At 63.4% G+C, this 51,884-nt stretch carries 48 protein-coding genes; 27 read left to right on the forward strand and 21 right to left on the reverse strand.

Annotated elements, in window-relative coordinates:
* Nucleotides 1-529, forward strand: a 529-nt coding sequence (gene holA, locus ACOZKU_RS20235) for a DNA polymerase III subunit delta (RefSeq protein ID WP_421580377.1), incomplete at its 5' end; no start/stop codon positions are given.
* A gap of 33 nt (nt 530-562) precedes the next feature.
* On the opposite strand, the gene ACOZKU_RS20240 is transcribed toward holA, so the two are convergent.
* The 8 genes from ACOZKU_RS20240 to hemE all read right to left on the reverse strand — a co-directional run bounded on the left by ACOZKU_RS20240 (nt 563) and on the right by hemE (nt 9,404).
* Nucleotides 563-1,456: a ParB/RepB/Spo0J family partition protein gene (locus ACOZKU_RS20240; protein WP_421580378.1), complete on the reverse strand. Its 894-nt coding sequence runs from the start codon at nt 1,454-1,456 to the stop codon at nt 563-565.
* Between the two features lie 24 nt (nt 1,457-1,480).
* Nucleotides 1,481-2,275 carry a ParA family protein gene (locus ACOZKU_RS20245; RefSeq protein WP_314094726.1) on the reverse strand — a complete coding sequence of 265 codons (795 nt, stop codon included), beginning with the start codon at nt 2,273-2,275 and terminating at the stop codon, nt 1,481-1,483.
* Between the two features lie 18 nt (nt 2,276-2,293).
* Complete coding sequence (rsmG, locus tag ACOZKU_RS20250) at nt 2,294-2,926, reverse strand: 16S rRNA (guanine(527)-N(7))-methyltransferase RsmG (protein ID WP_421580379.1); 633 nt, start codon at nt 2,924-2,926, stop codon at nt 2,294-2,296.
* Nucleotides 2,923-4,809, reverse strand: a complete 1,887-nt coding sequence (gene mnmG / locus ACOZKU_RS20255; protein ID WP_421580380.1) for a tRNA uridine-5-carboxymethylaminomethyl(34) synthesis enzyme MnmG — start codon at nt 4,807-4,809, stop codon at nt 2,923-2,925. The genes rsmG and mnmG overlap by 4 nt, the downstream gene beginning before the upstream one ends.
* Before the next feature lie 70 nt (nt 4,810-4,879).
* Entirely contained in the window at nt 4,880-6,202 is a 1,323-nt protein-coding gene (gene mnmE / locus ACOZKU_RS20260; RefSeq protein ID WP_421580381.1) for a tRNA uridine-5-carboxymethylaminomethyl(34) synthesis GTPase MnmE, read from the reverse strand.
* A gap of 130 nt (nt 6,203-6,332) precedes the next feature.
* Entirely contained in the window at nt 6,333-7,598 is a 1,266-nt protein-coding gene (gene rho / locus ACOZKU_RS20265; RefSeq protein WP_117371985.1) for a transcription termination factor Rho, read from the reverse strand.
* Between the two features lie 235 nt (nt 7,599-7,833).
* Nucleotides 7,834-8,373 carry a protoporphyrinogen oxidase HemJ gene (hemJ, locus tag ACOZKU_RS20270; RefSeq protein WP_421580382.1) on the reverse strand — a complete coding sequence of 180 codons (540 nt, stop codon included), beginning with the start codon at nt 8,371-8,373 and terminating at the stop codon, nt 7,834-7,836.
* The gene (gene hemE, locus ACOZKU_RS20275) at nt 8,370-9,404 is read right to left on the reverse strand and encodes a uroporphyrinogen decarboxylase (RefSeq protein WP_421580383.1); all 1,035 of its coding nucleotides are present in this window, start codon (nt 9,402-9,404) and stop codon (nt 8,370-8,372) included. Before hemE ends, hemJ begins: the two co-directional genes overlap by 4 nt.
* Nucleotides 9,405-9,807: 403 nt before the next feature.
* Here hemE and ACOZKU_RS20280 point away from each other — a divergent pair, with 403 nt between their 5' ends.
* The 5 genes from ACOZKU_RS20280 to dnaQ are packed head-to-tail and all read left to right on the forward strand — an operon-like array spanning nt 9,808 to nt 13,394.
* Nucleotides 9,808-10,629 carry a pyruvate, water dikinase regulatory protein gene (locus tag ACOZKU_RS20280; RefSeq protein WP_314094738.1) on the forward strand — a complete coding sequence of 274 codons (822 nt, stop codon included), beginning with the start codon at nt 9,808-9,810 and terminating at the stop codon, nt 10,627-10,629.
* Nucleotides 10,630-10,656: 27 nt separating this feature from the next.
* Nucleotides 10,657-11,250 carry a Maf-like protein gene (locus ACOZKU_RS20285; RefSeq protein WP_421580384.1) on the forward strand — a complete coding sequence of 198 codons (594 nt, stop codon included), beginning with the start codon at nt 10,657-10,659 and terminating at the stop codon, nt 11,248-11,250.
* A complete protein-coding gene (locus tag ACOZKU_RS20290; RefSeq protein WP_421580385.1) occupies nt 11,243-12,103 on the forward strand; it encodes a shikimate dehydrogenase in 861 nt (286 codons plus the stop codon). The genes ACOZKU_RS20285 and ACOZKU_RS20290 overlap by 8 nt, the downstream gene beginning before the upstream one ends.
* Nucleotides 12,100-12,690 carry a dephospho-CoA kinase gene (gene coaE / locus ACOZKU_RS20295; protein ID WP_421580386.1) on the forward strand — a complete coding sequence of 197 codons (591 nt, stop codon included), beginning with the start codon at nt 12,100-12,102 and terminating at the stop codon, nt 12,688-12,690. The genes ACOZKU_RS20290 and coaE overlap by 4 nt, the downstream gene beginning before the upstream one ends.
* A complete protein-coding gene (gene dnaQ / locus ACOZKU_RS20300) occupies nt 12,690-13,394 on the forward strand; it encodes a DNA polymerase III subunit epsilon (RefSeq protein WP_314094744.1) in 705 nt (234 codons plus the stop codon). Before coaE ends, dnaQ begins: the two co-directional genes overlap by 1 nt.
* A gap of 83 nt (nt 13,395-13,477) precedes the next feature.
* On the opposite strand, the gene secB is transcribed toward dnaQ, so the two are convergent.
* Nucleotides 13,478-13,954: a protein-export chaperone SecB gene (gene secB, locus ACOZKU_RS20305; protein WP_117371977.1), complete on the reverse strand. Its 477-nt coding sequence runs from the start codon at nt 13,952-13,954 to the stop codon at nt 13,478-13,480.
* Between the two features lie 71 nt (nt 13,955-14,025).
* On the reverse strand, nt 14,026-14,487 hold the full coding sequence (locus ACOZKU_RS20310; RefSeq protein WP_421580387.1) for an FxsA family protein: 462 nt from the start codon (nt 14,485-14,487) through the stop codon (nt 14,026-14,028).
* A 153-nt stretch (nt 14,488-14,640) separates the two neighbouring features.
* Between ACOZKU_RS20310 and ACOZKU_RS20315 the strand changes: the two genes are divergently transcribed.
* From ACOZKU_RS20315 to gyrB, 5 genes are all read left to right on the forward strand, one after another.
* On the forward strand, nt 14,641-15,342 hold the full coding sequence (locus tag ACOZKU_RS20315) for a Tim44/TimA family putative adaptor protein (protein ID WP_314094746.1): 702 nt from the start codon (nt 14,641-14,643) through the stop codon (nt 15,340-15,342).
* A gap of 13 nt (nt 15,343-15,355) precedes the next feature.
* Nucleotides 15,356-16,471 (forward strand): murein transglycosylase A, encoded by a 1,116-nt coding sequence (locus ACOZKU_RS20320; protein ID WP_421580388.1) that lies wholly within the window; start codon nt 15,356-15,358, stop codon nt 16,469-16,471.
* Nucleotides 16,458-17,024, forward strand: a complete 567-nt coding sequence (locus ACOZKU_RS20325; RefSeq protein ID WP_421580389.1) for a Smr/MutS family protein — start codon at nt 16,458-16,460, stop codon at nt 17,022-17,024. Before ACOZKU_RS20320 ends, ACOZKU_RS20325 begins: the two co-directional genes overlap by 14 nt.
* Nucleotides 17,021-17,398 carry a helix-turn-helix domain-containing protein gene (locus tag ACOZKU_RS20330; RefSeq protein WP_244763429.1) on the forward strand — a complete coding sequence of 126 codons (378 nt, stop codon included), beginning with the start codon at nt 17,021-17,023 and terminating at the stop codon, nt 17,396-17,398. Before ACOZKU_RS20325 ends, ACOZKU_RS20330 begins: the two co-directional genes overlap by 4 nt.
* 148 nt (nt 17,399-17,546) lie before the next feature.
* Nucleotides 17,547-19,979, forward strand: a complete 2,433-nt coding sequence (gene gyrB, locus ACOZKU_RS20335; protein ID WP_421580390.1) for a DNA topoisomerase (ATP-hydrolyzing) subunit B — start codon at nt 17,547-17,549, stop codon at nt 19,977-19,979.
* Between the two features lie 21 nt (nt 19,980-20,000).
* Here gyrB and ACOZKU_RS20340 read toward each other — a convergent pair whose 3' ends face one another.
* Nucleotides 20,001-20,225, reverse strand: coding sequence for an Ada metal-binding domain-containing protein (locus ACOZKU_RS20340; RefSeq protein WP_421580391.1), 225 nt, complete (start codon nt 20,223-20,225; stop codon nt 20,001-20,003).
* A gap of 22 nt (nt 20,226-20,247) precedes the next feature.
* On the reverse strand, nt 20,248-20,844 hold the full coding sequence (locus ACOZKU_RS20345; protein ID WP_421580392.1) for a nitroreductase family protein: 597 nt from the start codon (nt 20,842-20,844) through the stop codon (nt 20,248-20,250).
* A 152-nt stretch (nt 20,845-20,996) separates the two neighbouring features.
* On the opposite strand from ACOZKU_RS20345, the gene gabD reads away from it, so the two are divergent.
* Together gabD and ACOZKU_RS20355 are read left to right on the forward strand one after the other, a co-directional pair.
* The gene (gene gabD / locus ACOZKU_RS20350) at nt 20,997-22,448 is read left to right on the forward strand and encodes an NADP-dependent succinate-semialdehyde dehydrogenase (protein ID WP_421580393.1); all 1,452 of its coding nucleotides are present in this window, start codon (nt 20,997-20,999) and stop codon (nt 22,446-22,448) included.
* 68 nt (nt 22,449-22,516) lie between these two features.
* The gene (locus ACOZKU_RS20355; RefSeq protein ID WP_421580394.1) at nt 22,517-23,317 is read left to right on the forward strand and encodes an HpcH/HpaI aldolase family protein; all 801 of its coding nucleotides are present in this window, start codon (nt 22,517-22,519) and stop codon (nt 23,315-23,317) included.
* On the opposite strand, the gene ACOZKU_RS20360 is transcribed toward ACOZKU_RS20355, so the two are convergent.
* Together ACOZKU_RS20360 and ACOZKU_RS20365 are read right to left on the reverse strand one after the other, a co-directional pair.
* Nucleotides 23,311-24,402: a mannitol dehydrogenase family protein gene (locus tag ACOZKU_RS20360; protein ID WP_421580395.1), complete on the reverse strand. Its 1,092-nt coding sequence runs from the start codon at nt 24,400-24,402 to the stop codon at nt 23,311-23,313. The two genes, ACOZKU_RS20355 and ACOZKU_RS20360, sit on opposite strands and share 7 nt — an antisense overlap.
* A gap of 10 nt (nt 24,403-24,412) precedes the next feature.
* Nucleotides 24,413-25,291 (reverse strand): FCD domain-containing protein, encoded by an 879-nt coding sequence (locus ACOZKU_RS20365; RefSeq protein WP_421580396.1) that lies wholly within the window; start codon nt 25,289-25,291, stop codon nt 24,413-24,415.
* Between the two features lie 186 nt (nt 25,292-25,477).
* Here ACOZKU_RS20365 and ACOZKU_RS20370 point away from each other — a divergent pair, with 186 nt between their 5' ends.
* The 9 genes from ACOZKU_RS20370 to ACOZKU_RS20410 all read left to right on the forward strand — a co-directional run bounded on the left by ACOZKU_RS20370 (nt 25,478) and on the right by ACOZKU_RS20410 (nt 34,793).
* On the forward strand, nt 25,478-26,497 hold the full coding sequence (locus ACOZKU_RS20370; RefSeq protein WP_421580397.1) for an aldo/keto reductase: 1,020 nt from the start codon (nt 25,478-25,480) through the stop codon (nt 26,495-26,497).
* A 27-nt stretch (nt 26,498-26,524) separates the two neighbouring features.
* A complete protein-coding gene (locus tag ACOZKU_RS20375) occupies nt 26,525-26,974 on the forward strand; it encodes an RbsD/FucU family protein (RefSeq protein ID WP_421580398.1) in 450 nt (149 codons plus the stop codon).
* Between the two features lie 210 nt (nt 26,975-27,184).
* On the forward strand, nt 27,185-28,174 hold the full coding sequence (locus ACOZKU_RS20380) for an ABC transporter substrate-binding protein (protein ID WP_314094764.1): 990 nt from the start codon (nt 27,185-27,187) through the stop codon (nt 28,172-28,174).
* Between the two features lie 85 nt (nt 28,175-28,259).
* The gene (locus ACOZKU_RS20385; RefSeq protein ID WP_421580399.1) at nt 28,260-29,813 is read left to right on the forward strand and encodes a sugar ABC transporter ATP-binding protein; all 1,554 of its coding nucleotides are present in this window, start codon (nt 28,260-28,262) and stop codon (nt 29,811-29,813) included.
* Nucleotides 29,814-29,899: 86 nt separating this feature from the next.
* Nucleotides 29,900-30,874 carry an ABC transporter permease gene (locus tag ACOZKU_RS20390; RefSeq protein ID WP_298101546.1) on the forward strand — a complete coding sequence of 325 codons (975 nt, stop codon included), beginning with the start codon at nt 29,900-29,902 and terminating at the stop codon, nt 30,872-30,874.
* A gap of 1 nt (nt 30,875) precedes the next feature.
* Complete coding sequence (locus ACOZKU_RS20395; protein ID WP_421580400.1) at nt 30,876-31,889, forward strand: zinc-binding alcohol dehydrogenase family protein; 1,014 nt, start codon at nt 30,876-30,878, stop codon at nt 31,887-31,889.
* Between the two features lie 194 nt (nt 31,890-32,083).
* Nucleotides 32,084-33,373 (forward strand): polyhydroxyalkanoate depolymerase, encoded by a 1,290-nt coding sequence (phaZ, locus tag ACOZKU_RS20400; protein WP_421580401.1) that lies wholly within the window; start codon nt 32,084-32,086, stop codon nt 33,371-33,373.
* Between the two features lie 128 nt (nt 33,374-33,501).
* On the forward strand, nt 33,502-33,936 hold the full coding sequence (locus tag ACOZKU_RS20405) for a DUF2852 domain-containing protein (RefSeq protein ID WP_314094774.1): 435 nt from the start codon (nt 33,502-33,504) through the stop codon (nt 33,934-33,936).
* A 95-nt stretch (nt 33,937-34,031) separates the two neighbouring features.
* Nucleotides 34,032-34,793 carry a M48 family metallopeptidase gene (locus ACOZKU_RS20410; RefSeq protein WP_421580402.1) on the forward strand — a complete coding sequence of 254 codons (762 nt, stop codon included), beginning with the start codon at nt 34,032-34,034 and terminating at the stop codon, nt 34,791-34,793.
* A 17-nt stretch (nt 34,794-34,810) separates the two neighbouring features.
* On the opposite strand, the gene ACOZKU_RS20415 is transcribed toward ACOZKU_RS20410, so the two are convergent.
* Nucleotides 34,811-35,005: a YqaE/Pmp3 family membrane protein gene (locus ACOZKU_RS20415; protein ID WP_298101535.1), complete on the reverse strand. Its 195-nt coding sequence runs from the start codon at nt 35,003-35,005 to the stop codon at nt 34,811-34,813.
* Nucleotides 35,006-35,134: 129 nt separating this feature from the next.
* Here ACOZKU_RS20415 and ACOZKU_RS20420 point away from each other — a divergent pair, with 129 nt between their 5' ends.
* The 5 genes from ACOZKU_RS20420 to ACOZKU_RS20440 are packed head-to-tail and all read left to right on the forward strand — an operon-like array spanning nt 35,135 to nt 40,155.
* Nucleotides 35,135-35,809: a phosphoribosylanthranilate isomerase gene (locus ACOZKU_RS20420; RefSeq protein WP_421580403.1), complete on the forward strand. Its 675-nt coding sequence runs from the start codon at nt 35,135-35,137 to the stop codon at nt 35,807-35,809.
* Complete coding sequence (gene trpB / locus ACOZKU_RS20425; RefSeq protein ID WP_421580404.1) at nt 35,806-37,026, forward strand: tryptophan synthase subunit beta; 1,221 nt, start codon at nt 35,806-35,808, stop codon at nt 37,024-37,026. Before ACOZKU_RS20420 ends, trpB begins: the two co-directional genes overlap by 4 nt.
* A 2-nt stretch (nt 37,027-37,028) precedes the next feature.
* Nucleotides 37,029-37,868, forward strand: a complete 840-nt coding sequence (gene trpA, locus ACOZKU_RS20430; RefSeq protein ID WP_314094784.1) for a tryptophan synthase subunit alpha — start codon at nt 37,029-37,031, stop codon at nt 37,866-37,868.
* A gap of 39 nt (nt 37,869-37,907) precedes the next feature.
* Nucleotides 37,908-38,810 (forward strand): acetyl-CoA carboxylase, carboxyltransferase subunit beta, encoded by a 903-nt coding sequence (accD, locus tag ACOZKU_RS20435; RefSeq protein WP_421580405.1) that lies wholly within the window; start codon nt 37,908-37,910, stop codon nt 38,808-38,810.
* 1 nt (nt 38,811) lies between these two features.
* On the forward strand, nt 38,812-40,155 hold the full coding sequence (locus ACOZKU_RS20440; RefSeq protein WP_421580406.1) for a bifunctional folylpolyglutamate synthase/dihydrofolate synthase: 1,344 nt from the start codon (nt 38,812-38,814) through the stop codon (nt 40,153-40,155).
* A 60-nt stretch (nt 40,156-40,215) separates the two neighbouring features.
* Here ACOZKU_RS20440 and trxA read toward each other — a convergent pair whose 3' ends face one another.
* The 6 genes from trxA to ACOZKU_RS20470 all read right to left on the reverse strand — a co-directional run.
* Nucleotides 40,216-40,536: a thioredoxin gene (gene trxA / locus ACOZKU_RS20445; RefSeq protein WP_117372247.1), complete on the reverse strand. Its 321-nt coding sequence runs from the start codon at nt 40,534-40,536 to the stop codon at nt 40,216-40,218.
* A gap of 104 nt (nt 40,537-40,640) precedes the next feature.
* Nucleotides 40,641-44,210, reverse strand: coding sequence for a double-strand break repair helicase AddA (gene addA, locus ACOZKU_RS20450; protein ID WP_421580407.1), 3,570 nt, complete (start codon nt 44,208-44,210; stop codon nt 40,641-40,643).
* Entirely contained in the window at nt 44,203-47,379 is a 3,177-nt protein-coding gene (gene addB / locus ACOZKU_RS20455; RefSeq protein ID WP_421580408.1) for a double-strand break repair protein AddB, read from the reverse strand. Before addB ends, addA begins: the two co-directional genes overlap by 8 nt.
* Nucleotides 47,376-48,110, reverse strand: coding sequence for a nucleotidyltransferase family protein (locus tag ACOZKU_RS20460; protein WP_421580409.1), 735 nt, complete (start codon nt 48,108-48,110; stop codon nt 47,376-47,378). Before ACOZKU_RS20460 ends, addB begins: the two co-directional genes overlap by 4 nt.
* 13 nt (nt 48,111-48,123) lie before the next feature.
* Nucleotides 48,124-49,620: a tRNA (adenosine(37)-N6)-threonylcarbamoyltransferase complex ATPase subunit type 1 TsaE gene (gene tsaE / locus ACOZKU_RS20465; protein WP_421580410.1), complete on the reverse strand. Its 1,497-nt coding sequence runs from the start codon at nt 49,618-49,620 to the stop codon at nt 48,124-48,126.
* Between the two features lie 9 nt (nt 49,621-49,629).
* Nucleotides 49,630-51,884, reverse strand: a 2,255-nt coding sequence (locus ACOZKU_RS20470; RefSeq protein WP_421580411.1) for an ATP-binding protein, incomplete at its 5' end; no start/stop codon positions are given.

A 51,884-nucleotide genomic window follows, 5' to 3' on the forward strand; every position in this document is an offset into this window, starting at 1 on the left:
CGACCGCCTGATGGAGACGATCGGCGGCGACCGCCTGGCTTCCCGCAACGAAGTGCGCAAGCTGGCGCTCTATTGCCGTGGCCGGGACGTCATTGAGGAGCAGGACGTCGAGGAGATCGTCGGCGATGCGAGCGCCATCTCGACCGATGATGCCATCGACGCCATTCTCAAGGGCGATCGCGAGGGCTTTCTACACGCCATCCAGAAGATCGTTTCGTCGAAAACACCGGTCTTCCTCGTGCTGCAAGGATGCCTGCGACAGTTTCAGCTGCTGGAAATCATGCGTGCCGAGATGGATGAAAAGCGGGCGCCCGCCGGCCAGGTCATCGCGACGCTGGGCCGCCACCTGCATTTTCGCCGCAAGCCGCTCGTGGAAAGCGCCCTGAAAACCTGGACCGGGCCGGCCATCCGCCGGGAAACCCAGCGCCTGCAAAGCGCCATCCTGCAAAGCCGCCAGCGCGCCTCGCTGGAGGATACGATCGCCATGCAGACGATGCTGGCAACCGTGCTGCAATCCGCGAAGCGTTGAATCCGGCTAAATAGCCGGCTTTGTTATCATCGTTCAGCGGCGCTCAAGAAGCCGGCAGATTTCTTCCAGCTGCTCCAGGGTCTTGTAGGCGATCCTGAGCTGACCGCCGCCGGTGCCCTTGTGGTTCACGGTGACATCGAGACCTAGCACGTCGGACAGCGTGCGCTCCAGCGCCAGCGTATCCGCATCCTTCGCGTCCTTCGGCGCCGCCTGGCCGTGGTTCGGGTCGCTCTGTGCCTTGATGTCGTTCTGCGCCAGCCGCTCCGCATCGCGCACCGACATGCCCTTGGCAACGACGGCCTTGGCAAGCGCGATCGGATCCGATGTGGGAATAAGGGCGCGGGCATGTCCGGCCGAAAGCGTACCGGACGCCAGCATGTCCCGGACCGGCTCGGGCAGCTTCAACAGGCGAAGGCTGTTTGCCACATGGCTGCGGCTCTTGCCGATAATTTCACCGAGATCGTTCTGCGTATAGCCGTGATCGGCGATCAGCAGCTCATAGCCCATCGCCTCTTCGAGCGGATTGAGGTCCGAACGCTGGACGTTTTCGACGATCGCGATCTCGAGCGCCGTACGGTCATCCACATCCCGGATGATGACGGGAATTTCGATCAGGCCCGCGAGCTGCGCCGCACGCCAGCGCCGCTCACCCGCGATGATCTCGTAGCGGTTGTCGGCCGTGGTGCGCACGACGACCGGCTGAACGATACCGTGCTGGCGGATCGACGACGCCAGATCCTGCAATTCCGACTCATCGAAATAACGGCGCGGGTTGCGCGGGTTACGGCCGACGAACTCGATGGGCACGAGCCGATCCGGGTTGACCGACGGGCGCGCGCCGATATCGGCAGCCGGAAGCTGGTCCATTTCACCGATCAGGGCTGCGAGGCCGCGACCCAGACGCCGCTTGGAGTTGTCATCGTTCATCGGTTCTACTCACGGATACTGAAATCAGGCAGCCTTTCGCTGCCTTTCACGCTGAATCACTTCGGAAGCGAGCTGAAGATAGGCTTGGCTCCCGGCGCATTTGAGGTCGTAGAGAATGGCCGGCTTGCCATAGGACGGCGCTTCGGAGACGCGCACATTGCGCGGAATGAGCGTATGATACACCTTTTCGCCGAGATGCGTGCGCACATCATTGACGACCTGCTGCGCCAGATTGTTGCGCGAGTCGAACATGGTCAGCACGATGCCCTGGATATCAAGCCGCGGATTGACGGTCTGGCGCACCTGATCGACGGTCTCCAGCAGCTGGCTCAGCCCTTCAAGGGCAAAGAATTCGCATTGCAGCGGCACGAGCACGGAATGCGCCGCCGCCAGCGCATTCATCGTCAGAAGATTGAACGACGGCGGACAATCGACGAGCACGTAAGAGTAAGACAACGCCTCTTGCGAGGCCAGTGCCCGTTTCAGCCGGAAAACGCGGTCGTTCTGCTGGGCAATCTCCATCTCGACGCCGAGCAGGTCCATCGTCGAGGGAATGATCGAGAGGTTCGGGACTACAGTCGCCAACACTGTCTCGGCCACACCGTGACTGCCGACCATCAGGTCGTAGGAAGAGAGTGCGCGGCTGCGGCGATCGATTCCCAGACCGGTGCTGGCATTCCCCTGCGGGTCGAGATCGACGATCAGCACCCGTTCGCCGATTGCCGCAAGGGCCGTTGCGAGATTGATGGCCGTCGTCGTCTTGCCGACGCCGCCCTTCTGGTTCGCAATGGTGATGATCCGGTTTTTTTCACCTATCATGGACGCCGCCAATAATCCCTAGGAATTTCGAGAGAGCTTGGACAGTTCGAGCACGACGGAATCCGGCTCGACGACACTGGCATGTTTTACCAGATCGAATCTCCAGCGACCAAGCGCTTTATCGACCTCGCGTCGGTAATCCCGGCCTTTGTGGAGGAAAAAGCGCAAATCCGGGTTACGCTCTGCCCATGGGAGGCCGAATTCCATCAGAAGATCGAGGTCGGCTAGGGCACGGGCGGAAATCGCATCGCATTCCGCAATGACTGACGGAGCCTCTTCGATACGAATCGCATGTACAGAAGCTCGCGCTCCCGTCTCAAGAATCGCCGTGCGCAGGAAAGCGGCCTTCTTGTTGTTGCTTTCCACGAGATGGACCCAGCCGGCACCCGTATCGGAGAGCAAAATGCCTGTCACAATACCGGGAAATCCGCCGCCGCTGCCCAGGTCCACCCAGGTTTTCGGGCCGGGGTTGAGCGCATAAATCTGCGCGCTATCAGCAACGTGACGGCGCCAGACTTCCGCCAGGGTGGAAGGAGCCACCAGATTGATCGCCTTGGCCCACTTTTGGAACAGGGCAACGAATGTGTTCAACCGGTCGACCGTTTCACGTGAAACATTCAGACCGTTCAATTCGCGCGGCAGACTCGTCATGCGTGAGTAACCTGTGCCTGATCTTCGCCCGGCAAGCGCTTAAGATGCACCAACAGCAGTGTCAACGCCGCCGGAGTCATGCCATCGACCCGTGCCGCCTGAGCCAGATTGGCCGGTCGCGCGACCGAAAGCTTTTGACGCAGTTCGATCGACAATCCGGGAAGTGCGCCGAAGTCGAAATCGTTTGGAATCTTCCGCTCTTCTTCCCGGCGTGTTTCGACGATGTCGTTCTGCTGTCGGTTCAAATAGACCGCATAGGCCGCTTCAATTTCCACCGCTTCCCGCACCTTCGGAGCATAGCTGCCGAGCGCCTCCGGCCAGACCGAGACCAGCCGGGCATAATCGATATCCGGATAGGCGAGCAAGTCATATCCGCTTCGGCGAACGCCATCCTGATTGAGCTTCAATCCATGGGCGGCCGCCTCGTTGGGAGAAAGCCTGAGATTTTGCAGTGTTTCGCGCGCCGATGCCATGTCATCGGACCAGTCCGAAAACTTGTTGCGGCGATCCTTACCCACGAGGCCGAGTTCCATGCCGAGAGGCGTCAGGCGCGCGTCTGCATTGTCGGCGCGAAGGGATAGACGGTATTCGGCGCGGGAGGTGAACATGCGGTAGGGCTCGGTCACGCCGCGCGACGTGAGGTCGTCGAGCATCACACCGATATAGCTTTCCGTCCGGCTGAAAATATAACCATCACGCCCACCGGCACGCCGTGCGGCATTCATACCGGCAACGAGGCCCTGCGCCGCAGCTTCCTCGTAGCCCGTGGTCCCATTGATCTGTCCGGCAAGAAAAAGTCCCGGCAGGCTTTTCACTTCCAGAGTGGCGGAGAGCTCCCGGGGATCGATATGATCATATTCGATCGCGTAACCTGGCTGAAGGATCGTAACCTTCTCAAGCCCCGGAATGGTCCGGATGAATGCGTCCTGGACATCCGCTGGCAAGGAGGTCGAAATGCCGTTCGGATAGACGGTGGGATCATCAAGGCCTTCCGGCTCGAGAAAAATCTGATGACCATCGCGCTCGCCAAACTTGACGATCTTGTCTTCGATCGAGGGACAGTAGCGCGGGCCGACACCCTCGATCTGGCCGGAATACATCGCTGACTTGCCGATATTCTCTTCGATGATCCGATGCGTCTCCGGCGTCGTGCGGGTTACCCCGCATTCGATCTGCGGCGTTTTGATCCGATCCGTCATGAAGGAAAAAGGAACCGGTTCGTCGTCGGCGCCCTGACGCCCGACGGCGTTCCAATCGATCGTCCGCCCATCGAGACGGGCGGGCGTGCCGGTCTTGAGGCGACCAAGACGCAAGCCCAGGCGCTCGAATGTGGCGGAAAGTCCGACAGACGGTTCTTCACCAACACGGCCCGCGGGAATCTTTTCGTTTCCGATATGAATGAGGCCACGCAGGAACGTGCCCGTGGTGACAACAACTGCATCGCAAGCCAGATGGCGGCCATCCTTCAATTGGATTCCAGCGGTCTTTCCGTTCCGGATATCGAGGTCGAAGGCATCGCCTTCCACGACGTCAAGATTGGCGATGTCACCGATCTCCTGCTGCATCGCTTCTCGATAAAGCTTCCGGTCCGCCTGCGTCCGGGGACCACGGACGGCCGGACCCTTGCGTCGATTCAACAGGCGAAACTGGATACCCGCGCGGTCCGCGACCCGACCCATAAGGCCATCGAGGGCATCCACTTCACGAACCAGGTGACCCTTTCCAAGGCCACCAATCGCGGGATTGCAGGACATGACGCCGATCGTCGCGGCTTTGTGGGTTACAAGAGCGGTTTTCGCGCCCAGACGCGCAGAGGCTGCGGCTGCTTCAGCGCCAGCATGCCCGCCACCGATAACAACAACGTCATAATGTTCTCTGGTCATTCCTGTTCACCTACCTGTTTCACGTGAAACGCCCCGTAAGACTCGTGCACGTTGTGCTGTTCCACGTGAATCATTTGCCGACGCAAAATTCCGAAAAAATAACGTCGAGAAGATTTTCAACATCAACCCTGCCTGTCACCCGTCCCAGGGCCTGTCCGGCAAGACGAAGGTGCTCGGCTTGAATATCCAAGCCCGCTATTTCCGTAGCCAAAGCGCGCTCGATATGATCGCGCGCTTCTTGCAGATTGGAAAAATGCCGTTCACGGGTCGGCAAGGACAGCGCAGTGCCGGATTCCAAATCCGGTAAGAATGCGCGAACGGCATCCAACAGGTCCGGCATACCCTGTCCCGATTTCACCGAGATCATAACATCGACGCTAGCCTGCGGCCAAGGGGCCGCCTGAACATCTGCCTTTGTCAGAACACGAATGGTGGGCCCGGAATGGGATCCCGCAAGGGTCTGCCAATCGATATCTGCCTCGCTTGAAAGGAGCAGGACGAGATGGGCATTTTTGATCGACTGCTGTGTTCGCCGGATTCCTTCGCGCTCTACCACGTCATCGGTTTCGCGCAAACCCGCGGTATCGTGCAGGCGAACAGCGTAGCCGCCGAGGTCCAGATCGACATGCAGGATATCGCGGGTCGTTCCGGGGATATCGGTGACGATCGCAATATCTCTCTGCGCTAAATAGTTGAGAAGACTTGATTTTCCGGCGTTCGGCGGGCCGGCGATCACCACATTCAGACCATCGCGCACAATCTCGCCCGCTCGGCTGCCCGAAAGATGGTTAAGAATATCCTGCTGCAGCTGCCGCATGTCCTGCCAGATCGTCGATGCGATCGAACCAGGGACATCCTCCTCATCCGCGAAATCGAGCTCCGCTTCGATCATCGCGCGCGCATGCGTCAAACGTTTCGCCCACGAATCGTAGAGGCCCGAGAGATGCCCGGAAGCGTGTTCGGCAGCGAGCCGGCGCTGCATCTCCGTCTCGGCGGCGATCAGATCTGCCAGCCCCTCAACGGCCACGAGGTCCATTTTTCCATTCTGGAACGCGCGACGAGAGAATTCACCGGCTTCGGCGGCGCGAAGACCAGGCAAGTCCGACAGCGTGGCTAGAACCGCTTTGACGGTGGCACGACCACCATGGATCTGGAGTTCAGCGGTATCTTCGCCTGTAAAGGATGCGGGGCCGGGGAAGAACAGCACCAAGCCCTCATCCAGACGCAAACCGTTTCGATCACGAATCGGTAGGAGGGAAGCGTGCCTGGGGGACGAGACCCGGCCGCAGATGGCTTCAACGGCAGATCGGCAGTGCGGGCCGCTCAGCCGTATGATCGCCACGCCCGAAGGCAGGCTCCCGCTCGACAGGGCAAAGATCGTATCCTGGCTCACAGCATCATCCGGTCAAAATTACGGGCCCGAATCAATCGGATCATTTCGGGAAAGAATCGATATTTCCGTTTAAACGAAAATGGCCCCACCTTGCGGCGGGACCATGAAATTCCGGAAGGATCGAGACCAATCAGGTGTTCATCGAATCGAAGAAGTCACCATTCGTCTTGGTCTGCTTCAGCTTATCGATAAGGAATTCGATCGCATCGGTCGTGCCCATCGGCGCGAGGATACGGCGCAGGACGAAGATCTTCTGGAGATCCTGGCGCGGAACCAGCAGGTCTTCCTTGCGGGTACCGGACTTGAGGATGTCCATGGCCGGGAAGATGCGCTTGTCGGCGACCTTACGGTCGAGGACGATTTCGGAATTGCCGGTGCCCTTGAATTCTTCGAAGATGACTTCATCCATGCGGCTGCCGGTATCGATGAGCGCCGTCGCGATGATCGTCAGCGAGCCGCCTTCCTCGATGTTGCGGGCGGCACCGAAGAAGCGCTTCGGACGCTGCAAGGCATTGGCGTCGACACCACCGGTCAGGACCTTGCCGGAGGACGGCACGACCGTGTTGTAGGCGCGGCCGAGGCGCGTGATCGAATCGAGCAGGATGACGACGTCGCGACCATGCTCGACGAGACGCTTGGCCTTTTCGATGACCATTTCGGCAACCTGAACGTGGCGCGTCGCCGGCTCGTCGAAGGTCGAGGAAACGACTTCGCCCTTCACTGAGCGCTGCATGTCCGTCACTTCCTCAGGACGTTCGTCGATGAGGAGGACGATCAGATAACATTCCGGATGGTTTGCGGTGATCGAATGGGCGATGTTCTGCAGGAGAACGGTCTTACCCGTGCGCGGCGGAGCGACGATCAGGCCACGCTGGCCCTTGCCGAGCGGCGCGACGAGATCGATGACGCGCGGCGAGAGATCCTTCGAGGTCGGGATCTCCAGCTCCATCTTGAAGCGCTCGTTCGGATAGAGCGGCGTCAGGTTGTCGAAGTGGACCTTGTGGCGGATCTTTTCCGGGTCGTCGAAATTGATCGTGTTGACCTTGAGAAGGGCGAAATAGCGTTCGCCTTCCTTGGGACCGCGGATCGGGCCTTCGACCGTATCGCCGGTCTTCAGCGAGAAGCGGCGGATCTGGGAAGGCGAGATGTAGATATCGTCGGGACCGGGCAGGTAGTTCGCATTGGCCGAACGCAGGAAGCCGAAACCGTCCTGCAGCACTTCCACCACGCCCTCACCGATGATTTCGACATCCTGCGAGGCCAGCATCTTGAGGATGGCAAACATCAGTTCCTGTTTGCGCATCGTGCTCGCGTTTTCGACCTCAAGTGATTCGGCAAAAGCCAGGAGGTCGGTCGGAGTCTTGTTCTTGAGGTCTTGTAGCTTCATTTCGGCCATGAATGGTCCATGCTGCGGGATATCGGGATGGGAAAAGGCGTGCGGGTCAAGGACGAACTGCGGGGGAAACGGTGCAGTCCACTGAACGAATACACATGCCATGAAGATGAGATGCGCGGAAAATAGCGGTTCCGGTGCGCCGTCGCAAGGGGCCTCGTGCATTTCGTCCGTTTTGTCGCGGCGCGGTCCGCGCATTGCGGCCGAAGCAGGCTCGCTTCGGCCGCGAAGAATGGCGTCAGAACGGTTTGACGACGGCCATGATGACGATCAGCACCATCAGCAGCGCCGGCGCCTCATTCCAGATGCGCCATTGGCGGCCGGTTTTTTCATTTCGGTCTTCGGCAAAGGCTTTTACGGCGCGGCCGAAATAGTGGTGAACGCCCGTCAGCAGCACGACAAAAGCGAGCTTGGCATGCAGCCAGCCGCCCTGGAAACCATAGACGGTATAGGCGAGATAGAGCCCGAGCAGCCAGGCAAGCCCCATGGCGGGCTGCATGATGGTGCGGTAGAGCCGCCCCTCCATGATCTTGAAGGTTTCCGACTGGGCGGAGCCTTTGGGTGCGTCGGTATGATAGACGAAAAGACGCGGCAGGTAGAGCAGGCCGGCCATCCAAGAAATCACGGCCAGGATGTGCAGCGCCTTGATCCAGAGATAGAGGTTTTCGGGCGGATAGAGGATCAGCAGAAGCGTGAGCAGGGCAAAAACCGCGAGCGCGACGGCCGCGCGCAACCGCGCCCGGCGTCCGGCATTTTCGCCTGTCTGTTTCTCACTCATCGCTGGTCTCCCCGCACCCGCGCCACCAGGCGCGTGACATGCTCGGGGTCGGCCTGCGGCGTGATGCCGTGACCGAGATTGAAGATCAGCGGACCGTTTCCAAGCGCTTGCAGGATGGCGTCGATACCTTCATCCAGCGCAGCACCGCCGGCCACGACGCGCATCGGATCGAGATTGCCCTGCACGGGGCCGTCCTTCTGCAATTCCGCGGCAAAAGCCAGCGGCACCGACCAGTCGAGACCGATCGCATCGGCGCGTGTCGCCTGGCGATACGTCTTCAGGAACAGCCCGGCGCCCTTGGCAAAGGCGATGATCTTGGCCTGCGGCCGGCGAGCCTTCACGGAATCCACGATCTTCCGGACGGGCTTGATGGCGAATTCCGAAAATTCCTTCTCGCCGAGAACCCCCGCCCAGGAATCGAAGATCTGCACGGCATCGGCGCCGGCATCGATCTGCGCGACGAGATAATCGGCCGAGAGCTCAGCCAGCGTGTCGAGGAGATGCGCGAAGGCCTTCGGCTCCCTGTAGGCGAAGAGGCGGGCAGGCGCCTGGTCGGGCGTGCCGTGGCCGGCGATCATATAGGTCGCAACCGTCCAGGGCGCGCCACAGAAGCCGAGCAGGGTCGTTTCCTCGGGGAGGGCGCCGCGGATACGGAAGACGGCCTCCATGACCGGCTGGAGGTGTTTCAGGACGTCCTTGCCATCCAGCTTGAGGATACCCTCGGCATCGATCGGGTCGAGACGCGGTCCGTGACCCTCTTCAAAGCGCACATTCCGCTTCAGCGCATCGGGGATGACGAGAATGTCGGAAAACAGGATTGCCGCATCGAAGCCGTAACGGCGGATCGGCTGCAGCGTCACTTCCGTCGCCAGTTCCGGCGAATAACAGAGATCGAGGAAACTCCCGGCTTCCGCCCGCGTTGCCCTGTATTCCGGCAGGTAGCGTCCTGCCTGGCGCATCAGCCACAGGGGAGGGGGGGAGATCGTCTTCCCGTTCAGGACATCGACGATCTTCCGGCTTTTCGCGCTCACTGTGGGCTTCTCCCAATAAAGAAATAATCTCTTAAAGAAGGTTTCTATTTCTTAGAGTCGGTGACTATCAAGGATTAAATCCTGTCCACATGAGTCCTGCTTTGTTCCATGGGCTGGGGAAAACGGCGAATGCATTTGCCGCTTTCCTCCACAAATTGCGGAAAACCGGATTCACCGAAGGAAATCAGAATGATCTGGCAAGGTCGAAAATTCCCATCTTGTGGATAGCCTGTGGAGAAGCGCGACACTTTGCCGTGTCATGAGTCTTATCCACATGCCGCGTGAATCGCTTTCCCGCAAACCGCCAATTGTGGACAACTTGCCACTTATCCCCTTGCGTCCGGACCCCTCCGGCTTTTAGCTCTCCGCTGTCCCAGTCCATCAACAGGGCGCGGAGGATATTGTGGAAAGCACGAAAAATTACTTCCATCTGCACCTGATATCGGACTCGACCGGCGAGACGCTGATCGCCGCGGGCCGGGCTGCTGCCGCGCAATTCCAGTCTTCGCAGGCGCTGGAGCATGTCTATCCGCTGATCCGCAACCGCAAGCAGCTGATGCCGGTGCTCGATGCGATCGATGGCGCGCCGGGCATCGTGCTCTACACGATCGTCGACCGCGAGCTTTCCGACATCATCGACCAGCGCTGCCGGGAGATGGGCGTTCCCTGCGTCTCGGTGCTGGAACCGGTCATCGATCTCTTCCAGTCCTATCTCGGCGCCCCGTCGCGTCGTCGGGTCGGCGCCCAGCATGTGATGAATGCGGAATATTTCGCGCGCATCGAAGCGCTGAATTTCACGATGGATCATGACGATGGGCAGCTGCCGGCCGATCTCGACGAAGCCGATGTCATCCTGATCGGCATCAGCCGCACCTCGAAAACACCGACGAGCATCTATCTCGCCAACCGCGGCATCAAGACGGCCAATGTGCCGATCGTGCTTGGTGTACCCCTGCCGGAGCGGCTGTCGACGGCGACGAAGCCGCTGATCGTCGGGCTTATCGCCACGACGGATCGCATCGCCCAGGTGCGGCAGAACCGCATCCTCGGCCAGACCCAGGAATTTCGCGGTGACGACTATATCGACCGCGCGCAGATTTCCGAGGAGCTGAAATATGCCCGCGCGCTCTGCGCCCGCAACAATTGGCCGATCATCGACGTCACGCGCCGCTCCATCGAGGAAACCGCCGCCGCCATCGTTGCTCTTCGCCCGAAGAGCCGGTAACGCGGGAGGATGAATCGGGAGAAATCGATGACGCTGATCCTTGCCTCGCAAAGTCCCTTCCGGCGCATGCTGATGGAAAATGCCGGCCTCGCCTTCACGACGGAGGCGGCCCGCATCGATGAGCGCGCGGTGGAAACCGCCCTTGCCGCGCAAAATCCCTCGCCGCAAGACGTCGCCGAGACATTGGCGATCGAGAAGGCGCGCGACGTCGCGGGCCGCCATCCTGGCGCCCTGGTGATCGGCTCGGACCAGACCCTGTCGCTCGAGGGCCGCGTGTTTCACAAGCCGGCCGATATGGTCGAGGCGAAATCGCATCTTGCGTCCATGTCGGGCCGAACTCATTCCCTGAACTGCGGCATTGCGCTGGTGCGCGACGGCGAGACGCTTTGGAGCCATGTTTCCATCGCCCATCTGACGATGCGGCCGCTGTCGGATGCCTTCATCGATCGTCATCTGGCCCGTATCGGCGACCGGATCCTGGCGAGCGTCGGCGCGTATCAGCTGGAGGGCGAGGGCGTGCAGCTGTTCGAGCGGATCGACGGCGATTATTTTACCATTCTCGGCCTGCCGCTGCTTCCGCTGCTGGCTAAGCTTCGCGATCTCGGTGCCATCGATGCATGATTCACGTGAAACATTGTTAAGAAATGCCTTCGTCACCGGCTGGCCCGTCAAACATTCCCGCTCGCCGCTGATCCATGGCCATTGGCTGAAGGTGCTGGGTCTTCAGGGATGCTACACCCGGCAGGAGGTGGCACCGGAAGATTTCGCCGGCTTCCTATCGCGGCTGAAAAGCGGTGAATCCGGCTTTGTCGGCGGCAATGTCACCATCCCGCACAAGGAGACGGCGTTCAACCTCGCCGACCGGCCGGATGCGCTGAGCGAGGAACTCGGGGCTGCCAACACGCTCTGGCTGGAGGACAGTGCGCTACACGCCACCAACACGGATGGCTACGGTTTCCTCGCCAATCTCGATGCGACGGCGCCGGGTTGGGATAAGACCGATCGGGCCGTGATCCTCGGCGCGGGCGGGGCGAGCCGGGCGATTATCCAGGCGGTGCGGGACCGGGGCATCAGTGAAATCCATGTGGTCAACCGCACCGTGGCACGGGCGCAGGCGCTTGCCGACCGCTTCGGTATGAAAGTGCATGCCCATGCCATGGGCGCCTTGCCGGAGGTGATTAAGGGGGCGGGACTGTTCGTCAACACGACCTCGCTCGGCATGGACGGCGAGGACGCGCCTGAATTCGATTTCTCACCGCTGGCAAGCGGCGCCGTCGTGACCGACATCGTCTATGTGCCGCTGATCACGCCGATCCTGCGCCAGGCGATCGATCAGGGTTTCGCCGTGGTCGACGGTCTCGGCATGCTGCTGCATCAGGCGGCACCCGGCTTTGAAAAATGGTTCGGCGTGCGTCCCACCGTGGATGATACGCTGCGCCGGCTGGTCCTTGCGGATATGGAGAAACATGGATGATCGTGCTCGGTCTCACCGGATCGATTGGAACCGGCAAGTCGACGACCGCGGTAATGTTCCGCGATCTCGGCGTGCCGGTGCATGATGCCGATGCGACGGTGCACGATCTCTATCGCAACGAGGCCGTGGCCCCGGTCGTCGCCCTTTTTCCAGAGGCGCTCAAGGACGGCGTGATCGACCGGAAGGTTCTCTCGGCCACGCTCGCGCAGGCGCCGGAGCGGTTTCGGGCGCTGGAAGCGGTCATCCACCCGTTGGTACGGGCGCGCGAAACGGCTTTTTTGGAAATGGAACGGCAGAAGGGTTCGGCCCTCGTGGTGCTCGATATACCCCTGCTTTATGAAACGGGCGGCGAAAAGCGGGTCGACAAGGTCGTGGTCGTCACCTGCGATGCGCAAACGCAGCGCCGCCGCGTGCTCGCCCGGCCCGACATGACCGAGGAGAAATTCGCCCTCATCCTCTCCCGCCAGATGCCCGATGCTGAAAAGCGCAAGCGTGCCGATTTCATCGTCTATACGGACGCGGGACTTGAAGCGGCGCGCAAACAGGTGGAAGAGGTGATCGAAACCTTGAAGGAAGAGCGGGACTGATGCGCGAGATCATCTTCGATACGGAAACCACCGGCCTCGACAACAAGCTCGACCGCGTCATCGAAATCGGCGGCGTCGAGCTGGAGAACCATTTCCCGACCGGCCGCACCCTGCATCTCTATATCAATCCGGGTGACCGCAAGGTCCATCCCGATGCGCTTGCCGTGCACGGCATCACGGACGAATCGCTGAAGGACAAGCCGTCCTTTGCCGAGGTGGTCGAAAAGATCCTCGAGTTTTTCGGCGAGGGCCGCTGGGTGGCGCATAATGCCAACTTCGACATGGGCTTCATCAATGCCGAACTCGAGCGGCTCGGCCGGCCGCCGATCCTTCAGGAGAAGGTGACGGACACGCTGGCGCTCGCCCGCCGCAAACATCCGATGGGGCCGAACTCGCTCGATGCGCTTTGCCGGCGCTACGGCATCGACAATTCGCACCGCAAGTATCATGGCGCATTGCTCGACTCTGAGCTGCTCGCCGAAGTCTATATCGAGATGATCGGCGGCCGGCAGGCAGCCCTCGGTCTCGGTGCGGCGGAAAACGGCCGCAAGACGCTGGTCGATAACGAGGATGAGGTCATCCAGCCGCTCGGCATCCGCCCGCGCCCTCTGGCGCCGCGGGTCACGGAAGCCGAAGAGATCGCGCACAGGGCCATGGTGGACAAAATGGGCGGCAAGGCGATCTGGGCGAAATACGGCGCCTGAATCCGGCTCACTATCTCTGGTGCAAAGAAAACGCCCGGTCACCAAGTGGCCGAGCGTCTTTGTCTGGAAACGGAAGATTTGGCTTAGTTAGCCTGAACCTTGGCCTTGACCTGTTCTTCCGCCATGCGCTGGGAGAACATCTGGGCGAAATCGATCGGGTCGATCATCAGCGGCGGGAAGCCGCCGTTGCGGGTCGCGTCGGAAATGATCTGGCGGGCGAAGGGGAAGAGCAGACGCGGGCACTCGATGAAGAGAACCGGCAGCATGTGCTCCTGCGGGAAGCCCGTGACGCGGAAGACGCCGCCATAGGCGAGCTCGGCGTTGAACAGGACCTTGTCGCCATCCTTGGCCTCGGCGTTCAGCGAGAGAATGACGTCGAAGTCGGTCTCGGAGAGCGGATTGGCGTTGACATTGACGCTGATATTGATGGCCGGAGCCTTGTCGCGCGCCTGCAGCGACCGCGGAGCACCCGGGTTTTCGAAGGAGAAGTCCTTCACATACTGCGCCAGGATGTTGAGCGACGGGCTTGCGCCGTTGGTCTCGGTTGCTGCTTCGGTCATGGAAAGTATCCTTGGAGACTCTGGAAAGTCAGGCCATCTAGCATTTCAGCCCGGGCCTTACAACCCGGGGCTTAGGGCCGGTCGCCGCGATGAAAATCGTTTTCGTCGAGATCGATGGTGCGCTGGGGCTCGGTCTGCGGCTGTTCGCGGCCGGGACGCATGCCGCCGACATTGACGACAACGACGTTGCGCATCAGCCGGTTCCAGAGAAAGGTCCGGACCGGCGGCAGGAACAGCGCAAGGCCGACGATGTCGCTGATGAAGCCGGGGATCAGGAGCAGGATGCCGGCAATCAGGATCATGGCCGCGTCGAGCAGTTCCTTGCCCGGCGCATGACCGTCCTGGCCGGATCGCCTCAGCCGCGTCAGCACGCCGAAACCCTGGATGCGCATCAGCCCGATGCCGACGACGGCGGAGAGTATGACGAGCGAGAGTGTCGGCAGGAGGCCGATACGCCGTCCGACGAGAATGAAACAGGCAATCTCCGCCAAGGGCAGGAGAAGAAAGAAGAGGGGAAGAAGCGTTCTCAACATGCCGTTCCAATCTCGCACAGATTTGCGGCGTCCGATACTGCCGGCGCGCCATCCGCGCGTCTTCGCCGCATTCACGTCATCGCCATTTGAATGATCGGGTTTTGCGGACTATATGGAAAAGGAACAAAAAACAGAAACCGCAGCGGATCGATAATGGGCTCATTCGACTTTGTAACGATTTTCTTCCTCGTGGCTGCGGTGGTCATCTTCCTGCAATTGCGCAGCGTGCTTGGCCGCCGCACCGGCAGCGAGCGTCCGCCCTTCGATCCCTATTCGAAGCGCGAGACCGCCGCCGAAGCTGATTCGGCCGACCGCGGCAAGGTGGTGACGCTGCCCAAGCGTGACGGCGACGAGAATGAAAATCCCTACGCCGCCATCGATGCGTTCACACCGGCCGGCACGCCGCTCAACGAGCAGCTGCGCACCCTGGTCAAGACCGATCCCTCCTTCGATCCGAAGGAATTCGTCAACGGCGCGCGCATGGCTTATGAGATGATCGTCGTCGCCTTCGCTGATGGCGACCGCAAGACGCTGAAGAACCTTCTGTCGCGCGAAGTCTACGAAGGCTTTGACGCCGCGATCTCCGAGCGCGAGAGCAAGGGCGAAGTCGTCCGCTCCACCTTCGTCGGCATCGAAAAGGCCGATCTCATCGGCGCAGAGGTGAAGGACAGCGAGGCCAATGTGACGATACGCATCGTCAGCCAGCTGATCTCCGCCACCTATGACAAGGCCGGCGCACTGATCGATGGCGATGCCGAAACGGTGGCCGAGGTCAACGACGTCTGGACCTTCGCCCGCGATATCCGCTCGCGCGATCCGAACTGGAAGCTGATCGCCACCGAATCGGAAGGTTGAGCGAGGCGCGCCCATGGACTATCGTCTGGTTCCGGCCCGGTTTTCGGCGCTTCCCGGCTGGGACGAGGACGATCCGTCGCCGCTGATGGCGGGCATGTCCCGCTGTCGCGATCACATCCGCAACGTCAAAGCCTATAAGACGGGCTCGCTCGGCATCACCGCCGGCGAGCTTTTGACGTTGCTGGATTCGGCGGAGGCCGAGAAGCCCGAGGGGGCAGCTGCCGTGCGCGCCTTCTTCGAGGCGCAGTGCGTGCCGTTCCGGATCGAAAAGGCCGATGGTTCCGCCGGCTTCGTCACGGCTTTCTATGAGCCGGAAGTGGCGGTGAAGGCCGAGCCGGATGCCGATTACCGCTATCCCTTCTACCGCCGGCCCGACGATCTCGTCGATATCGATGACGCCAACCGGCCGGACGGCTATCCGCAGGGCTACGCCTTCGGCTTGCTGAAGGACGGCGACATCGTCGAGCACCCCGATCGCGGCGAGATCGAGCGCGGCTATCTCGACGGCCGCGGCCTCGAAATTGCCTATGCCCGCTCGAAGGTCGATGTGTTCTTCGCCCATGTGCAGGGCGCGGCGCGGCTCGTCTATCCCGATGGATCGGTGACGCGCATCACCTATGCCGCCAAGACCGGCCATCCCTTCTCGCCCATCGGCAAGCTCTTGATCGATCGCGGCGAGATCGACGCCGCCACCGTCTCCATGGCCTCGATCCGCGACTGGCTGGCGCGGCACGAGGATCAGGTGGATGCGGTGCTCTGGCACAATCGCTCCTTCATCTTCTTCAAGGAGGCGGCGGTCGAAGGCTTGGCGCTAGGGCCGATCGCGGCTGCCAAGGTGCCGCTGATCGCCGGCCGCTCGCTTGCCGTCGATCGCACGATCCACACCTTCGGCATGCCCTTCTTCATTTCGAGCGACAGCCTGACCCATATGGACGGCGGCAAGCCCTTCCGCCGGCTGATGCTGGCGCTCGATACGGGCACGGCCATCGTCGGTCCGGCGCGCGGCGATATCTTTACCGGATCGGGGGATGCGGCCGGCGCGCTGGCGGGCCATGTCCGCAATGCCGCGACCTTCCATATCCTCATCCCGAAGGCGGCAGCGGAGCGCTACCTCCATGCCCAAGGATAAGGCGCTCACCAGCGAGGACCGTATCCTCTGGGGCAAGGTGGCGCGCTCGACGCGTGCCATGCCGGGCAAGCTCGATGCCTTGACGGAGTTCGAAGCCGTTTTCTCCGAGAAGGTCCCGGAGGAAAAAGCGCCCGTGCCGAAGAAAATCAAGGTCGAGCAGCCAGCTGCCGAAGGCATCGCGCTCACCATCGGCCGCGGCAAGGACACCAAGCACCATCCGCTGGAACGTCCCGTCAAGCGCAAGATCGCCAAGGGCCACTTGGCGCTCGAAGCGCGCATCGACCTGCACGGCATGATCCAGAGCGAGGCGCATGGCTTCCTGCTCGGTTTCCTCATCAAGGCGCATGAGCGCGGCCTGCGCCATGTGCTCGTCATTACCGGCAAGGGCACATCGCTCGGCAGCGACGGCGCCTTGAAGCGCGCGGTGCCGCTGTGGTTCTCGCTGCCGGAATTCCGCCCGCTAATCTCCTCCTACGAGCCCGCCGCCCGTAACCATGGCGGTGAGGGCGCGCTCTATGTCCGCCTCGCCCGCCTGCCGGTGGAAAAGCGATGACGACGCCTTTCGGCAAGGCCGTGCGCCATCTTCGCGATCGCAAGGGTGTTTCGCAGAAGGAGATGGCGGCGGCGCTTGGCGTCAGCCCGGCCTATCTCTCGGCGCTGGAGCATGGCAAGCGCGGCATGCCGAGCTTCGATTTCCTGCAGCGCGTCGCCGGCTATTTCAACGTCATCTGGGACGAGGCGGAAGAACTGTTCCGCATCGCGCAGATTTCCGACCCGCGCGTGGTGGTCGACACGTCGGGCCTGCCGCCGGAATACACGGCCTTTGCCAACCGTGTTGCGGCCGAAATCGCCAACCTGCCGCCCGAGACCGTGCGCCGCCTTGCGGGCATTCTCGAAAAAGCGTGCAATAACCGGGTAAAACCCTGACGATCCCCTGATTTCTGCCGCCTTTATGGCGCTCGGATTTGGAACTTGGAGCCGGAATCCCTATATTCCAAGACATGGAAAGCGGTGATTCGCCGCGTCCCGCTGTCTGCGAAACTTCTGGCCGCGAAACTTCTGGAAAGACGTTTATATGACTGACACACCCGAGACCGAAAACGGCCCGGCCGAGTATGGCGCAGATTCGATCAAAGTCCTCAAGGGCCTCGATGCCGTGCGCAAGCGCCCAGGCATGTATATCGGCGATACCGATGACGGCTCGGGTCTGCATCACATGGTCTACGAGGTCGTCGACAACGCGATCGACGAGGCGCTGGCCGGCCATGCCGATATCGTGACGGTCACGCTCAATGCGGACGGTTCGGTTACCGTGACGGACAACGGCCGCGGCATCCCGACCGACATCCACAAGGAAGAGGGTGTTTCCGCCGCCGAGGTCATCATGACCCAGCTGCATGCCGGCGGTAAGTTCGACCAGAATTCCTACAAGGTCTCCGGCGGCCTGCACGGCGTGGGCGTCTCGGTGGTCAACGCGCTCTCGGTCAAGCTGAAGCTGAAGATCCGCCGCGCCGGCAAGATCCACGAGATGAGCTTCACGCACGGCGTTGCCGATGGTCCGCTGGTGGTGACAGGCGAGTGCGGCAGCGAGACCGGCACGGAAGTCACCTTCCTGCCCTCGACCGACACCTTCTCCAACATCGAATTCGTCTATTCGACGCTGGAACACCGCCTGCGCGAACTCGCCTTCCTGAATTCCGGCGTGCGCATCCTGCTGACGGACCGCCGTCATTCGGATATCAAGCAGGATGAGTTGATGTATGAGGGCGGTCTTGAAGCCTTCGTCATCTATCTCGACCGCGCCAAGAAGTCGCTGGTCTCGAAGCCCATCGCCATCCGCGGCGAAAAAGACGGCATCACCGTCGAAGTCGCGATGTGGTGGAACGACAGCTACCACGAGAACGTGCTCTGCTTCACCAACAACATCCCACAGCGCGACGGCGGCACGCATATGGCGGGCTTCCGCGGCGCGCTGACCCGCCAGGTCGTCTCCTATGCCGATACATCCGGCATCATGAAGCGCGAAAAGGTGACGCTGCAGGGCGAGGATTGCCGTGAAGGTCTTACGGCGGTGCTGTCGGTAAAGGTCCCCGATCCGAAATTCTCCTCGCAGACCAAGGACAAGCTCGTCTCCTCGGAAGTGCGCCCGGTCGTCGAAAACCTCGTCAACGAGGCGCTCTCCACCTGGTTCGAAGAGCATCCGGCCGACGCGAAAATCCTCGTCGGCAAGGTCGTCGAGGCCGCTGCTGCCCGCGAAGCCGCGCGCAAGGCCCGCGAATTGACGCGCCGCAAGGGCGCGCTCGACATCTCGTCGCTGCCCGGCAAGCTTGCCGACTGCTCGGAACGCGATCCGGCCAAGTCCGAGGTCTTCCTCGTCGAGGGCGATTCGGCAGGCGGTTCGGCCAAGCAGGGCCGTTCGCGCGAAAACCAGGCCATTCTTCCCCTGCGCGGAAAGATCCTCAACGTTGAGCGTGCCCGCTTCGACAAGATGCTGTCCAGCCAGGAAATCGGCACGCTGATCACCGCGCTCGGCACGTCGATCGGCAAGGACGAGTTCAACGCGGACAAGCTGCGCTACCACAAGATCATCATCATGACGGACGCCGACGTCGACGGCGCTCATATCCGCACCCTGCTGCTCACCTTCTTCTTCCGCCAGATGCCGGAACTGATCGAACGCGGCCATCTCTACATCGCCCAGCCGCCGCTCTATAAGGTGGCGCGCGGCAAATCGAGCCAGTACCTGAAGGATGAAAAGGCGCTGGAAGAGTACCTGATCAATGCGGGTCTCGACGATGCGACGCTGGAGCTGGGCTCCGGCGAGGTGCGTGCCGGCCAGGATATCCGCGAGCTGATCCAGGACGCGCTGCGCCTGCGCACGCTGATCGACGGCCTGCATTCGCGCTATAGCCGCTCGATCGTCGAGCAGGCGGCGATCACCGGTGCGCTGAACCTCGAGCTCAGCCACGACCGGGACGCCTTTGCCGCCAAGGCGGAGGAGGTTGCCCGCCGTCTCGACCTCATCGCCGAGGAGACGGAGCGCGGCTGGACCGGGTCCGTCGCGAGCGATGGCGGCCTGCGCTTCGAGCGCATGGTGCGCGGCGTCAAGGAATTCGCCCATATCGACATGGCGCTGATCGGCTCGGCCGATGCGCGTCATATCGATCAGCTGTCGCCGCGCTTCCAGGACGCTTACCGGGTTCCGCCGACACTGCGCCGCAAGGATGGCACAGTAGAGCTAACCGGCCCACGTGCTTTGCTGGACGCGGTGTTTGCAGCCGGCCGCAAGGGCCTGTCGATGCAGCGCTACAAGGGTCTCGGCGAGATGAATGCCGAGCAGCTCTGGGAAACGACGCTCGATCCGAACGTCCGCTCGCTGCTGCAGGTCAGAGTCAACGACGCGACCGACGCCGACGGCCTCTTCGCGCGCCTGATGGGCGACGAGGTGGAGCCGCGCCGCGACTTCATCCAGGAAAACGCGCTGAGCGTCGCCAACCTCGATATCTGATCGATAATAGAAAGCCCGCCGTCATGCGGCGGGCTGGCCCGGCTTGCAGCGTTTGCAGGCCCGGTAGCCGGCTTCCGATGCCCTGGCGGATGTCGCATAGAACCGGACATTCTTCCGAAGCGGTGGCCGGGATGGACAGCCGAAGCGGCAATAGATGCCGCTCGATGCGACGACATAGATCCCAGCCTGCCTTGCATCGCGCGCCGTCAGCGCTGCCCAAAGGCGATCGTCATCAACTCTATCCATGGTATTGCTCCGACTGGCCGGATCAGGGGGCGTTGAAGCGTCCTTCGGAGATGAACTCCGCGACGGTCTTGCGCCCGCTCGGCACCTCGCGCTTCAGCAGGTCCTCCGGCAGGGTTTCCTTTGGCGCGATCTTGCCGATGGCGACGGCCGCTTCCACCCGAAAACCTTCGGGAATGCCCAGAACCTCTTTTGCCTTGTCCCGGTCGATGCCGCCCATGCCATGGGCATGATAGCCGGCATGGACCGCCTGCAGCGCGAGATAGCCCCAGGCGGTGCCGGTGTCGAAGGCATGCGTATAGGCCGGACGCATCTCGCCGGCGGCGTTCTTGCGGTGCGTCTGGGAGACGATAACGATGAGCACGGACGCCTTGTCGGCCCAGCGCTGGTTGCCTTCGTCGAGCGTGTCGTAGATCGTCTGGAACGCCTCGGTGCCGCGATGGCCGTAGACGAAATACCAGGGCTGGCCATTGGCGGCGGAGGGGGCCCAGCGTGCGGCCTCGAACAGCGACAGCAGTACGTCCTGCGGCATGGCCTCGCCGGTGAAGGCGCGGGGCGACCAGCGGTCGAGGAAGATAGGGGCGATGGCGTGGTCGGCGATGCGGCCGGTGGGATGGGTCATGGAAAGCCTCGTGTCAAATCAGCGGGCCGACCTTAGACGCCGCGCCCGGTCTCGCGAAGCGTCAAAATCGCATGCCTGCCGCATTGTCGAAGGGGTGGCGAAGGCAATATAACGCTGCGAGAAGAGACGCATCGCGAAATGGGAGAACTCCGATGACCTTGAAAGACGCGAGCCTGCTGCGGCAGGCGGCCCTGGTTGGCACCCGCTGGATCGAAGCGGATGGTAGTGGCATCGCGGTGAAGAACCCGGCGACGGGCGAGCTTGTCGGCTACGTCCCGAAGCTCGGTGCGGCCGAGACGAAGGAAGCCATCGATGCGGCCGCCGCAGCCCAGAAGGGCTGGGCGGCGCGCACCGCCAAGGAACGCTCTGGCATCCTGCGCAAGTGGTTCGAGCTGATGATCGACAACAAGGACGATCTCGGCCGCATCCTGACGATGGAACAGGGCAAGCCCTTGGCCGAGGCCACCGGCGAGATCGTCTATGGTGCAAGCTTCGTCGAATGGTTCGCCGAGGAGGCCCGCCGCCTCTATGGCGATATCGTGCCCGGTCATCAGAAGGACAAGCGCATCCTGGTGATGAAGCAGCCGATCGGTGTAGTCGCGGCGATCACGCCGTGGAACTTCCCGAACGCCATGATCACCCGCAAGGCGGGCCCCGCCTTCGCCGCCGGCTGCGCCATGGTGCTGAAGCCCGCCTCGCAGACGCCGTTCTCGGCCATCGCCATTGCCGTGCTGGCCGAACGCGCCGGCCTTCCCGCCGGCCTGTTTTCGGTCATCACGGGGTCTGCCCGCGAGATCGGTGCGGAGATGACAGCGAACCCGACCGTGCGCAAGCTGACCTTCACCGGTTCGACGGAGATCGGTGCCGAGCTCTACAAGCAGTGCGCGCCGACCATCAAGAAGCTCGGCCTCGAGCTTGGCGGCAATGCACCCTTCATCGTGTTCGACGATGCCGATCTCGACGCGGCAGTCGAAGGGGCGCTGATCGCCAAGTTCCGCAACAACGGCCAGACCTGTGTGTGCGCCAACCGTCTTTATGTGCAGGAGGGTGTCTATGACGCCTTTTCCGAGAAGCTTGCAGCCGCCGTTGGCAGGCTGAAGACCGGCAACGGCTTCGACGAGGGCGTCATCCTCGGCCCGCTGATCGACACGGCCGCCCTCGAAAAGGTCGAGGAGCATGTCGCGGATGCGGTAAAGAAGGGTGGCCGCGTGGTGCAGGGCGGCAAGCGCCATGCGCTGGGCGGCACCTTCTACGAAGCGACCGTCATTGCCGACGTGACGCCGGATATGGCTGTCGCCCGCGAAGAGACGTTTGGCCCCGTCGCCCCGCTGTTCCGCTTCAAGGACGAGGACGATGTGATCGCGCAGGCCAACGACACGGAGTTCGGCCTTGCCTCCTATTTCTATGCGAAGGAACTGTCGCGGGTGTTCCGTGTGGCCGAGGCGCTGGAATACGGCATGGTCGGGGTCAACACCGGCCTGATCTCCACGGCGGAAGCACCGTTCGGCGGCGTGAAACTCTCCGGCCTTGGCCGCGAGGGCTCGCGCTACGGCATCGAGGAGTTCACCGAGATCAAATATGTCTGCCTCGGCGGTATTGCCTGAGCAACATGCAATCTGATGACCCGGCCGGCAAAAAATGCCGGCCGGTTTTGTTTGGAGAGGGAAAAATCGTGGCAGCACCCAAAAACGCCTTCAAGGCAGCCCTTCGCGAAGGCCGGTTTCAGCTTGGTCTCTGGGCAGCGCTCGGCAGCGCCTATGCGGCGGAAATCCTCTCGACCAGCGGTTATGACTGGCTGCTGATCGACGGCGAGCACGGCCCCAACGACATGCCGCTGATCAGCGCGCAGATCGGCGCGCTACGCCACACGCCGACCCATGCCATGGTGCGCCCGCCGATGGGCGAGGCTTGGATCCTCAAACAATTGCTCGACCAGGGCGCCCAGACCTTCCTGATCCCGATGGTCGAATCGGCTGCGGAGGCCGAGGCTCTGGTGCGCGCCCTGCGCTATCCGCCGCACGGCATTCGCGGTGTCGGTGCCGGCCTCGGCCGGGCCAGCGATTTCAACCGCACACCTGACTATATCACGACCGCCAATGACCAGATCTGCCTGATCGTGCAGGTGGAAAACCGCGCGGGTCTTGCGGCGGTCGATGAGATTGCGGCGGTGGAGGGCGTCGACGGCATCTTCATCGGCCCGTCGGACCTCGCCGCCGATATGGGCCATCTCGGCAATCCCGGCGCGCCGGAGGTGCTTGAAGCGGTCAAACACATCTTTGCGCGCACCAAGGCGCATGGCAAGGCGCGGGGCATCATGACCGTCTCGCTGCCGCAGGCAGACGTATATCGCGATCTCGGTGCGGATTTCCTGGCGATCGGCACCGACGTCAACTGCCTTGTCTCGGCCGTCGAGAACCTGCGCCGCAGCTTCCTCGGCGAAAAGGAAGCGGAAAAGCGCGGCGGCGGTTACTGACCGCCGGCAATCGCCAGGAGTTCGGGCTTGGGCACATCGGGTGTCCAGGCATGGAAATCGACGATGCGGCGCACAAGCTTCTCCGCATGGTGATTGGCGATGTCGCGCAGCCGGTGATCGAGAAAGGGATTGTCGAAGCGCTCCAGCGTCGCGGCGACATAGGTTTCCGCCTCTTTTCCAAGTCCCTTCGCGGCAAAGCCCGGCACGACCTCCTGCCTGTAGAGCAAGAGCAGGCGCTGCCGAACGCTGATGTCCGCCAGGATCGCCTTCACGGTTTCGTCCGCAGCCCTGCCATCCCGAAGCCAGATATCCGCCAGCACCGTATGGCCGAGATTGAGAATGTGCAGCTTCAGCTTCTCGTAGGGCGTGAGGTCGTCGACGACGAGAATGTTCGGATGCGTGCACGGCACCGTCAGGCCCGGCTGTTTCTCGATCGCCCAGAGCGCATAGGGTTCCGCCACGGCGCCGGCCGGCTCGATCGGCTCGGAGACGATACGGTCGACCAGCGTATTGCCCCAGATCACATCGCTGGACAGCCAGTTTCGGAAACCGGACTCCGGGTAACGATCGGCTTGCAGGGCGAGGATCAGGCGCTTGAGCACGTCACCGTTGCGCGCGACGAGTTCGCAGGGCAGCACCGTCAGGCCGGGCTGGCCGGCGTGGAAGCGATCGTGCAGCAGCGCCAGCAGCTTGCCTGGAAACGAGGCGGGCACGGCACCGGCAAGATCCTCGGGACCGACCTTGTAGCCGGTATCGCCCGTATTGGACATAACGACCTCGGCCTCATCGCGAAAGACCGTTTTCACCGCATCCCAGTCCGTTGCGGTCGAAAGAGTACGGGCGACGCTGGTGACGCGTTGCCGGCTATCGATATCCCGGCCGTCCTTTCGGCCCCGCACGATGACGGGATACCCGTCCGGCGCGGCAAGGGCCGCGAGCCGTCCAGCACGCTCCGGTGAACCGGTCGTCTGCACGACGGTGATGCGGCCAAGCGCCTCGCCCCGCTCCAGGGCTTCGCTGACGAAGAGGTCAGCATGGGCCTGCAAAAAGCGGCTCGTTCCGAATTGCAGGATGGGCGTTTTCATAGCCGTCTCGTCAGTTGATCGATTGCAGGAGGGTTTCGCGCGCCGATTTCAGGTGCTGGCGGCAGGCATGTTCGATCCGGGCCGGATCGCGCGAGCGCAGTGCCGATATATAGGCGAGGTGCTCTTCCAGCGCGCGGGCATTGCGCTCGCGCGCATTCGTCTTGTTCCACTGGTAGTGGTAGTGGAAGACGATGGCGATCACATCGTAGAAATCGACGACGAAGCGGTTCTTCGAGGCGCGGTGCACGAGCAGATGGAAGCGTTCGTCGAGCTCGGAAAAATCGAGATAGCGGTTCTCGATATCGGCGAGGATGGCGTGATGCACCGCCTCGATGGCGTCGAGCTCCTGCCAGGCCGGATGTTCGCCAGGCAGATGCGCGAAGGCGGCGGCCGAGCGCAGCTCGAACATTTCGCGTACTTCCGTCAGTTCCAGCGCGAAATCGCGGGTAAAACCCTTCAGCACCCAATGGCTGTTCGGCCGCTTCTCGATCAGGCCGAAGCGGCTGAAGCGGATCAGGAATTCGCGCACGCTCGTCGTGCCGATGCCGATTTCGCGGGCAAGCTCCAGTTCGTTGATCTGCATGCCGGGCTCCGCGCCGCCGGCCAGAATCCGGCGCATGAAGCTGCGCTCGATGATTTCCGACAGCGAATCCGTTTCCTCCGTCGGGAAATAATCCGCCGCCGCGGGTTTGCGCAGCACGATCTTCCGGCGCTTCTCCCAGGCGAGCAGCCCCACCTCTTCAAGCCGGGTCAGGATCGCGCGCACGGTGGTGCGGCTGATGCCGAGAGCCGCACCGAGCTCCGGCTCGGACGGCAGGCTTGCCGTCTGCTCCAGGAGCTTGAGGCAGCGATTGAAGGCGTCCTTGAAGACGGTGTTCTGTTTGGCCATGGGTGCCGCCGTTGTTGGATTCGCGTCCCTTAGTCATTGCGCGGGCAAATGGCCAGACGTGCGGCTGCCACACCGCCCTCCGCATTCCTCCCGGCTCCTCTGTCATCATATTACCCATTGACGACGATCTGTCTATTGTCGATAAAAGACAAATAGCGCGGGCAGAGACGCCGGCGGGGAGGAAACATGAGGACACGGACCATCGGGAGGACAGGCCTTGCCGTGACCGAATTCAGTTTCGGTACCGCAGCCCTTGGCGGTCTCTACCGCGCCTGCCCGCGGGACGTGGCGATGGCCACGCTGCAGGCCGCCTGGGACGAGGGCCTGCGCTATTTCGACACCGCGCCCTGGTATGGTTTCGGCCTTGCCGAGCGGGTGACAGGCGATTTCCTGCGCGACAAGCCGAAGAGCGACTATGTGCTGTCCAGCAAGGTCGGCCGCATCATGTTTCCGGTGCCGGACGACAAGGTGCCGAGCTATGGCTATGTCGATCCGCTGCCCTTCGATGTGCGCTACGACTACAGCTATGACGGCATCATGCGTTCGGTCGAACTCAGCCATGCGCGGCTCGGCCTCAACCGCATCGACATGCTCTATGTGCACGATATCGGTGTCTATACGCACGGTGCCGAGCGCAACGCCTTTCACGTGCGCCAGTTTTTCGACTCCGGCCTGAAAGCCTTGCAGGAGCTGAAATCGTCAGGCGCCGTCAAGGCGTTCGGTCTCGGGGTCAACGAGATACCCGTCTGCCTCGACGTGCTGCGCGAGACCGATCTCGACTGCATCCTGCTTGCCGGCCGCTATACGCTTCTGGACCGCTCGGCCGTGGCGGAGCTGCTGCCGCTTTGCGCGGCGAAAGGCACGTCGCTGGTGGTTGGCGGCGTGTTCAATTCCGGTATTCTTGCGACCGGTCCGGTCGAGGGCGCGCATTTCGACTATATGCCGGCCACAGCCGATATTGCGGGCAAGGTCGGTGCGATGATGGAGATTGCGAAAAGCCACGGCGTGCCGCTGGCCGCACCGGCGCTGCAGTTTCCGCTGGAGCATCCCGCCGTCGCTTCGGTGCTGATCGGTACGGCAAAGCCGGAGAGCCTGCATCGCAACATGGCGCTCGCGCGCCTGGATTTGAGCAAGGATATTTACCCGGCTTTCGAGCCGCATACACTGGTGGCGCCCGAATTGGGCCAAGACGCTATCAGGCAATAGATTTCGATCGGAAAGGATCGCAAGACCATGTTGAAAGGCATTCATCCGCTGCTCGGGCCCGAACTTCTGCACGCGATCAGAACCATGGGTCATGGCGACGATATCGTCATTGCCGATGCCAATTTCCCGTCGAGTTTTTTGGGCCCAAAGGTCATCCGCGCGGATGGTGTCGATGCCGTGGCGATCACCGAGGCCATCCTGGCCCATATGCCGCTCGATACGTTCGTGCCAGAGGCGGCCTGGCGCATGGAGGTCGTCGGCGATCCCGCGGCGGTGCCGGAGGTCTGTGCGACGTTTCAGGATCTGGTAAACCGGCTGGCGGGGGATTTCACCGTTCATTCGGTCGAGCGCTTCGCCTTCTACGAGATGGCGAAGAAGGCGGCCTATATCGTCGCCACGACGGAATTCCGCCTCTATGGCAATATCATTCTGAAGAAGGGTGTTCTGCACCCGCATGAGGTCTACCGGGTTTCGTAAACCCGGCGGCCACCGTTTGGGAGGACGGCGGCGATGGACTGGAAAGCTAGGAATTGCAGAGTTTTTCGTGAATTTCACCCGCTTGCCAGAAAACCGGCTCGGGTGTAGCGTGCCGCAATAAATGTTTTTTATCGATAAAAGATCGAGTTGTTCGCTTCCTGCAACACGATCCCTCAAGGAGGACAGGAAGCATCTGAGAGGAGAAACCTGATGAGCATTGTAAGATCGCTTCTGTCCCGCCGCGCCTTTACGGCATTGGCGGGTGCCGCAGTCCTCGCCACCATGACGCCGGTCGCGTCCTTCGCGCAGGATGTCACCATTCCGATCATCGTCAAGGACACGACGTCCTTCTACTGGCAGATCGTGCTCGCTGGCGCCCGCCAGGCCGGCAAGGATCTCGGCGTTACCGTGCCGGAACTCGGCGCGCAGTCGGAATCCGACATCAACGGCCAGATCAGCATTCTGGAAAACGCCGTGGCTGGCGGTCCTGCCGCCGTCGTCATCTCGCCGACGGAATTCAAGGCGCTGGGCAAGCCGGTGGATGAAGCCGCGAAGTCCGTTCCGATCATCGGCATCGATTCCTCGGCGGATTCCAAGGCCTTCACGTCGTTCCTGACGACGGACAACGTGCAGGGCGGCCGCATCGCCGCTGACGGCCTTGCCGCCGCCATCAAGGCTGCGACCGGCAAGGAAGAGGGTGAGATCGCCATCATCACCAGCCTGCCGGGCGTCGGTTCGCTCGATCAGCGCCGCGAAGGCTTCCTCGACCAGGTCAAGACCAAGTATCCAGGCCTGAAGGTCGTGGCCGACAAATATGCCGACGGGCAGGCCACCACCGGCCTGAACATGATGACCGATCTCATCACCGCCAACCCCAACCTCGTCGGCGTCTTCGCCTCCAACCTCATCATGGCGCAGGGCGTCGGCCAGGCGATCGCGGAAAACAAGCTCGGCGACAAGATCAAGGTCATCGGCTTCGACTCGGATGAGAAGACCGTCGGCTTCCTCAAGGAAGGCGTGCTGGCCGGCCTCGTCGTGCAGGATCCCTATCGCATGGGCTATGACGGCGTGAAGACGGCGCTTGCCGTCTCCAAGGGCGAGAAGGTCGAGGCCTTCGTCGACACCGGCGCCAATCTCGTGACCAAGGACAATATGGCCGATCCGAAGATCGACGCCCTGTTGAACCCGAAGGTCAACTGACGGGAAACCATAACGGTTTGACCCCGTCCCGCCCGGGCGGCATCATCCGGGCGGGACGCTTTCCGCAGTCAGGGAGGAGAACGCGATGAGCAGCCTCGAAGAGCTCAGCCATCGGCATGACGACCAGGCGAAATTGGCTGAGTCCGACACCGTGGCGCGCGGCGCGCCTATCCTCGAACTGCGCGGCCTGCAGAAGAAATACGGCCTCGTCGAAGCGCTGAAGCCGGCGACGGTGACGTTCCTGGCCGGCGAAATCCATGCCATCGTCGGCGAAAACGGTGCCGGCAAATCCACGCTCATCAAGCTTCTGACCGGCGTCATCAGGCGCACGGCGGGCGAGGTCTTCTGGTGCGGCAAGCCCGTCCAGCTCGCGACCCCCAACGAGGCGATTTCGCGCGGCATCAACGCCGTACATCAGGAGGTCGTGCTGTGCGCGCATCTCTCCGTCGCCGCCAACATGTTCCTCGGCGACGAGATGAACCGCTATGGCCTGATGCGCAAAGGCGCGATGGAAAAGGCAGCGCAGGCCGTGCTGGACGATCTCGGTTTCCAGCTTCCGGCGGCAGCGCCTCTCGGCAGTCTCACCATCGGCCAGCAGCAGCTGGTCGCGACGGCCAAGGCCGCCATGCGCGGCATCCGCTTCCTCATCTTCGACGAGCCGACCGCCTATCTCACGCGCCAGGAATCCGCCCAGCTCTTCCGGCTCATTCGTCGGCTCCGTGATCAGGGCGTCACCATCGTCTATATCAGCCACCGCATGGAAGAGGTCTTCGAACTGGCAGATCGTGTCTCGGTTCTGCGCGACGGAACGCATGTCGGCACGCGGCTGATCGGCGAGACCAACGAGGCGGAGCTGATCGCGCTGATGATCAACCGCTCGATCGAGCAGATCTATCACAAGGAGAAGGTCGCCATCGGCAAACCGATCGTCGAGACGAAGGGCCTGTCCGGCCCCGGTTTCGAGGATGTGTCGCTGACCGTGCGATCCGGTGAGATCGTCGGCCTCTATGGCCTGATCGGCGCGGGACGCAGCGAATTCGCCCTCGGCCTCTATGGTCGCCAGCCCGTTAAATCGGGCGAAATCCTGTGGGAAGGCCGGAAGGTCGAGATTGCCAACGAGCGCAAGGCCATGGACCTCGGTATCGCGCTCGCCCCGGAAAGCCGGCGCGACCAGGGTCTTTGCCTCAATCTGTCGATCGGTCTCAACATCAACCTGCCGGTCTTCAAGCGGCTGAGTTCGGGCCTCGTCATCCGCAAGGGCGACGAGGCTGATAATGCCGAGCGGCAGATCCGGGATCTGCGCATCAAGACGCCGTCGCGGAGCGTGCTGGCCTCGGCCATGTCCGGCGGCAACCAGCAGAAGATCGTCATCGGCAAGTGGCTGAGCCATGGGGCGAAGCTCTTCATCTTCGACGAGCCGACCGTGGGCGTCGATGTCGGCACCAAGGCGGAAATCTACCGGCTGTTCGGCGAACTCCTGAAACGGGGCGCCGGCATCATCCTGATCTCGTCCTACCTGCCGGAAGTCTACGAGCTTTCGGACCGGTTGCACGTCTTCCGCGGCGGCCGGCTGGTCGCGAGCCACGACCATCGGGCGGCCACCCACGAGGACGTCCTGACCCAGGCCATCGGCATCTGAGCAAGACCAGCGAGAGTGTGCAGCGGTTCTGCATCCGGAATTGCGGCAAAACAGACTGAGCGCTACGCGAAAAGGGGAGAAGAAACATGAGCGTGGACACGACGACGGAAAGCGCACCGGCACCGAAGAGGGGCAGGAACATCCTGCTCGGCCTCACCCTGTTCGGGCTGCTCGCAGCTTTGTGGCTGGCGCTCGGCCTCTCCACCCACGCCTTCTGGACTCCGGGTAACATTTCCAACCTGCTGCGCCAGGGGGCGATGACGGCGATCCTCGCGGTCGGCCAGACCTTCGTCATCATCACCGCCGGCATCGATCTGTCGGTCGGGGCGATCGTCGGCTTCACCAGCGTCATCGTCGCCTGGCTGCTGCAGGCCGGCGTGCCGCTCTGGGCCGCAATCATCCTGACGCTGCTGATGGGCGTGGCGATCGGCGCCTTCCATGGTTTCGGCATCGTGCGCATGGGCCTGCCGCCCTTCATCATCACGCTCGCGACGCTCACCTCGCTGCGCGGCATCGGCCTGCTCATCACCAATGGCTCGACGATCTCGATCAACCATGAGGGTTTCACCAACTTCTCCCGCATGGATTTCCTCGGCGTGCCGAGCCTGTTCTGGATGGTCATCCTCGTGGCGATCCCGGCCTTCGTCTTCCTGCATCTCTCGCGCTTCGGCCGCTATCTCTTTGCGGTGGGATCGAACAGCGAGGCGGCGCGCCTGTCGGGTGTCAATGTCAACCGCACGATCTACCTCGCCTATATCCTGTCGGCCACCTGCGCCGCATTCGTCGGCCTGCTGCTCGCCTCGCGCATCGGTATCGGCAATGCCACGCAGGCGGAGGGCTGGGAGTTGCAGGCAATCGCCTCCTCGGTCATCGGCGGCACCAGCCTGTTCGGCGCGGTCGGTTCGGTGCATGGCCCGCTGCTCGGCGCCTTCATCCTCGCCACCATCAACAACGGCGCGAACCTCTTGAACGTCAACTCGTTCTGGCAGCGCATCATCACCGGCCTGTTGATCATCGTCATCGTCTATTTCGACCAGTTGCGTCGCCGCGGAAGCCGTTGAGATGAAAGCTGCCGTCTGCGTAGAACCCGGCCGCCTCGAGGCGGTCGAACGGGAACGGCCTGGGGCGCCGGAAGGTTGGGCGCGCGTCGCGGTCAGCCATGTCGGCATCTGCGGCACGGATTATCATATCTTCGAGGGCAAACATCCGTTCCTCGAATACCCCCGCGTCATGGGCCACGAGGTCTCCGCGACGGTCATCGAGCCCGGCGCAAGCGGCCTTGCCGCCGGCACACCCGTCGTGGTGAACCCCTATATCGCCTGCGGCACCTGCGTCGCCTGCCGGAAGGGCAAGCCGAACTGCTGCACCGCCATTCGCGTCCTCGGCGTGCACACCGATGGTGCCCTCTGCGAGGAAATCACCGTCCCGCCGGAAAATCTTTACCCGGCTGAGGGCCTGTTGCTGGAGGCCGCCGCGACCGTCGAGTTCCTGGCCATCGGTGCCCATGCCGTGCGTCGTTCGCTGGCGCCGGCCGGCTCCCGTGCCCTCGTCATTGGCGCCGGCCCGATCGGTCTCGGCACTGCGCTCTTCTCGCGCATCGCCGGCCACGCCGTCACCTTGATGGACACGTCCCAGGAGCGCCTCGCCATGGCGGCGGAGCGTTTCGGCTTCGCATCCGGCTTGGTTGCCGGGGCGACCGCCGCTGAAGAGGTCAGCCGGGTAACGGATGGCGACGGCTTCGACGTCGTCTTCGATGCGACGGGCTACGGCAAATCCATGGAAGCGGCCTTCGGCTATGTCGCCCATGGCGGGGCGCTGGTGCTGGTCAGCGTGGTGAAGGACGAGATCCGCTTCTCCGATCCGGAATTCCACAAGCGTGAGATGATGCTGATCGGCAGCCGCAATGCGACGCGGGTCGATTTCGAGCATGTCATGGCGAGTATCCGCGCGGGCCATGTGCCTGTCGCGGCGCTCGTCACCCACCGCACGACGCTTGGTAATGTACCCGCCGACCTTGCACGCTGGGCGACCGAGAAGGCCGGTCTGATCAAGGCTGTCGTTTGCATTGCGGAATAAAGGTCGCCCACGCGCGCACCCATCCGAAGCGGTTGGACTCCGTTCATGTCCGCGAAAGGTTCGCGGGCGTAGGATGCCGCTGTGGTATGTTGCCACGCAGCGAAAACCTGTTAGTGTTTTCGCAAGTGCGGAAACCGGGTGAGACGGTGTGGCGGGCATGAGCCCCGCACCGGGAAAATGGGATAACGCGTCCGATGTATTATCAGCTCTATGAACTCAACCATGCGATGATGGCGCCCTGGCGCGCCGCGGCGGACCAGATGCGGATCGCCTTCCGCAACCCGCTCAACCCGCTTTCCCATACCTATTTCGGCCGCACCATGGCCGCGGGCTTCGAAGTCCTCGAGCGCACCACCCGGCGCTACGGCAAACCCGCCTTCGACCTGCCCACCACGCCGATCGATGGCAAGGACGTCTCGGTTCACGAGAAGATCGTCTGGAAACGGCCCTTCTGCAATCTCATCCATTTCGAGCGCTGTCTGCCCGCTGGCCACCGCAAGGACCCGAAGGTCCTGATCGTCGCGCCGATGTCCGGCCACTATGCGACGCTCTTGCGCGGCACTGTCGAGGCGCTGCTGCCGCATGCCGAAGTCCACATCACCGACTGGATCGACGCCCGCATGGTGCCGATCTCCGAGGGGTCCTTCGATCTCGACGATTACATCGACTACGTCATCCAGATGCTGCATGCGCTGGGGCCGGATACGCATGTCATCGCCGTCTGCCAGCCGGCGGTGCCGGTTCTGGCCGCCGTTGCCGTCATGGAAGCCGACAACGATCCGCTGTCGCCCTCCACGATGACGCTGATGGGCGGGCCGATCGATACGCGGATCAACCCGACGGCGGTCAACAACCTGGCCAAGGAAAAGCCGCTCGACTGGTTCCGCGACAATGTCATCATGCCGGTTCCGTGGCCGCAGCCGGGCTTCATGCGCCAGGTCTATCCGGGCTTCCTGCAGCTTTCGGGCTTCATGTCGATGAATCTCGACCGCCATGTCGTCGCGCACAAGGAGTTCTTCGCCCATCTCGTGAAGAACGACGGTGATGCGGCAGAAAAGCACCGCGATTTCTATGACGAATATCTCGCCGTCATGGATCTGACCGCCGAGTTCTATCTCCAGACGGTCGAAACCGTGTTCATGAAACACGCGCTGCCGAAGGGCGAGATGATGCACCGCTCGCGTCCCGTCGATACGACGGCGATCCGCAAGGTGGCGCTGCTCACCGTCGAGGGCGAGAACGACGACATCTCGGGCGTCGGCCAGACCAAGGCGGCGCAGACGATCTGCACGAACATTCCCGACGCCATGCGCATGCACTACATGCAGCCGGATGTCGGCCATTACGGCGTGTTCAACGGCTCGCGCTTCCGCAAGGAGATCGCGCCGCGCATCCTGTCCTTCATCGAGGCGCACGGCAAAGCCAACAAGGCAAAGCCCGTGCCGCGCGTCATCAAGGGCGGCAAGGCTGAAGCAGCCTCCTGATTTTTCGGGCTGGTTTCAGGCACTTGCCGGAATTCATGCGCCATCGTCTTGAACGCGATGGGCGGTCTAACCACATCGGTTGAACCGGAAACCGAGGTGGTTTCCGCCGATCGTGAGGAAGATTGCACATGAACCAGTCAGCGCTCATTCGTCCGGACTGGACGCCTGCGACCATCGCCCTGATGGTGCTGGGCTTCGTGGTATTCTGGCCGCTCGGCCTTGCCATGCTTGCCTACATCATCTTCGGCGATCGCCTGAGAAACTTCAAGAAAGACGCCAACGACAATCTCGATGGCCTGTTCGCCTCCTGCCGCAGCAAGTTCCGCGGCGGTCGTGGTCCTGCGTTCCGCAGCGCCACCGGCAATGTCGCCTTCGACGACTGGCGTGACGCCGAACTCGCCCGCCTCGACGAGGAGCGCCGCAAGCTCGACGAGATGCGCGAACAGTTCGATGCCTATAGCCGCGAGCTGCGCCGCGCCAAGGATCAGGAGGAGTTCGACCGCTTCATGCGCGAACGCCGCGCCGAAGGGAAGGGCGACGTGCCCGGCTTCCCGGCCACCTGATACCGTCAGAATCCTTGAAGACAGAGCCGGCGCCGTGAGCGCCGGTTTTTCGTTGAGGCATTTCAGCCGGCCTCGAATCGGCTATGAAAGGCAGCATGTTTTCCTCATTGCGCAAGCCCCGAAAGGCCCTGAAGACGCCGCCGCCGCCCGAGCGGCGCGAGCTTGACGTCAATGGCCGGCGCCTGCCGCTCACCATCAAGTGGGATTCTCGCGCGACACGCCTGACGCTGCGCATCGAGCCGGGCGGCCGGGCTTTGCGCATGACGGTGCCGTCAGGCATCGCCGAGCGCGAGATCCGCGATTTCCTCGATCGTCATCAGGGCTGGCTGATGACCAAGCTTGCCAAATTCCGCACGACGAACGAACTGGCCGATAGCGGTTATGTCATGATCCGCGGCGTCGCCCACCGCATCGAGGCGACCGGCCGGCTGCGCGGGCTGACTGAGGCTATGATTATCGATGACGAGGCGGTGCTGCGCGTCGGCGGCATGGAGGAGAGCATTCCCCGCCGCATATCGGATTTTCTGAAGAAGGAGGCGCGGCTGGAACTGGACCGTCTGGTCACCGTGCATGCCGGACGTATCGGCCGGAAGGTCAAGTCGCTGACCTTGCGCGATACCCGCAGCCGCTGGGGCTCCTGCTCGGCGGATGGCGCGCTCAGCTTCTCCTGGCGCATCGCCATGGCCCCGCCGCATGTCATCGACTATCTCGCCGCCCACGAGGTGGCGCATCTTGAGGAAATGAACCACAGTTCGGCCTTCTGGGCTTTGTGTGAAAAGCTCTGCCCGGCGACGGAGGAGGCCAAGCGCTGGTTGAAGCGCAATGGCAGCCTCTTGCACGCGCTGGATTTCGGCTAAGCCGTTTGCGTTGAAAACTAGCGGCGGTTGCCGAGCGCTTCGCTGATCTTCTTGTCGGTATTGTACTGGCTGAGCGCATAGACCGCCCAGATGGCGGCCGGCAGCCAGCCGATCAGCGTCACCTGCAGGATAAGGCAGATAATGCCGGCAATCGGTCGCCCGATGGTGAAAAACACCAGAAAGGGCAGGAGGATGGCGATGATGAGCCGCATGGATGTCTCCGGTCTGTCGTTTCCTTCCATATGGGCCGGATCGCGGGCCGTGCAAGGGTGGCGTTTCCAGTCCTATTGCCGCCGTCTTTCGGCTCGACTCTTCCAGTGATTCGTGCGAACCCCTTCCCCATGAAACGCGACATTAAAATCTGCGGGCTGAAGACCGAAGAGGCCGTCGACAAGGCGGTTGCGCTCGGCGCCACCCATATCGGCTTCATCTTCTTTCCGAAAAGCCCGCGCAATATCGAGCCCTCCGATGCCGGCCGTCTGGCCGACCGCGTGCGCGGCCGCGTGAAGATCGTCGCGGTGACCGTCGATGCCGACAGCGACACGCTGGACGAGATCGTCGACCAGCTCTCGCCGGACATTCTCCAACTGCACGGCAAGGAAAGCCCCGAGCGGGTGCTGACCGTCAAGGCGGTCTACGGCCTGCCCGTGATGAAGGCCTTTTCGGTGCGCGAGGCGGATGATCTGAAGAAGATTGACCCCTATATCGGCATTGCCGACCGGTTCCTGTTCGATGCCAAGCCGCCGGCGGGCTCTGAACTTCCGGGCGGCAACGGGGTCTCCTTCGACTGGAACCTCATGCATTTGCTTGACGGAAGCGTCGATTACATGCTTTCGGGTGGGCTGAACAAGGATAACCTCGCCGAGGCCATTCAACTGACCGGCGCGCCGGGCATCGACACCAGTTCGGGTGTCGAAAGCGCGCCAGGGGTCAAGGATCTCGGCCTGATGGAAGCGTTTTTTGAGGCGGCGAACAAGGCGGACGACAAGACCGCCGTCGCAGGGAGAGGCAAGTGAACCAGTCACCCAACCTGAATTCGTATCGCGAAGGTCCCGACGAGGACGGTCGCTTCGGCATTTTCGGCGGTCGTTTCGTCGCCGAAACCCTGATGCCGCTGATCCTCGAACTTCAGGCGGAATGGGTCAAGGCCAAGACCGACCCGGCCTTCCAGGCGGAGCTGAAGCATCTCGGCGCGCACTATATCGGCCGCCCGAGCCCGCTCTATTATGCCGAACGCCTGACGCAGCATCTCGGCGGTGCAAAGATCTATTTCAAGCGCGAAGAGCTGAACCACACCGGCTCGCACAAGATCAACAACTGCATCGGCCAGATCCTGCTTGCCAAGCGCATGGGCAAGACGCGCATCATCGCCGAAACCGGTGCCGGCCAGCACGGCGTGGCCTCGGCCACCGTCGCCGCGCGCTTCGGTTTCCCCTGCGTCGTTTATATGGGCGCGACCGATGTCGAGCGTCAGGCGCCGAACGTCTTCCGCATGAAGCTGCTCGGTGCCGAGGTGAAGCCCGTCACGTCAGGCAGCGGCACGCTGAAGGACGCCATGAACGAGGCGCTGCGCGACTGGGTCACCAATGTCGACGACACCTATTACCTGATCGGCACCGCCGCCGGCCCGCATCCCTATCCGGAACTGGTGCGCGATTTCCAGGCCGTCATCGGCACGGAAGCCCGCGAGCAGCTTCTCGAAGCGGAAGGCCGATTGCCGGATATGGTCATCGCCGCCGTTGGCGGCGGGTCCAATGCCATCGGCATCTTCCACCCGTTCCTCGATGACAAGAATGTCCAGATCGTCGGCGTCGAAGCCGGCGGCAAGGGTCTTGACGGCGACCTGCACTGTGCCTCGCTGACGGCCGGTTCGCCGGGCGTTCTGCACGGCAACCGCACCTATCTGCTGCAGGATGCCGACGGCCAGATCAAGGAAGGCCACTCCATCTCCGCCGGCCTTGACTATCCCGGCATCGGCCCGGAGCACGCCTGGCTGCACCAGATCGGCCGCGCCGAATACGTCCCGATCATGGACGACGAGGCGCTGGAAGCCTTCCAGCTCTTGACCAAACTCGAAGGCATCATCCCGGCGCTGGAGCCGAGCCACGCCATCGCAGAGGTGATCAAGCGTGCGCCCAAGATGGGCAAGGACCAGATCATCCTGATGAACCTCTCCGGCCGCGGCGACAAGGATATCTTCACCGTCGGCAAGATCCTCGGCATGGAGCTCTGAGAATGACCGCACGCATGGACAAACGCTTCGCGGATGTTGCCGCGGAAGGCCGCCCGGCCCTCGTCACCTATTTCATGGGCGGCGATCCGGATTATGCGAGCTCGCTGGAGATCATGAAGGCGCTGCCCAAGGCTGGCTCCGACGTCATCGAACTCGGCATGCCCTTCTCCGACCCGATGGCCGATGGCCCGGCGATCCAGCTTGCCGGTCAGCGGGCGCTCGCCGGCGGCCAGACGCTGGCCAAGACGATCCAGATGGCGCGCGACTTTCGCAAGGAAGACGATGCGACCCCGATTGTTCTGATGGGCTACTACAACCCGATCTATATCTACGGCGTCGATCGTTTCCTCGACGACGCGCTGGAAGCCGGCATCGACGGCCTGATCGTCGTCGACCTGCCGCCGGAAATGGACGACGAGCTCTGCATTCCGGCGCTCGCCAAGGGCGTCAACTTCATCCGTCTCGCCACGCCGACGACCGACGAGAAGCGCCTGCCGGCCGTCCTGAAGAACACGTCGGGCTTCGTCTATTACGTCTCGATGAACGGCATCACCGGTTCGGCCCTGCCGGATCCGTCACTGATCGGCAGCGCCGTCGGCCGCATCAAGGCGCATACGAAGTTGCCGGTCTGCGTCGGCTTCGGCGTCAAGACGGCCGAGCATGCGCGCGCTATCGGCGCTTCGGCGGATGGTGTCGTCGTCGGCACGGCCATCGTCAACCAGATCGCCTCCAGCCTGACGGCGGACGGCAAGGCGAGCGGCGCCACCGTTGCCGGTGTCGAAACGCTGGTCATGAGCCTCGCATCGGGCGTGCGCGCGTCGCGCCTTGCGGCGGCGGAATAAAAGTCCCACATGGGCATGATTACAACGGGAGTCTAGACCGTGAACTGGATCACGAATTACGTTCGGCCGAAGATCAACTCGATGCTTGGCCGCCCTGACCGGGATGTACCGGAAAATCTCTGGATCAAGTGCCCGGAAACCGGCGAGATGGTGTTCCACCGCGATCTCGAGGAAAACAAATGGGTCATCCCGGCCTCGGGCTACCACATGAAGATGCCGGCCAAGGCCCGCCTCAAGGATCTCTTCGACGATGGCGTCTATGAGGCCCTGCAGCAGCCAAAGGTGGCGCAGGACCCGCTGAAGTTCCGCGATTCCAAGAAATATGCGGATCGCCTGAAGGACAGCCGCATCAAGACCGACCTGGAAGACACGATCGTTGCCGGTGTGGGCAAGGTGCGTGGCGTCAAGCTCGTCGGCGTCGTGCATGAATTCAACTTCATGGGCGGCTCGCTCGGCATTGCCGCCGGCGAGGCGATCATCAAGGCCTTCGAACGGGCGATCGCCGAAAAGTGCCCGCTCGTCATGTTCCCCGCCTCCGGCGGTGCACGCATGCAGGAAGGCATTCTCTCGCTGATGCAGCTGCCGCGCACCACCGTTGCGGTGGAAATGTTGAAGGAAGCGGGCCTGCCCTATATCGTCGTGCTCACCAACCCGACGACCGGCGGTGTGACGGCCTCCTATGCCATGCTGGGTGATATCCATCTTGCAGAGCCGGGCGCCGAAATCTGCTTTGCCGGCAAGCGCGTCATCGAGCAGACCATCCGCGAAAAGCTGCCGGAGGGCTTCCAGACGTCGGAATACCTCCTGGATCACGGCATGGTCGACATGGTGGTGAAGCGCCATGACATTCCCGAAACGCTCGCCCGTCTTCTGAAGATCCTCATGAAGAAGCCGGCGACCGCTGCGGTCACCAACGGCGCCGTCGCCATCGCGGCCCAGTGACATGACCGGCGTGATGGTCAGCGAAGCGGCAGCGGAGATCGAGAAGCTTCTCGGTCTCCATCCCAAGGGCTTCGACCTTTCGCTCGACCGCATCACGCGTCTGCTCGCAGCCCTTGGTGATCCGCATCTGAAACTGCCGCCGGTCATTCATGTGGCCGGCACCAACGGCAAGGGCTCCGTCACGGCCTTCTGCCGCGCCATCCTCGAGGCTCAGGGCCTCAGCGTGCATGTCCACACCTCGCCGCATCTCGTCAACTGGCACGAGCGTTACCGTCTCGGCGTCAAAGGCGGCCGCGGGCAGTTCGTGGAAGACGCGGTTCTGGCGGATGCGGTGCGCCGTGTCGCCGACGCCAATGGCGGGGAGAAGATCACCGTCTTCGAAATCCTGACCGCCGTCACCTTCGTGCTCTTCGCCGAGCATCCGGCCGATGTCGCGATCATCGAGGTCGGTCTCGGCGGCCGTTTCGATGCCACGAACGTCATCCCGCGCCCGGCCGTTTCCATCATCATGCCGATTTCGCTCGACCATCAGGCCTATCTCGGCGATCGCGTCGAGCTGATCGCCGCCGAAAAGGCAGGCATCATGAAGCGCGGCGTGCCCGTGGTGATCGGCTTCCAGACGGAAGACGCCGCCCGCGACGTGCTGATCGAGACCGCCGAGCGGCTCGGCTGCCCGCATGCCGTCTATGGCCAGGATTTCATGGCGCATCAGGAATATGGCCGCCTCGTCTATCAGGACGAATTCGGCCTTGCCGATCTGCCGCTGCCGCGCCTGCCCGGCCGCCACCAATATGCCAATGCCGCCGCCGCGATCCGTGCGGTGAAGGCCACCGGCTTCACCGTGTCTGAACATGCGATGGAAATGGGCCTCAGCCATGTCGAATGGCCGGGCCGTTTGCAGCGGCTGACGGACGGTGCGCTTGCCCGTATCGCGCCGCGCGCCAGCGAGATCTGGGTCGATGGCGGCCACAATCCCGGTGCCGGACAGGTGATCGCCGAGACCATGGCGAATTTCGAGGAGCGCGAGGCCCGCCCGCTCTTCCTCGTGACGGGCATGATCAACACCAAGGATCCGGTCGGCTATTTCGAGCCCTTCGGCGGTCTGGCCGAGCGAGTTTTCACCGTGCCGATCCGCGGCTCCGATGCCGGCCTTGATCCGGTGGCGCTGGCCGAGGATGCCGCCCGTGCCGGCCTCGAGGCGGAAGCCTATTCGACGGTTGCCGAAGCGCTTGCCGAAATCGGCCGCATTACGGCGGAAGACGCTGTACCGCCGCGCATCCTGATCGGCGGCTCGCTCTATCTCGTCGGCGACGTGCTTGCCGACAACGGCACCCCACCCACCTGACAAACGAAAAAGCCCGGCAGAAGCCGGGCTTTTTCTTGTTCTTGGGACCAGCCGGACCGATCAGGCGGCGCTGGAAATCCAGGAGGCAAGGGCCGTCTTGGGGGCGGCGCCAACCTTGATGTCGGCCACTTCGCCGCCCTTGAACATGGCAAGCGTCGGGATCGAGCGCACGCCGAACTGCGCGGCCAGTTCCGGGTTCTCGTCGATGTTCAGCTTGGCGACCTTCACCTTGCCGGCAAGTTCCGTCGAGATTTCCTCGAGCGCCGGGGCGATCATCTTGCACGGACCGCACCATTCGGCCCAGAAATCGACGACGACAGGCTCTGCGGAATTCAGGACTTCAGCCTGGAAGTTGGACTGGTCGACTTTTACGGTAGCCATGAGGCTCTCCTTGAACGGTGATTGTTGCATGAAATGTGATGCGCCGGGCCTTCGGTTTCAAGCCCTGAATTGCCCGGCTGGCGCGATCCGTCCCGTCCGGTATCTCACTTTGCCGTGAGTTCGGCAAGGCTCGCATCGAGCAGCGCCGGCTCCAGCCAGAAGGTTTTCGCCGCTTCCGTATAAATCAGCCCGCAGCGGATTTCCTTGTCCGGATAGAGCGGCGTGAGGATCGCGCGATAGATCACAAGCTGCGCCCGGTGCTCGAACGGAACGTCGGAAACGGCGGCCGGCGGCACGCGGTTCGTCTTGAAATCGACGATCTCGACGGCATCGCCGCTGACCGCCATGCGGTCGATGCGGCCGGAGACCGCAAAATCCCGCCGGCCGAGCGATAGCGTGCCCATGATCGAGACTTCCGCCCGCGCCGAAGGCGAGAAGATCGTTGCAAGGCTCTCGTCGCCAATCACCGCCAGCGCGGCCTCCACCAGCGAGGCGCGGGCATGGTTAGGCCAATGCGCCACCGCGCGCTCCAGATAGCGCCGTGCCGCCGCCGGACGTTCTTCCGCGGGAAAGGATGGCAGGATTTGCAGGAAGCGGTGCAGGATGCGCCCGCGCTCCAACGCCAGCCCGCTGCTGGGCACCCCGCCGCCCTTCCGGCCGAACAGCGCGGAGGGCACCAGAAGATCGGCCGTATCGGTCTCGATGACGGCCGCGGCACCCGAGGGGCTCAAGGGGCGCGGCAGGGCCTTCTGCGGCGGCAGCGGTTTGCCGAGCGCTTCCGGCAACACCACCTTCGCCCGGTCTTCGACCGTCGCAACCGATACGGCGCCGATATCCGCCGCGCCCGCCTCGCGCCAGGAGAAGCCCTGCCAGCTTTCGCCTGGTGTCGAAAACGTCGTCTCGCGACACCGCGTCGTGTCAGCGGAAAGCGCTGCCGTGATCATCGCGTGCCAGGTGTCCTTGGCCTCCTGCCGGCCGCGATAGCCGCAGACGACGAGGCGGTCGGCCGCGCGCGTCATCGCCACATAAAGCAGCCGCCTATATTCCTCCTCCGCGCCGGCCCGGATGCGCTCGGCATCTGCTTCCGTCAGCCCGTTGCCCAGGTCCTTCAGCGGCAGCCAGACGGGAAGATCGTCGGCCAGAGGACCGCCTGAAAGGAAACGCAGTTTTGGCATATGATTGGCATTGAACGGTTTCGAGCCGCCATCGACGAGAAAGACGACGGGTGCCTCCAGGCCCTTGGCGGCATGCACGGTCATGATGCGGATCTCGCCGCGCGCCTTGTCCTGCTCGCGCTTGACCGTCGGCGCCTCCAGTTCCAGCGTGGAAACGAAGGCCTGCAGGCCGGGCAGGCCGTTTTCCTCCTGCTCCAGCGCGAAGGTCAGGAATTCGTCGATGATCTCGCCCGCCTCCGCCCCGAGCCGGGCAAGGAACGCCCGCCGCCCGCCGCCGGCACCCAAAATGCGCGCATAAAAATCATGTACGGATTGTTCACGCGCATGGCTGATGAGATCGGAAAGCCGGCGAACGACCGGCTCCAGCGCTGCATTGCTTTGCGCCATCTCCCGCAGCCGCATCCAGAGGCTTTGCCGCTCCTCACGCCGGGCGGCAAGCTCGAACACGGTCTCCTCGCTCAGGCCGAAAAGCGGGCTCTTCATCAGCGCAGCCAGCGAAAGATCGTCCTCCGGCAGCACGGCGAAGCGGCCGAGCGCCATCAGGTCCTGCACGGCGATATGTTTCGTCAGCACCAGCCGGTCGGCACCGGCGACGGGCAGGTTGTGGCGTTGCTTCAGCGTGCGGGTCAGCGCATTGACGAAGGCGTCGCGCTTGCGCACCAGCACGATCACGTCGCCCGCCGCCATCGGCCGCGCCTTGCCCTTTTCCGTCACCGTCTCGCGGCCGATCCATAAGGCCAGCGTATCGGCGATGCGCCGCGCCAGTACATTGATCGGCGCTTCCTCGGCGACCGCGTCGAAGGGTGCTGTCCAGTCCTCCTCGTCGAGACCGGGCGGCGCGGCGATCACTTCCCAGACATCGACGGCACCGGGCTCGCGCCCGCGATTGGAGGCATGCACGATCTCGTCGCCATCGGGCGAGAGGCCGCGCGCATTGGCGGGGTCGAGAAACACTTGGTCGACGGCCGACAGCACGTCGCGCGTCGAGCGGAAGGAGAGCAGCAGTCGGATCGGGCTGAAGGCCGCCTCCGCCCTCTGCGTGCGCCGCGAAACCTCTCGGCCCTCCTCGGCGAAGCGTTCCGGCCGCGCGCCCTGGAAGGAGTAAATCGACTGTTTTTCATCGCCCACGGCAAAGATCGTGCGTTCCACCCGCCGTGCCGTTTCGCCGGCAAAGAAATCGTCGGTCAGCGCCTTCACGATCTGCCATTGCCGTGGGCTGGTGTCCTGCGCCTCGTCGACGAGGATATGGTCGATGCCCTGGTCGAGTTTGTAATGCACCCAGGCGCTGACCCGGTCGCGGGTGAGCAGCGTGGCCGTGCGGTCGATCAAGTCGTCGAAATCGAGCAGGCTGCGCGCGCGCTTCAGGTCCTCGTAATCGCCGATCAGCCGTTCGGCGATAGTGAGCGCTGCCAGCGTTGCCTCGACCATGCGCAGGCGCCGCAGCCGCTCGGTGCAGGCCACGACATGCGCCTGCGCGGCGATCAACGCGTCCTCGAACTGCGGGAACTGCTTTTTCAGCGCGGCGGAGAAGAAGGCGTTGTCGATCTTTCGCGGACTTCCCCCGTCCGTGAAAAAGAGCTTGTGCAGCCCGGCGCGGCGTGCCTCCGCATCCGTGAGGCGGATCAGGCCGCGCAGGCCTGCGGCCGATTTCTTCACCGTCTCGCTGCCGAGCGTTTCCGCCGCCGAGAGATAGGCCTCCAGAGTCGAACCCGAAAGACCGTCGAGCGGCCAGAAGGCGGCGAGGATGGTGTCGGCGGTTTCCGTCGCCGCAAGGCCGGTTTCCCGCCGCAGCACGGCGCCCACGCCGCCGGCCTTGTCGGCGTTATCGATGAAGGCGCGGATCGGGCCGCGCGCCGCGACGATGTCGGAGATCAGCTTTTCGAGTCCGGTATCGTCGGCGATATCGAGCACCGTCGCAAAGGCATCGGCCAGTGCCCGGTCGTCCTCGTTTGCCGTGGCCGTCAGCAGCGTGCGGCGCGCATCCGCCAGCAGCACGGCGGCGGCGCGGTCGTCGAGCACGGAAAAATGGCCGGCGACATTGGCCTCCAGCGGAAACTGGTGCAGCAGTGCCTCGCAGAAGGCGTGGATCGTCTGGATCTTCAGGCCACCCGGCGTTTCCAGCGCGCGGGCGAAAAGGCGGCGAGCCTCGGCGAGCTTGAAAAGGTCCGGCCGCTTGCCTTCGATGGCGGCGACACGGTCGGACAGCGCCTCGTCCGAAAGCGTCGCCCATTCGGCCAGCCGCTCGAAGACGCGGTTCGACATTTCGGAGGCCGCCGCCTTGGTATAGGTGAGGCAGAGGATGGCCGAGGGCCGGCAGCCGGCGAGGAGCAGCCGGATGACGCGTTGCGTCAGCACATGGGTCTTGCCGGAGCCGGCATTGGCCGAAACCCAGGCCGAACGGGCCGGGTCCGATGCCGTCGCCTGTTTCTGCGACGTCCAGCTCAGCCAGGCCGCGGGATCGGCGGAGGCGGGGCGGTCTTCGGCTTCGCTCTCAGACATCGTCGCCCTCCCCACCGTTTTCCGCCGACGACCATTCGGCGACGCGCGCCAGATGGTCGTACTCGCCGCCATAATCGCGCTCCTGCTCGGGAATGAGCCGCGAGGCGAAGCCGAAACGGCCGTCGATCAGGCCGGTCAGCAGCTTTTCCAGCTCGGCCAGCGCATCCTCCGCCAGTTCCACAGTCGATTTCGGATTGGTCTTGGCGCCCTCGTTGTTGACCTGCTCGGCTTCGAACCGTTCGCCGGGTTTGAGGCGCACATAGAGAAGGTTCGCCGGCTCGCGCTGGCCGGTGCCGCGGAAGGCACTGCGGCGGATGGCGGCCGCTTCCAGCGCCAGCTGCGGATCGAGCAGCGCGCGCGCCACCTTCAGCGATGGCGTGCTGCCGGTCTTGTAGTCCACAATATCGGCGCCGCCGTCGGGCAGGATATCGATGCGGTCGGCAATGCCCGTCAGGCGGATGCCGCCGACGGAGAGATCGAGCGAGGCCGGCACTTCCGTCAGGCTTTCGCGCACGCCAGGCGCGCGCTTCAGGTGCCAGTCGACGAAAGCGCGGGCGACGGCGGCAAAACGCGGCCGCCAGACGGCATCGATATGCGGCGGGAGCGCAATGGCATCGAATTCCTCGTCGAGGATATGGCCGATGAGGGTCAGCGGTTCGCCGCTCCCTTCGGCGCGCACGAAACGATCGACGATGCGGTGGTAGAGCGAGCCGCGCTCGGCCGGTCCGGGATCGAGGTTGAAAGGCGCGATTGGGTGCAGGCGCAGGATATGGCGGGCATAGATGGCATAGGGGTCGCGGCGCAGGCGGCCGATCTCGCTGAACGAGTATTTCTTCGGCTGTAAATCCGCCGGCGGTTTCGGCGAGGGGCGCGGTGCGGTCGGCACGCTGGCGCTTTTGTCGATGTCGCCGGCCCAGTCGATGAGGTTTCTGCCGCGGTTGCGCAGATCGGCGGCCAGCGTCGGTCCGCCGACAGCCAGCAGGCGTTGCAGCCAGCGGGAGGCGACGGTTGGCGCGGTGCCGTTGCGCAGCGCCCGCGTCAGCACGAGTTTCGGCGTGGCGGCGGCCATCTGCAGGTCATGGCCGAGCTGGCCGATGCGCCGCTCCGGCGGCTCCAGGCCGATCTCCACCTTCATGATGCGCGAGAGGAACGCGTCGTTCGCCGCCTGTCCCGGCCAAGTGCCCTCGTTGAGCCCGCCGATCACGACCGTATCCACGCTTTGCAGGCGCGATTCGAGCGCGCCGAAAATGAAGACGCGCGGATGGCGCATGGAGCGCGGCTTGACGCTTTCGCTCGCCGCCAGCGCCTCGATGATATCGCACCATTGCGGCCCGTCGGCTTCGATCTCGCCGTCCGTCTCCATCACGCTCTTCAGGAGATTGGCGAGACCGTCGCCCGCCTCGCCCGACCAGAGGGCGGCGAGATTGTCGCGCTCGTCCACCGCCACCGCCTCCAGCGCGCGGCCGGTGCGTTCGGCCCAGTCGGACAGCGGCAGTTTCGAGGAGAACCGCCGCCCCGTGCGGGTCTCGTGCACCAGAAACCCGGCCAGCGGCTCGACGGCGGCGGCGACGCGGCGGGTCAGATCCCTGGCCAGCGGAATCGCCGTCTCCGGCAACGCCGTGCGCCAGACCGGCGGATGGCGATCGCCGGCCTGCCGCTCGAGGGCAGTCTCGAGCAATGGCTCCAGTGTCGAAATGTCGATCTCCGCCGTGCCGCCGCGCAGCGCCGTCAGTTCCAGAGCGGTCACGGCCGCGCGGAGCTCGTCGGCGGGAAGGCCGAAGCGGGCAAGTGGGTGTTTCAACAGCGCGACGAGCGGCACCGGGTCGCCGGGACGCAGGGCCGCTTCCACCAGAAGCCGGAGCAGGGTGCCCTGCGGCGTGGACAGCAGCGGCGTACCGGCCGAATCGTCCGCCTCGATGCCGAAGCGCGCGAGTTCGGCAGCGACACGCCGGCCGAGCTTGCGGTCGGGCGTGATCAAGGCCGCCTGGGCATCGTCGCTGTCTTCCAGCGCAAGCCGCAGTGCAATGGCGATTGCAAGCGCCTCCTCACGCTCATTGGCCGCCTCGACGAGGGAGACGCCGCGGAATGCCGCAGCCATCCGGTCGGGATCGAGCGCGCCGCGCACCTCGCCCCAGCCGGCCGTGGCCTGCGTCGGCAGGAAGGCGCTGGAGAGGAGTTTTGAGCGGTATTCCAGATCATCGGAGGGAGAGCCGAGCGGGTCCACATCGTTGCGGGTTACGCCCATGCGGGCGAGCAGGCGGTGCAGGCCGTATTGCGGATGGCTGCGCGCGGCGGCATCCGGCTTCTGCCCGCCGTCCGCGCCCCCCTGATGGCCGACCAGCAGCCATTCGGTATCTGACATGAAGCGGTCGAGCCCCGGCAGGATGACGACGCCGTTTGGCAGCTTCGCCACGGCGGCGATCAGCCCCGCGGTTGCGGGAATGGAGCCGGTCGAACCGGCGATGATGACAGGGCCTGCCGGCGGCGCATGACTGTAGCGTTCGGTTTCGGCGTGCAGCGTCGCATTGCGCCGGAGCGACGGCGAGGACCGGCCAAGCTCGGTGAGGCGCGCCGGCCAGAACTCGCTGGCGATCTTCAAAAACTCGGCGGTGAGCTGCCACCAAAGCGCATGGTTGGAGACGTCGAGACCGTTGAGTGCGGCCCAGTCCAGTTCTTCCGTCTCCATCGCGTCGATGATCTCGGCGAGGTTTCTCGCAAGCCACACGGCGTCGGCCGGGCTTGCCGGCGCGACCAGCGGGCTTTCGGCGTGCACGGAGGTCACTGCGACGGGCAGGCTGTTGCGCCAGGCGAGCACCAGGCGCGCAAGCTCGATGAGGCGCGCCGGGCCGGACAACGGTTCGGCCATGTCGAGCAGGGCAGGCGCCACCTCGTCGAAGAAGCCGCTGTCGTCATCCGTTTCGCCCAGCGCCCGGATGACCGGCAGGATCGCCGATCTGCCGCCGAGGAGATCGACGAATTCCGAGCGCAGCACGCGGGCCGAGCGACGCGTCGGCACATAGATCGTGACATCGGCCAGTGCCAGCGGATCGGCGGGATCATAGGTAAAGCCAGGCATGAGGCGGCCGTCGATGAGGCTTGCCGCCACCGTTTTCAGGAAAGGCAGGCTTGCCGGGATCGAAAAAATGCGGCCGCCGCGGGCGCTGGTCACGCCGCCGCCTCATGGAAACGGCCGATGACGGTTTCCGCCGCATCGATGGCGTCGGGCGTGCCGACGGTGATCCAGTGTCCCTTAAGCATCAGGCCGAACAGCCGGCCTTTCTCGATGGCGCGGTCGAAATAGATGTTGAGGTTGAAGGCATCGTCGGGGGCATCATCGAGAAGTGCGGGCATCATGGCGATGGCGCCGGCATAGACGACCGGATTGCCGTCTTCATCCCGGTAACGGGTAAGCCGCCCGTCCGCGCCCATGGAAAAGTCCTTCTTGCCGTTATGGCCCGTCGTGTCCTCCAGCCGCACGCAGAGCATGAGCATGTCCATGCGGTCAGGGTCGAAGGCTTCGGCAAGGCGCTGAAGATTGGTCTTTTCGCCCGGCTTTTCGCCGATCCAGAAGAGATCGGCATTCATCACGAGCACGGGGGCGCGGCCGAGCAGCTTCAGACCCTTGGCAAGTCCGCCGCCGGAATTCATCAGCTGCGCGGTCTCGTCGGACAGGATGATTTCGGGCTCGGTGCGGTTTGCCAGATGCGCCGTCATCTGGTCGGCGAAGTGATGCACGTTGACGACCGCGCGCTTGACGCCGGCGTCAGCCAGCGCATCCAGCCCATAGTCGATCATCGGCTTTCCGGCGATCGGCACCAGCGGCTTCGGTATCGTATCGGTGATGGGGCGCAGGCGCGTTCCAAGGCCGGCGGCCAGCACCATGGCGTCTTCGATCTTCATCAAGCACTCGCGGTTATGATTCGGTCGCGAGGATTCCAGCCTTTTCGCACCAGTCGCGCAAGGGGGCGAGGTCGGGATGGGAGAGTGCGCGCGTCAGATTGCGGAGGGTACGCGGCATATGGCGCATATAGGCCGGCTTGCCGTCGCGCTGCATCAGCCGGACCCAGATGCCGACGAGCTTGCAATTGCGCTGCGCCGCCATGACATGCCAGTCGCGCAGGAAGCGCGTCCGGTCGAAGCCCGCATGGTCTGCGCGCAGCGACAGATAGTGGTCGAGCACCGCGTCCGCCACACTTTCGGGCATGTCGACGCGGGCATCCTGCACCAGCGAGGCGACGTCATAGGCCGAGGGGCCGATCATCGCATCCTGGAAGTCGATGATGCCGACGCGATCGGTGCCGGACGCCTCGGGACGCCAGATGATGTTGGGCGAGTGGAAATCACGCAGCAGCAGATTGTGCTCGGCGCTCGAAAGGCTGGCGATCAGGTCATCCCAGATCGCGACATAGGCCTTGCGCTCGTCGTCGCTCGCCGGCGTGCCGCGTTTCCAGGGCAGGTACCAGTCGGTGAGCAGGCTCACCTCGATCTGCATGGCGTCCCGGTCGAAATCCGGTACATGGTGCCGGATGCCGTCGGCCACCGGCAGGTCACGCGCAAAAGCCTGCCCGTGCATATGAGCCAGGCACGCCGCGCTTTCACGGTAACGCTCGGCGATCGGCACGCCGTTCTCGTCGAGAACGCCGTCACTGCCGAGGTCCTCGATCAGCAGGATGCCCTGCTCGATATCCGCCTCGTAGATTTCCGGCGCCCGCAATCCGCGCGCGACGAGATGGCGGCCGACGGCGATGAAGGGTTTCACGTCCTCGGCGATATGGGCGATCTGCTGGTAATATTTGCCCTGCGCAAGGATCGGCCCCGGCGTGTGACGTGGCGCGTCCATCAGAACGAAACGTCGGTCGTCGGTGTAAACATGCTCGTAGGCACGCACAGAGGCGTCGCCCGTCAGATGGCGCCGTGTTGCAGATGGATAGCCGGCGTCGTCGAGAAAGGTGCGGATCGCCAGCGAGCGGCGAATCCGGCTCAAGGCCGGTGCCGGGCCATCGATGGTGACGCGCCGCCCGTCGCCTTCATGCATGAAGGTCAGCGTGATGCCTTCCGCCGGCAGCGTGCCAAAACCCTTTTCGGGCCATTCGACGAGGCAAATGCCGTCCGACAGCGCTTCGTCGAAACCGAGTTCGTCGATCTCGGCGGCATCGGCGATGCGGTAAAGGTCGAAATGCGCGACCGGCACGCGCAGGTCGTAGGTCTGCACCAGCGTGAAGGTTGGGCTCGGCACCTCAAGCATGGCATCGTCGGCAATCGCGCGAATGAGGGCGCGCGAAAAGGTCGATTTTCCGGCGCCGAGATCGCCCGACAGCGCGATGTAATCGCCGCGCTTGGCCGCCAGCGCCATGTCCTCGCCGAAACGGATGGTTGCGGCTTCGTCGGCGAGGAAGAGTGCGAGCGCCATGCGGGCCTTCTATTCCGCGGCCGCAAACGAGGTCATCGTGGCCGAGGGAATGCGCACGGTGACATTTGTGCCGCGGCCCTCCTGGCTGTCGATGGCGACGGTGCCGTGGTGCAGGCTCACGAAGCTCTCGACGATGGAGAGGCCGAGGCCGGCGCCGCCCTGGCGGCCGTGGCTTTCGAAGCGGTTGAACACCGTCTTCAGCACGTCCTGCGGAATGCCCGGCCCGCGGTCGGTGACCGTGAAGACGAGATCGAGACCTTCGCGCCAGCAGCGCAGGCCGATGGCGCTGTGCGCCGGCGCGAAATTCGCAGCATTGCCGAGCAGCTTGATGAGGATCTGCTTGAGGCGCTGCTGGTCGCCGACGATGGTGCCGAGATTATCGGGCGCGGTGATTTCCAGCGTCACCTGCGCCTCGTGCAGGCGATCGGCGAACTGCATCGACACGTCGTCGAGCAGGTCCGTCAGGTTGATCTCGGTATAATCGAGTTCCATGATGCCGGCATCGACGGTGGCAAGGTCGAGGATGTCATTGACGATGGTGAGCAGAACCGCCGACGACGTCGCGATATGGTCGACATATTCCGACTGGCGGTCGTTGAGCTCGCCCATGGTCGGCGTCTTCAGGAGATCGGCGAAGCCGATGATGTTGGTGAGCGGCGAGCGCAGCTCGTAGGAGACGTGCTGGACGAAATCGTTCTTCAGCGCGTCGGCCTTGCGCAGCGCGTCGTTCTTTTCCGTGAGTGCGCGGCTGACGCGCACGCTGTCGGTGATGTTGACGAAGGTCAGCATCGTCTGGGCGTTGGAAAGCGGAATGACGGCGAAGTCGAGCACCAGGCCAGTGCGCAGCTCCAGCACGCCCTGGCAGGACGGCCGCTCGTCGTCGAAGCTGGTGATGATATGCGCAAAGCGCTTCCAGCCGTCCGGCTTGTCGTAGGAGACCGCACAGGCCTGCTCGATGGCGCGGATATGCGTGCCGGATTTTGCCTCGGCCTCGCTGATGCCCCATAGCGCGCGGAAGGCGGGATTGGAAAGCCGGATGCGGCCGTCCGGGCTGAACACGGCGACGCCTTCGGCCAGATGGTCGATCGTCTCGTCCTGCACCTGCACCAGAGTGTTGTAGCGCGTTTCGAGATCGACCTTTTCCGTCAGGTTCTCGAAGACCCAGGTGGCGCCGCCCTGCGGGCGCGCGGTGGCGAAGACGCGCAGCGTCTGGCCATTCGGCAGGTGCCAGAGATCGGTCTGCGTCTCGATGGCACGATAGACGGAAAGGGCGGTTTCCTTCCACTGCTTCCAGTTCAGCTGTTCCGGCAGCTTTCCGGCGGCGCGCAGTTTGTCGAAGAGTTCGCCATTGCCCGGCTTGCCTTCGAGGAAGGCCATGTCGACCTCCCACATATGCTGGAAGGCCTGGTTGTAGAATTGCAGGCGCTGGTCGCCGTCGAAGATCGCGACGGGCGTGGCGAGATGGTCGAGCGTTTCGGCATGGCTCTTCAGTGTGCGTACGAGTTCTTCGCGCACGGCCTCGACATCCGAGACATTGATCGCGATGCCGGCCGAGCCCGTCGGGCTGCGGGCGTCGACCACGTCGAAGAAACCGCGGTTGCCGTGTACGACGGTCGAGACCTTGTCGCGATAGGCCATGTCATAGGTGCTGGTGGCGCGGATCTTTTCGCGTGCGATGGTCGGCAGCAGTTCGCGGCCCTCATGCACGGCGCTTGCGGCATCCTTCGCCTCCACGGCTTCGGCATAGGCCTCGTTGACCCAGGCGAGCGAACCGTCGGCGGCGCGCTGCCAGACGGGCAAGTCGATCTGATCGAGCATGCCCTGAAGAGTGGTCAGCGCCGCGACCAGCCGGTCGCGCTCGAGCTTCAGCTCGGCAGCCTCGGCGCGCAGATTGTTGAGCGCCACGAAACGCACGAAGGCCTGTCCGCCGGACACGCGGCCCTGGGCTTCCAGCACTTCGTCGCGGCTGGTTTCCACGACGAGGTCGAAACTCTGGGCCTGGGAGCGCAGCTTTTCGACGGCGCGTTCGATCTCGCCGGCCGAGGCGGGCTTCAGCCAGCGGCCGAAGGCGAGGAATTCGTTGTCGGCCTGGGGCGCGCCGGTCTCGGCCGGCAGCTGGCCCAGAAATTCCGGTTTGCCGGAACGGCCGTCCCACACGACAATGCGGCGATCCTTGTCGCCGATCAGCGCCTGCAGGCGGGAAACATTGTGCTTTGCATCGGACAGGCTGGCCTTCAGCGCACGGCTTTCGGCGGCCATTCTGG

Source organism: Shinella sp. M31 (genome assembly GCF_049199205.1).
Taxonomy (GTDB): domain Bacteria; phylum Pseudomonadota; class Alphaproteobacteria; order Rhizobiales; family Rhizobiaceae; genus Shinella.

What these genes read in the sequence shown, in the direction of transcription:
- mnmG (WP_421580380.1), bottom strand. Translation starts at nt 4,809, where the DNA reads ATGACCAGAGAACATTATGACGTTGTTGTTATCGGTGGCGGGCATGCT.
- ACOZKU_RS20385 (WP_421580399.1), top strand. Translation starts at nt 28,260, where the DNA reads ATGAGCAGCCTCGAAGAGCTCAGCCATCGGCATGACGACCAGGCGAAA.
- ACOZKU_RS20345 (WP_421580392.1), bottom strand. Translation starts at nt 20,844, where the DNA reads ATGACCCATCCCACCGGCCGCATCGCCGACCACGCCATCGCCCCTATC.
- ACOZKU_RS20410 (WP_421580402.1), top strand. Translation starts at nt 34,032, where the DNA reads ATGTTTTCCTCATTGCGCAAGCCCCGAAAGGCCCTGAAGACGCCGCCG.
- ACOZKU_RS20370 (WP_421580397.1), top strand. Translation starts at nt 25,478, where the DNA reads ATGAGGACACGGACCATCGGGAGGACAGGCCTTGCCGTGACCGAATTC.
- ACOZKU_RS20390 (WP_298101546.1), top strand. Translation starts at nt 29,900, where the DNA reads ATGAGCGTGGACACGACGACGGAAAGCGCACCGGCACCGAAGAGGGGC.
- ACOZKU_RS20415 (WP_298101535.1), bottom strand. Translation starts at nt 35,005, where the DNA reads ATGCGGCTCATCATCGCCATCCTCCTGCCCTTTCTGGTGTTTTTCACC.
- trpA (WP_314094784.1), top strand. Translation starts at nt 37,029, where the DNA reads ATGACCGCACGCATGGACAAACGCTTCGCGGATGTTGCCGCGGAAGGC.
- rsmG (WP_421580379.1), bottom strand. Translation starts at nt 2,926, where the DNA reads ATGACGAGTCTGCCGCGCGAATTGAACGGTCTGAATGTTTCACGTGAA.
- ACOZKU_RS20310 (WP_421580387.1), bottom strand. Translation starts at nt 14,487, where the DNA reads ATGTTGAGAACGCTTCTTCCCCTCTTCTTTCTTCTCCTGCCCTTGGCG.
- gyrB (WP_421580390.1), top strand. Translation starts at nt 17,547, where the DNA reads ATGACTGACACACCCGAGACCGAAAACGGCCCGGCCGAGTATGGCGCA.
- ACOZKU_RS20330 (WP_244763429.1), top strand. Translation starts at nt 17,021, where the DNA reads ATGACGACGCCTTTCGGCAAGGCCGTGCGCCATCTTCGCGATCGCAAG.
- ACOZKU_RS20290 (WP_421580385.1), top strand. Translation starts at nt 11,243, where the DNA reads ATGCATGATTCACGTGAAACATTGTTAAGAAATGCCTTCGTCACCGGC.
- ACOZKU_RS20440 (WP_421580406.1), top strand. Translation starts at nt 38,812, where the DNA reads ATGACCGGCGTGATGGTCAGCGAAGCGGCAGCGGAGATCGAGAAGCTT.
- addA (WP_421580407.1), bottom strand. Translation starts at nt 44,210, where the DNA reads ATGTCTGAGAGCGAAGCCGAAGACCGCCCCGCCTCCGCCGATCCCGCG.
- ACOZKU_RS20285 (WP_421580384.1), top strand. Translation starts at nt 10,657, where the DNA reads ATGACGCTGATCCTTGCCTCGCAAAGTCCCTTCCGGCGCATGCTGATG.
- phaZ (WP_421580401.1), top strand. Translation starts at nt 32,084, where the DNA reads ATGTATTATCAGCTCTATGAACTCAACCATGCGATGATGGCGCCCTGG.
- ACOZKU_RS20360 (WP_421580395.1), bottom strand. Translation starts at nt 24,402, where the DNA reads ATGAAAACGCCCATCCTGCAATTCGGAACGAGCCGCTTTTTGCAGGCC.
- ACOZKU_RS20375 (WP_421580398.1), top strand. Translation starts at nt 26,525, where the DNA reads ATGTTGAAAGGCATTCATCCGCTGCTCGGGCCCGAACTTCTGCACGCG.
- secB (WP_117371977.1), bottom strand. Translation starts at nt 13,954, where the DNA reads ATGACCGAAGCAGCAACCGAGACCAACGGCGCAAGCCCGTCGCTCAAC.
- ACOZKU_RS20240 (WP_421580378.1), bottom strand. Translation starts at nt 1,456, where the DNA reads ATGAACGATGACAACTCCAAGCGGCGTCTGGGTCGCGGCCTCGCAGCC.
- ACOZKU_RS20395 (WP_421580400.1), top strand. Translation starts at nt 30,876, where the DNA reads ATGAAAGCTGCCGTCTGCGTAGAACCCGGCCGCCTCGAGGCGGTCGAA.
- ACOZKU_RS20315 (WP_314094746.1), top strand. Translation starts at nt 14,641, where the DNA reads ATGGGCTCATTCGACTTTGTAACGATTTTCTTCCTCGTGGCTGCGGTG.
- rho (WP_117371985.1), bottom strand. Translation starts at nt 7,598, where the DNA reads ATGGCCGAAATGAAGCTACAAGACCTCAAGAACAAGACTCCGACCGAC.
- hemJ (WP_421580382.1), bottom strand. Translation starts at nt 8,373, where the DNA reads ATGAGTGAGAAACAGACAGGCGAAAATGCCGGACGCCGGGCGCGGTTG.
- ACOZKU_RS20365 (WP_421580396.1), bottom strand. Translation starts at nt 25,291, where the DNA reads ATGGCCAAACAGAACACCGTCTTCAAGGACGCCTTCAATCGCTGCCTC.
- coaE (WP_421580386.1), top strand. Translation starts at nt 12,100, where the DNA reads ATGATCGTGCTCGGTCTCACCGGATCGATTGGAACCGGCAAGTCGACG.
- ACOZKU_RS20420 (WP_421580403.1), top strand. Translation starts at nt 35,135, where the DNA reads ATGAAACGCGACATTAAAATCTGCGGGCTGAAGACCGAAGAGGCCGTC.
- ACOZKU_RS20460 (WP_421580409.1), bottom strand. Translation starts at nt 48,110, where the DNA reads ATGAAGATCGAAGACGCCATGGTGCTGGCCGCCGGCCTTGGAACGCGC.
- trxA (WP_117372247.1), bottom strand. Translation starts at nt 40,536, where the DNA reads ATGGCTACCGTAAAAGTCGACCAGTCCAACTTCCAGGCTGAAGTCCTG.
- gabD (WP_421580393.1), top strand. Translation starts at nt 20,997, where the DNA reads ATGACCTTGAAAGACGCGAGCCTGCTGCGGCAGGCGGCCCTGGTTGGC.
- ACOZKU_RS20245 (WP_314094726.1), bottom strand. Translation starts at nt 2,275, where the DNA reads ATGATAGGTGAAAAAAACCGGATCATCACCATTGCGAACCAGAAGGGC.
- dnaQ (WP_314094744.1), top strand. Translation starts at nt 12,690, where the DNA reads ATGCGCGAGATCATCTTCGATACGGAAACCACCGGCCTCGACAACAAG.
- ACOZKU_RS20320 (WP_421580388.1), top strand. Translation starts at nt 15,356, where the DNA reads ATGGACTATCGTCTGGTTCCGGCCCGGTTTTCGGCGCTTCCCGGCTGG.
- ACOZKU_RS20325 (WP_421580389.1), top strand. Translation starts at nt 16,458, where the DNA reads ATGCCCAAGGATAAGGCGCTCACCAGCGAGGACCGTATCCTCTGGGGC.
- ACOZKU_RS20340 (WP_421580391.1), bottom strand. Translation starts at nt 20,225, where the DNA reads ATGGATAGAGTTGATGACGATCGCCTTTGGGCAGCGCTGACGGCGCGC.
- ACOZKU_RS20405 (WP_314094774.1), top strand. Translation starts at nt 33,502, where the DNA reads ATGAACCAGTCAGCGCTCATTCGTCCGGACTGGACGCCTGCGACCATC.
- tsaE (WP_421580410.1), bottom strand. Translation starts at nt 49,620, where the DNA reads ATGGCGCTCGCACTCTTCCTCGCCGACGAAGCCGCAACCATCCGTTTC.
- ACOZKU_RS20380 (WP_314094764.1), top strand. Translation starts at nt 27,185, where the DNA reads ATGAGCATTGTAAGATCGCTTCTGTCCCGCCGCGCCTTTACGGCATTG.